Source organism: Streptomyces sp. C1-1, assembly GCF_050214755.1.
Taxonomy (GTDB): Bacteria; Actinomycetota; Actinomycetes; order Streptomycetales; family Streptomycetaceae; genus Streptomyces.
The window spans coordinates 8292501-8348460 of sequence record NZ_CP189826.1; the positions used below are offsets into that span (position 1 = coordinate 8292501).

The following is a 55960-nucleotide window of genomic DNA, read 5'->3' on the forward strand; positions in this document are numbered from 1 at the left end:
ATAACCATCCTAAGGTAGCGAAATTCCTTGTCGGGTAAGTTCCGACCTGCACGAATGGCGTAACGACTTCTCGACTGTCTCAACCATAGGCCCGGTGAAATTGCACTACGAGTAAAGATGCTCGTTTCGCGCAGCAGGACGGAAAGACCCCGGGACCTTTACTACAGTTTGATATTGGTGTTCGGTTCGGCTTGTGTAGGATAGCTGGGAGACTTTGAAACGCGGACGCCAGTTCGCGGTGAGTCGTCGTTGAAATACCAGTCTGGTCGTGCTGGATGTCTAACCTGGGTCCGTGATCCGGATCAGGGACAGTGTCTGATGGGTAGTTTAACTGGGGCGGTTGCCTCCTAAAGAGTAACGGAGGCGCCCAAAGGTTCCCTCAGCCTGGTTGGCAATCAGGTGTTGAGTGTAAGTGCACAAGGGAGCTTGACTGTGAGACCGACGGGTCGAGCAGGGACGAAAGTCGGGACTAGTGATCCGGCGGTGGCTTGTGGAAGCGCCGTCGCTCAACGGATAAAAGGTACCCCGGGGATAACAGGCTGATCTTCCCCAAGAGTCCATATCGACGGGATGGTTTGGCACCTCGATGTCGGCTCGTCGCATCCTGGGGCTGGAGTCGGTCCCAAGGGTTGGGCTGTTCGCCCATTAAAGCGGTACGCGAGCTGGGTTTAGAACGTCGTGAGACAGTTCGGTCCCTATCCGCTGTGCGCGTAGGAGTCTTGAGAAGGGCTGTCCCTAGTACGAGAGGACCGGGACGGACGAACCTCTGGTGTGCCAGTTGTCCTGCCAAGGGCATGGCTGGTTGGCTACGTTCGGGAGGGATAACCGCTGAAAGCATCTAAGCGGGAAGCCTGCTTCGAGATGAGGACTCCCACCCACTTGATGGGGTAAGGCTCCCAGTAGACGACTGGGTTGATAGGCCGGATCTGGAAGCACGGTAACGTGTGGAGGTGACCGGTACTAATAGGCCGAGGGCTTGTCCTCAGTTGCTCGCGTCCACTGTGTTAGTTCTGAGGCAACGACCGTGTTTTTTTCCGGTCTAACTTCATAGTGTTTCGGTGGTTATAGCGTGAGGGAAACGCCCGGTTACATTCCGAACCCGGAAGCTAAGCCTTACAGCGCCGATGGTACTGCAGGGGGGACCCTGTGGGAGAGTAGGACGCCGCCGAACTCCTTTTAGAGCTCTGGCTCTTGGGCACTCAAGCCCAAGAGCCAGAGCTTTTTTGCGTTGAGGTAGGGTCAGGGGGCATCGTTGGCTCGTTTCCCACAGGAGGCCCCCGGGTGGAGGTCCAGGAGACCCGTGTCCAGACGGACCGGGTCCTCACCATCCCCAACATCCTCAGCATGGCGCGTCTCGTCGGCGTGCCGATCTTCCTGTGGCTGATCCTGAGGCCTGAGTTCGGAGGCCCCCAGAGTGACGGGTGGGCGCTGCTGATCCTCGCTCTGAGCGGCATCAGCGACTATCTGGACGGCAAGCTGGCGCGACGCTGGAACCAGATCAGCAGCCTTGGCCGGCTCCTGGACCCCGCGGCCGACCGGCTCTACATTCTCTCGACTTTGGTCGGTCTCACCTGGCGCGAGATTCTCCCGCTGTGGTTGACCGCTGCACTTCTCGCGCGAGAGCTGCTCCTGCTGGTGATGGTGGGCATCCTCAGGCGGCACGGCTATCCGCCGCCGCAGGTGAACTTCCTCGGGAAGGCCGCCACCTTCAACCTGATGTACGCCTTCCCGCTGCTCCTGCTCAGTGACGGAACTGGATGGATCGCGTCACTCGCTGCTATTTTCGGATGGGCGTTCGCCGGATGGGGTACAACGCTGTACTGGTGGGCAGGAGTCCTCTACGTGGTACAAGTCCGCCGCCTGGTCCGTGCGGACGCCATGGCCGACTGAACTCCCTGATTGCTGCGGCCGTAGCGGCTGGATGGCCCCCGGCGGAAAAGTGCGGGACAATCTTGACGGGTGAAGTCGGCTAGACCGTCGTCTCTTGAGGAGGACGCTTCCGACATGAAGGCCGTCGTGATGGCCGGAGGCGAAGGCACCCGCCTTCGTCCCATGACTTCGAGTATGCCCAAGCCGCTCCTGCCCGTGGCGAACCGCCCGATCATGGAGCACGTGCTGCGGCTGCTCAAGAGGCATGGGTTGAACGAGACCGTCGTCACCGTGCAGTTCCTGGCCTCATTGGTCAAGAACTATTTCGGTGACGGCGAAGAGCTCGGTATGGAGCTTTCCTATGCCAACGAGGAGAAGCCACTCGGTACCGCCGGGAGCGTGAAAAACGCCGAGGCGGCGTTGAAGGACGATGCTTTCCTTGTCATCTCCGGCGATGCGCTGACCGACTTCGACCTCACGGAGCTGATCAATTTCCATAAGGAAAAGGGCGCGCTCGTCACCGTGTGTCTGACGCGTGTCCCCAATCCGCTGGAGTTCGGTATCACGATCGTCGACGAGGAAGGCAAGGTCGAGCGTTTCCTCGAGAAGCCGACCTGGGGGCAGGTCTTCTCCGACACCGTGAACACCGGAATTTATGTGATGGAGCCCGAGGTCTTCGACTACGTCGACCCCGATGTGCCCGTCGACTGGTCCGGTGACGTCTTCCCACAGTTGATGAAGGAAGGCAAGCCGATCTACGGCTATATCGCCGAGGGCTACTGGGAGGACGTCGGCACCCACGAAAGCTATGTGAAGGCGCAGGCCGACGTCCTCGAGGGCAAGGTCGACGTCGATATCGACGGTTTCGAGATCTCCCCGGGCGTATGGGTCGCCGAGGGTGCCGAGGTGCATCCCGACGCGGTTCTGCGCGGTCCGCTGTACATCGGCGACTACGCCAAGGTCGAGGCCGGAGCCGAAATCCGTGAACACACGGTCGTCGGCTCCAACGTCGTCGTGAAGAGCGGCGCCTTTCTGCACAAGGCCGTCGTGCACGACAACGTGTACGTCGGACAGCACAGCAATCTGCGGGGCTGTGTCGTCGGCAAGAACACCGACATCATGCGTGCCGCCCGCATCGAGGACGGCGCGGTCATCGGTGACGAGTGCCTGATCGGTGAAGAATCGATCGTGCAGGGCAATGTGCGGGTCTACCCGTTCAAGACGATCGAGGCCGGTGCGTTCGTCAACACCTCGGTGATCTGGGAGTCCAGGGGGCAGGCGCACCTCTTCGGAGCCCGTGGTGTGTCGGGCATCCTGAACGTCGAGATCACCCCGGAGCTCGCCGTCCGCCTCGCCGGCGCCTACGCGACGACCCTCAAGAAGGGCTCCACCGTCACCACGGCCCGCGACCACTCCCGCGGTGCCCGGGCGCTCAAGCGGGCGGTCATCTCGGCGTTGCAGGCCAGCGCCATCGACGTACGGGACCTGGAGAACGTACCGCTGCCCGTGGCCAGGCAGCAGACGGCTCGGGGCAGTGCCGGCGGGATCATGATCCGGACCACGCCCGGGGTGCCGGACTCGGTGGACATCATGTTCTTCGATGGCAACGGCGCCGACCTGTCACAGGGCAGTCAGCGGAAGCTGGACCGGGTGTTCGCGCGGCAGGAGTACCGGCGGGCGTTCCCCGGTGAGATCGGTGACCTGCACTTCCCCGCCAGCGTGTTCGACTCCTACACCGGGTCGCTGTTGCGGAACGTCGACACGACCGGCATCAGTGAGTCCGGGTTGAAGGTCGTCGTCGACGCGTCCAACGGCAGTGCGGGGCTCGTGCTGCCCAGCCTGCTCGGCAAGCTGGGCGTGGACTCGCTGACCATCAACCCCGGCCTCGACGAGTCCAGGCCCACCGAGACCGGCGACCAGCGGCGGTCGGGGCTGGTGAGGCTCGGGGAGATCGTGGCCTCGTCCCGGGCGGCGTTCGGCGTGCGGTTCGACCCCGTGGGCGAGCGGCTCTCCCTCGTCGACGAGAAGGGTCGGATCATCGAGGACGACCGCGCTCTGCTGGTGCTGCTCGACCTGGTCGCCGCCGAGCGGCGCAGTGGGCGGGTGGCGCTTCCGGTGACCACGACGCGGATCGCCGAGCAGGTGGCGGCGTACCACGGGACCCAGGTGGAGTGGACGACGACCTCGCCCGACGACCTCACCCGGGTCGGGGGCGACGACTCGACCATCTTCGGCGGCGACGGCAAGGGCGGATTCATCGTCCCGGAGTTCAGCAGCGTCTTCGACGGCGCGGCCGCCTTCGTACGGCTGATCGGGCTGGTGGCGCGGACGCAGCTCACGCTGAGCCAGATCGACGCGCGGATCCCCCGTGCGCACGTCCTCAAGCGGGACCTGGCGACTCCCTGGGCCGTCAAGGGACTTGTGATGCGGCGGGTCGTCGAGGAGGCCGGAGACCGCTTCGTGGACACCACCGACGGCGTGCGTGTCGTCGAGACCGACGGCCGCTGGGTGATGGTGCTGCCCGACCCGGCCGAGGCCGTCACCCATCTGTGGGCGGAAGGGCCGGACGACGCCTCCGCGCAGGCCCTGCTCGACGAGTGGTCGACGGTCGTGGACAGCGCCGGGCGCTGAAAAAACGCCGTACGCGTGCGTGCCGGACAAGCGTCCCCAAGGGGGCCTGTCCGGCACGCCGGTGGGGCCATTCGGAGGTAGTGGCCGCAACGTGCGACGATGTGCGGCATGCCGCAGCAGCCCCCCATTCGGAGCACACCGACGCGCCCTTCGCGGCCGGACGCGTCCATGTTCCTCCTCACCAACGTCATGGACCACAGCCTCGACGACGGCTACGCCGAGGCGGCCGCCCGTAAGAAGGCCGCCGGCGTCGGCGGTATGCCCAGGACGCTGCGGGCCAGGCTCGGTCTCGCGGCCGGGCTGGTGCTCGCGGCGCTGGTCGTGACGGTGGGGGCGGCACAGGCGCGGGTGGCGGCACCCGTCGTCGCCAAGGAGCGCGAGGAACTGATCGACCGCATCGACCGTGAGACGGCGGCCGCGGACAAGCTGGAGCACTCCGTCGACAAGCTCCGCGACGACGTGAGCGCCCGACAGCGAGAAGCCCTGAAGAAGAGCGGTGGCGGCGACCAGTCGGAGCTGGTGGGCCTGCTTTCGGGCGCCGTGGAGGTGCACGGCCCAGGCGTGCGGCTGGTCGTGAACGACGCCAAGGAAGCGACCTCCGGGGGCAACGGCAACCCGCGAGAGACCTCGGACTTCTCCGACACCGGCCGAGTGCGCGACCGCGACATGCAGCGCGTGGTGAACGGGCTGTGGGAGTCGGGGGCCGAAGCCATCTCCATCAACGGGCAGCGGCTGACCGCCCTGTCGGCGATCAGGGCCGCGGGTGACGCGATACTGGTCGACAACAAGCCGCTGGTGCCGCCCTATACCGTGCTCGCCGTGGGCAATGGGAAACAGCTGAGCACCCGGTTCCAGAACAGTGCCGACGGGTTGTACCTGCACGCCCTGCAGGAGAACTACGGCATCAGGACCAGCATCTCGGTGCAGGGCGACCTTCGGCTGCCCGCCGCACCGAGCGTGATCGTACGTACAGCACAGCCGAAGAACGAGAAGACGGAGAAGGGCACATCGTGATCGCCGTACTGGGCCTCGTCGTGGGAGTCGTGGCCGGACTGTTGGTCCGGCCTGAGGTTCCGGCGGTCGTCGAGCCTTATCTGCCGATCGCCGTCGTCGCGGCGCTCGACGCCGTCTTCGGCGGGCTGCGGGCCATGCTGGACGGCATCTTCGACGACAAGGTCTTCGTGGTGTCGTTCCTGTCCAACGTGGTCGTGGCCGCGCTGATCGTTTTCCTGGGCGACAAGTTGGGCGTGGGTGCCCAGTTGTCCACCGGTGTCGTGGTGGTTCTGGGTATCCGCATCTTCTCGAACGCCGCCGCGATCCGTCGCCACGTGTTCCGGGCGTGAGGCCGATGAGCGACGCGAAGGACGAGCCCGAGAACAGGCTGCGCAAGGAACTGCCCGAAGAGGTGCCCGCGACGGCCCCGGAGGCCGGCGAGGGGACGCCCGAGACCGCCGGTGAGACGCCCGAGGTCGTCGGTGAGACGCCCGAGGCGAAGCCCCGGCTGACCGGCCGGCAGCGGCTGGTCCAGGGCCTGTGGCCGCCTCGGGCGAGCCGCGCCCAACTGATCGTCGCGGTGCTGCTGTTCGGTCTCGGCTTCGGCCTCGCCGTGCAGGTGGCGTCGAACAGCGACAGTGACAGCGCGCTGCGCGGAGCGCGTCAGGAGGATCTTGTTCGCATCCTCGATGAACTCGACGACCGTACTCAACGTCTTGAGGACGAGAAGCAGGGGCTGCAGAAGCAGCGCGACGAGTTGGAGAACAGCTCCGACCAGGCCGAGGAGGCCCGCAAGCAGACCGTCGAGAAGGAGAAGCAACTCGGCATTCTGGCGGGCACGGTGGCGGCGCAGGGGCCCGGCATCACGATGACGATCGACGACACGAAGGGGACGGTCCAGGCGGACATGCTGCTCGACGCGGTGCAGGAGTTGCGCGCTGCCGGGGCCGAGGCGATCCAGGTGAACGGCGTACGTGTCGTGGCCAACACCTATCTGTCGGACTCCGGCAAGAGCGTGAGCGTCGACGGGAACAAGATCAACGCGCCCTATCGTTTCAAGGTCATCGGCAAACCGGAGGACCTCGAACCGGCGCTCAACATCCCTGGAGGCGTGGTGCAGACTCTCGAGAAGGAGCAGGCCACCGTCACTGTCGACCGGTCGAACAAGATCGTCGTGGACGCCTTGCGAGCGGCGAAGCGGCCTGACTACGCTCGGTCGTCCTCCCAGTGAACCGGCGGTGCATGGGGGGCGACCGGCAGGGGCATGAGGTTGCGGGGGGTCGGCGCACCGATTGGGTGGTGCGTGGTGGAAACTGTCTGGTGGATACGGACGTTGTGAGGATGTCCGGGTCGGCCGGCGTATTGAGTCAGGGTTCGTCCTGCCCCACGGGCGGGTCTGTTTCGGTCAAGGGGAATCGCCCGTGAAGTTGTTTGCGAAGTTGTTCGGCAAGAGCGCGCGAGAGGGCAGCGACAATGCCACTGCTCGTCATCGCGCACAGCCCGACGCGGAAGGCCAGCGTCCCCTCTTCCGGGACCAGGTCGCTGGGCCGGGCGGTGACATTTCCGGAGGTCAGGGCGCGCCGTCGGTTGACCCTGCGCAGTCCGGCGGCATAGGTTTCGGGCAACCGTCAACCTCAAGTACGGGTGGAGGGTTTTCCCCTATGTCGGCCCTGGTGTGTACGAGGTGCGGTAACCGCAACGCGGAGAACAGCCGCTTCTGCTCCAACTGTGGCGCCCCGCTGCGCGGTGGAGCCGCGGCCGAGCGGCCGTCCGAGACGACCTCCACGATCTCCATCTCCGGCATCGAGGCCTACGACGCCGAGGTCACCGGCCAGACGCAGCTGCCGGCGCTCTCTCCCGAGGCGCAGGCCGCCGTGGACGCGCTGCCGCTTGGCTCCGCCCTGCTGGTCGTGCGTCGCGGGCCGAACTCGGGCAGCCGCTTCCTTCTGGACGGCGACCTGACCACGGCCGGCCGCCATCCGCAGAGCGACATCTTCCTGGACGACGTGACCGTCTCGCGTCGTCACGTGGAGTTCCGCCGCGGTGCGGACGGCACGTTCACGGTGGCCGACGTGGGCAGCCTCAACGGCACGTACGTCAACCGAGAGCGGATCGACCAGGTCGCCCTGAACAACGGCGACGAGGTCCAGATCGGCAAGTACCGGCTGGTCTTCTACGCGAGCCAGCAGGGCTACTGACCGCTCCCGGACTCCGTCCGGGGGGACCCCAGGGAATGTCCATGCTGCAAACACCGAGCGGTGGTGCCGGCCACGGCACCGCCGCCACGGACGGTCTGATGAGCATCGGCACAGTGCTGAACGTGCTGCGCGAGGAGTTTCCCGAAGTCACCATCTCCAAGATTCGCTTCCTGGAGTCGGAGGGGCTCATCGAGCCGCAGCGGACCCCCTCCGGGTACCGCAAGTTCACCGTCGGCGACGTCGAGCGCCTCGGCCACGTCCTGCGGATGCAGCGCGACCACTACCTGCCGCTCAAGGTGATCCGAGAGCACCTGGACGCCATGGAGCGCGGCGAGGCCGTGGCGCTGCCCGCGGTGGGCCGGCAGCGGGACGGTGAGGCCGTTCTGGAGCCCCTGGAGGGGCCGACGGCCGCCCGGATCGGCAAGGACGAGCTGCTCGCCGCCGCCGAGATCGGCGAGGAGCAGCTCAAGGAGTGGGAGTCGTACGGCCTGCTCACTCCGATGCCGGACGGGGCGTACGACGCGGAGGCGGTCACCGTCGCCTCCCTCGTGGTGGAACTGGGGCGGTTCGGGATCGAGCCGCGGCACCTGAGGGCGATGAAGGCCGCCGCCGACCGCGAGGCGGGGCTCGTGGACCAGGTGGTGGCCCCGCTGAAGAGGCACCGCAATCCGCAGACCAGGGCCCACGCGGAGGCCCGTACGAAGGAGCTGGCGGCGCTCACGATGAGGCTGCACGCGGCTCTCGTGCAGACCGCGCTCGGCGTGCGACTGCCCTGAGCCGGGCACGCGTCGTGAGGCCGGATCGTCCCCCCGTTTCCTGCCCGACTACCCAAACGTCCCGGGCACGTCCTAGGGTTGCTGTGTGAACGAGCTCGATGTCGTAGGTGTCCGGGTCGAAATGCCCTCCAACCAACCGATCGTGCTCCTGCGTGAAGTGGGAGGCGACCGCTACCTCCCCATCTGGATCGGGCCGGGGGAGGCGACGGCGATCGCCTTCGCCCAGCAGGGCATGGCCCCCGCGCGACCGCTGACCCACGACCTGTTCAAGGACGTGCTGGAGGCCGTCGGCCAGGAGCTCACCGAAGTGCGCATCACCGACCTGCGTGAGGGCGTCTTCTACGCCGAGCTGGTGTTCGCCAGCGGAGTCGAGGTGAGCGCCCGTCCGTCCGACGCCATAGCGCTGGCGCTGCGCACCGGAACGCCGATCTACGGCAGCGACGGCGTGCTCGACGACGCGGGCATCGCGATCCCGGACGAGCAGGAGGACGAGGTGGAGAAGTTCCGCGAGTTCCTCGACCAGATCTCGCCGGAGGACTTCGGCACCAGCAGTCAGTGAGGCGGGGCCGGCCCGGCGGACCCCGGTGGTCCGTGAGCGGCCGGTCCGCAGGCGATCACGACTCAAATGCCCGCATTTGCCAGCGGCCCGTGCGAGCGTCCTGCGGCTCGCTCCGAGCGCATTCGGCTAGCCTTTCCCCGCGATGGGGCACGGGAAACCACTCTCAGGGTGATTATCACTCGGCGTGCCGAGTGTGGCGGTCGTTGACGCACCCCGGGTGGCTGCCTACCGTCGAGGAGGCAGGTCAAGGACGGAGGTCGGCGTGAGAAGCAGCGGCGACGGTACGGCTGGGGGTGCCCCCGGACGAGGTCAGGGGGACAGCGGACCGTACCCTCCCCCAAGCTCTCAGCCGCGTTCGAGTTGGGGGGAGCCCCATCACGGCAACGCGGCCGATCACGTCCCGCAGCGACCTGCGGCCGTGCCGAGCAGCGGAGGGGCGGCGTCGATGGCGTCCGAGCAGATCGGCTACCGCGGGCCGACGGCCTGCGCGGCCGCCGGCATCACGTACCGGCAACTGGACTACTGGGCGCGCACCGGGCTGGTCGAGCCGAGTGTGCGGCCCGCGTACGGCTCGGGGACGCAGCGGCTCTACAGCTTCCGGGACGTCGTCGTCCTGAAGATCGTCAAGCGCTTCCTGGACACCGGTGTGTCGCTGCAGAACATCCGCACCGCGGTGCAGCACCTGCGGGAGAGCGGCTTCCGGGACCTGGAGCGCATGACGCTGATGAGCGACGGCGCCACGGTCTACGAGTGCACCTCGCCGGATGAGGTCCACGCACTGCTCCAAGGCGGCCAGGGCATCTTCGGGATCGCTGTCGGGGTCGTCTGGCGGGACGTCGAGAGCGCGCTGTCCCAGCTGCACGGCGAGCGGACCGACACCGGCGAGACCCTGGTGGGGCCCAACCCGGCCGACGAACTGGCGCGGCGGCGCAACCGGGCCGTCTGAGGCGGAAGCGACGGCAGCCCGGTCGTTGTACAGGGGCATTGTCAGTGGCGTAGGGCAGCATCGGACATGTGAGAAACGCTCCCACGATCCTGCATCTCGACATGGATGCCTTCTACGCCTCGGCGGAGCAGGCGTCCAAGCCGAGTCTGCGCGGGAAGGCCGTCGTCGTGGGCGGACTGGGGCCGCGTGGGGTCGTCGCGACGGCCTCGTACGAGGCGCGGGTGTTCGGGGTGCGGTCGGCCATGCCGATGGCCCAGGCGCGGCGGCTGGCGCCGAACGCCGCGTATCTGGTGCCGCGGTTCGGGTTCTACCGGGCGATCAGCGAGCAGGTCATGGCGCTTCTGCACGCGCTGTCGCCCCTGGTGGAGCCGCTGAGCCTGGACGAGGCGTTCGTGGACCTGGAGGCCGGTGAGACCGCCTGGGACGCGGCCTCGGCTCGGCTGGTGGGGGAGAAGCTGCGGGCCGACATACGGGCCGTGACGGGGCTCACCGGGTCCGTGGGGCTCGCGGCGTCCAAGATGCTCGCGAAGATCGCCTCCGAGGAGGCCAAGCCGGACGGACTGGTGCTGATCGAGCCCGGGACCGAGCGGGCGATGCTCGGGCCGATGTCGGTGCGGACCCTGCCGGGGGTGGGACCGGCGACGGGGGACCATCTGCGGCGGGCCGGGATCACCACGGTCGACGACCTCGCCGAGGCCGGGGAGGACGAGCTCGTACGGCTGCTGGGCAAGGCGCACGGGCACGCGCTGCACGCCATGGCGCTGGCACACGACGAACGGCCCGTGGTGGCCGAGCGCGAGGCCAAGTCGGTGTCCGTCGAGGACACGTACGACGTGGACATCCATGACCGGCTGCGGGTGGGGCTGGAGGTGCAGCGGCTCGCCGACCGCTGTGTGCGGCGGCTGCGGGCGGCGGGGCTGTCGGGGCGGACCATCGTGCTGAAGGTGCGGCGGTACGACTTCTCCACCCTGACCCGGTCGGAGACGCTGCGGGGGCCGACCGACGATCCGGCGGTGGTGCGGGAGTCCGCCGCACGGTTGCTGGACTCCGTGGACACGACGGGGGGTGTGCGGTTGCTGGGCGTCGGGGTGAGCGGGCTGGCCGACTACACGCAGGAGGATCTGTTCGCCCAGGCGGCCGGGGAAGGAGCGGCCGAGCAGGTGGCGGAGGAGGGGGACCAGGAGCCGGTCGAGGAGCGGCAGGTGGTCGTCGAGCGGCGGTGGCCCGCTGGGCACGACGTGCGGCACGCCGAGTTCGGGCACGGATGGGTGCAGGGGAGCGGGCTGGGCCGGGTGACCGTGCGCTTCGAGACACCCGGGTCGGAGCCGGGGCGGGTGCGCACGTTCCGGGTCGACGATCCTGACCTGGAACCGGCAGAACCGCTGCCGTTGGTCGAGGGGGCGGCGGGCGTCTCCGCGGAGGGGGTCGGTGCGTGACCGGACAAGGGGTGGGCTCTAGGCGTCCGCGTCCTCCGTTCCCGCCAGCTTGCCGAAGGTACGGTCCGGGAAGGGGGGTGGGGGCGCCACGTCCAGGCCGTAGTGGTGGTAGAGCTGCAGTTCCTGCTCGGGCGAGAGGTGGCGGCCCACACCGAAGTCGGGCGCGTCCTTGATCAGGGAGCGCTCGAAGGGGATGTGGAGGGTGCCTTCGATCAGCTCGCTGGGTTCCAGGGGGACGAAGGCGTCGCGGGAGAACAGGCCGGTGCGTATCGCCGCCCACTCCGGCACACCGGTCGCGTCGTCGAGGTAGACCTCGTCGACGGTACCGATCTTGGTGCCGTTGCGGTCGAACGCCTTGCGGCCGATCAGGTTGCGCGGATCGATGTCGGTCTGCACGTGCCCTCCTCTTGCTCGCAACTCGTCCTTAGCACTACAAAAGAGCACAACGGGACGGGCGGCCACTCGAAGACGCCTGTGTTGTGCCCGCTGGTAGGCTGACACTGGCTGCTGACCCCGTGCGGGAGAGTCCTCCGGAGAACCCGGAGGCGCCGAAGGAGCAAATCCTCCCCGGAATCTCTCAGGCTCACGTACCGCACGGACGAGGTCACTCTGGAAAGCAGGGCGGGTGTCGACGGCTTCCGCTCTCACCGACGGTGAAAACCGGGCGCCTCCGGGCGGTCCGGTGAAGCTCTCAGGTTGAGATGACAGAGGGGGAGGCCGTTCGGGTACCCGCGCCGTGGTGCCCCTCGAAGGTCGCGTCAGACCAGGAGGCCTCCGCAATGACCGCCCACCGCATTCCGCTCTCCGAGCTCGAACAGGGAATCCCCTTCGAGCAGCGCCACATCGGCCCCGACCACGAGGCGCGGGCGAAGATGCTCGCGCAGGTCGGGTACGGCTCGCTGGACGAGCTGACCGCCGCCGCGGTACCGGACGTGATCAAGAACGCCGACGCGCTCGACCTGCCGGGCGCCCGGACCGAGGCCGAGGTGCTCGCCGAGCTGCGTTCGCTCGCCGACCGCAACCAGGTCCTCGGCTCCATGATCGGCCTCGGCTACTACGGCACCTTCACCCCGCCGGTCATCCTGCGGAACGTGATGGAGAACCCGGCCTGGTACACGGCCTACACGCCGTACCAGCCGGAGATCTCGCAGGGCCGGCTGGAGGCCCTGCTCAACTTCCAGACCGTGGTGGCCGACCTCACCGGACTGCCCACCTCCGGTGCCTCCCTGCTCGACGAGGGGACGGCGGCCGCGGAGGCCGTGGCGCTCTCCCGCCGTATGGGGAAGAACAAGAAGGGCCTCTTCCTCGTCGACGCGGACGCGCTGCCGCAGACCATCGCGGTCATCGAGACCCGCGCCGAGCCGGCGGGCGTGGAGGTCGTCGTCGCCGACCTGCGTGACGGCATCCCGGCCGACCTCGCCGGGCGCGAGATCAACGGCGTACTGGTGCAGTACCCCGGCGCCTCCGGTGCGGTGAGCGACATCAAGCGGGTCATCGACCAGGCGCACGAGCTCGGCGCGCTCGTCACCGTGGCCGCCGACCTGCTCGCGCTGACGCTGCTGAAGTCGCCCGGGGAGCTCGGCGCGGACATCGCCGTCGGTACGACGCAGCGGTTCGGTGTGCCGATGGGCTTCGGCGGGCCGCACGCCGGCTACATGGCCGTACAGGAGAAGTTCGCGCGCAGCCTGCCCGGGCGGCTCGTCGGCGTGTCCGTGGACGCGGACGGGCACAAGGCGTACCGGCTGGCGCTGCAGACCCGTGAGCAGCACATCCGCCGCGAGAAGGCCACCAGCAACATCTGTACGGCCCAGGTGCTGCTCGCCGTCATGGCCGGCATGTACGCCGTCTACCACGGACCGCAGGGCCTGAAGGGCATCGCGCGGCGCACCCACCGGTACGCCGCCATCCTGGCCGAGGGGCTGCGGGCCGGCGGGGTCGAGGTCGTGCACGGCTCCTACTTCGACACCCTGACCACGCGCGTCCCCGGACAGGCGGCCGAGATCGTCGCCGCGGCGCGGGACAACGGCGTCAACCTGCGGCTCGTCGACGCCGACCACGTCTCCATGGCGTGCGACGAGACCACCGGCCGGGCCCAGCTGAGCGCCGTGTGGAGCGCGTTCGGGGTCAAGGGCGACATCGAGGCGCTGGACGCCGTCGTCGAGGAGGCCCTGCCGCAGGACCTGCTGCGCGACGACGACATCCTCACCCACCCCGTCTTCCAGCAGCACCGCTCCGAGACCGCGATGCTGCGCTACCTGCGCCGGCTCGCCGACCGGGACTACGCGCTCGACCGCGGCATGATCCCGCTGGGCTCGTGCACCATGAAGCTCAACGCGACGACCGAGATGGAGCCGGTCACCTGGCCCGAGTTCGGGCAGCTGCACCCCTTCGCGCCCGCCGAGCAGGCCCAGGGCTACCTGACGCTCATCCGCGAGCTGGAGGAGCGGCTGGCCGAGGTCACCGGGTACGACAAGGTGTCGCTGCAGCCCAACGCCGGGTCGCAGGGCGAGCTGGCCGGTCTCCTCGCCGTACGCGGGTACCACCGGGCCAACGGGGACGCGCAGCGGACCGTCTGCCTCATCCCGTCGTCCGCGCACGGCACGAACGCGGCCAGCGCCGTCATGGCGGGCATGAAGGTCGTCGTCGTCAAGACCGCCGAGGACGGCGAGATCGACGTCGAGGACCTGCGGGCGAAGATCGAGCAGTACCGCGACGAGCTGGCGGTGCTGATGATCACCTACCCGTCGACGCACGGTGTGTTCGAGGAGCACGTCGCGGACATCTGCGCGCAGGTGCACGACGCCGGCGGGCAGGTGTACGTCGACGGCGCCAACCTCAACGCGCTCGTGGGCCTCGCCAAGCCGGGCCACTTCGGCGGTGACGTCTCGCACCTCAACCTGCACAAGACCTTCTGCATCCCGCACGGCGGCGGCGGTCCGGGCGTCGGCCCGGTCGGCGTGCGCGCGCACCTGGCGCCGTACCTGCCCAACCACCCGCTGCAGCCGGCCGCCGGGCCGGAGACGGGCGTCGGTCCGATCTCCGCGGCGCCCTGGGGCTCGGCGGGCATCCTGCCGATCTCGTGGGCCTACGTCCGGCTCATGGGCGGCGAGGGGCTGAAGCGGGCCACGCAGGTGGCCGTGCTCTCCGCCAACTACATCGCCAAGCGGCTCGAGCCCCACTACCCGGTGCTCTACACCGGTCCCGGCGGGCTGGTCGCGCACGAGTGCATCATCGATCTGCGACCGCTGACCAAGGCGACCGGCGTGAGCGTGGACGATGTCGCCAAGCGGCTCATCGACTACGGGTTCCACGCGCCGACGATGTCGTTCCCGGTGGCCGGCACGCTGATGATCGAGCCGACCGAGTCCGAGGACATCGGTGAGCTCGACCGGTTCTGCGAGGCGATGATCGCCATTCGCGCCGAGATCGAGAAGGTCGCCGCGGGCGAGTGGCCGGCGGACGACAACCCGCTGCGGGGCGCCCCGCACACCGCCGCCGCGCTGGGCGGGGAGTGGGAGCACGCCTACTCGCGTGCGGAGGCCGTCTTCCCGGGCGGGGTCTCGGCCGCCGACAAGTACTGGCCGCCGGTGCGCCGGATCGACCAGGCATACGGCGACCGCAACCTCGTCTGCTCCTGCCCGCCGCTGGACGCGTACGAGGACTGAGCCGGCAGGCTTGGAGGAGGGCCCCGCTTCGGTGGGGCCCTTTTCCGTCAGGCCGTGGCGAGGGAGATCTCCGTCGACTTGATCAGGGCGACGACCGATGCGCCGGCCGCCAGACCGAGGTCCTGCGCGGCGTCCGTGGTGATCGCGGACGTCAGCTCGGCGCCCTGGATTGCCATCTTGACCAAGGCCATGGCGCCGCCGGTCGCGATGCCGGTGACCGTCCCGGGCAGTTGGTTGCGGATGGACAGGCCCGCGACCGGGGCGGTGGCCAGGGAGATCTCGGTCGACTTCACCAGGGCGCGCACTGCGGTGCCTTCGGTGAGGCCGAGGTCCTCGACGGACTCCCGGGTGATCGCCGCGGTGATGTCCTGGCCGCCGGTGAGGCGCACCTTGACGGTCGCCATCACCTCGCCGGGGGTGACGGCGGTGACCGTGCCGGGGATCTGGTTGCGGATGCTCAGGGTCATGGGCAAACCCTAGGGCCGGGGGCCCGTCATGCCGGGTATGCGTGCGTCTGCGTCGCCTTGACCGTCGCCCAGACCACAGAGCCGGGGTGCAGGTCGAGTTCGGCCGCGGCGACCGTGGTGAGGTCGGCGGCCAGCGGGAGTTCGCCGGTGAGGTCGGCGCGGATCTGGTCGCCGTGGGTCTCCAGACCGGCCACCTCGCAGCGCCAGTGGTTGCGGGCGCTGGAGCCGGTGGGCGGGTCGCGGAAGAGGGTGACGGCGCTGGGCGGGAACGCGACGAAGACCGGGCCGGACAGGTTCTCGGTGGTGGTGATGGCGGGGCCGGTGTCGACGTGGACGGTGTGGCCTTCGGCCCGGCCCTTGTAGAGGTTCAGGCCGACCAGCCTGGCGATGTAGTCCGTACGGGGGTGACGGGCGATGTCGGAGGGCGTGCCCTCCTGGACGACCTCGCCGTGCTCGACGACCACCAGCCGGTCGGCCAGCACCATCGCGTCCAGCGGGTCGTGTGTGACGAGTACGGCCACGGCCTCGAACTCCGCCAGGTGACGGCGGAGTTGAGCGCGTACGTCGAGGCGGGTGCGGGCGTCGAGGGCGGCGAGGGGTTCGTCGAGGAGGAGCAGACGGGGGTTGGTGGCGAGGGCGCGGGCGAGGGCCACGCGCTGGGCCTGGCCGCCGGAGAGGCGGCGGGGTCTGGCGGTGAGGTGGTCCGCCAGGCCCATGCGGGTCAGCCACTCGGTGGCGCGGGCCCGGGACTCGGCCTTCGAGGCGCCCTGACAGCGCGGGCCGAAGGCGACGTTGTCCAGGGCGGTGAGGTGGGGGAAGAGGAGGTAGTCCTGGAAGACGACGCCGACGGGGCGGTTCTCGGGGGGTGTACGGGTCAGGTCGGTGCCGTCGAGGCGGAGGTGGCCGTCGGTGAGGGGGGTGAGGCCGGCGAGGGCGCGCAGGGCGGTGGTCTTGCCGGCTCCGTTGGGGCCGAGGAGGGCGAGGACGTCGCCGGGGGCCGCGGCGAGGGTGATGTCCAGGCGGAAGTGGGGGTGGGTCACCTGGAGGCGGGCGTCCAGGGCGGGTTCTGCCCACCCTTCGGCCGGGATGGGCTTCCCACTCGCACCAGCCATGACGGTTTCGTCTTCGGGTGCGGGTGGCCCCTGTGCGGGCTGAGCGCCCTCGGCGGCTGCGGGGTGGGAGTTCGGCATCAGACGGCCCTCGGGTCCGGCAGGGTTCGGGGTCGGGCGGGCTTCGGGATCGGCCGGGTTCGCAGTCACGAGGTTGTCATCCAGCGGTCTCGTAGGCCTGCCAGTACCGCGATCGAGACGATCAGGAGTACCAGGCTGAGGGCGATGGCCGCCTCCGGGTTGTTCTGGAGGGCCAGATAGACCGCCAGGGGCATCGTCTGGGTGCGGCCGGGGAAGTTGCCCGCGAAGGTGATCGTCGCGCCGAACTCGCCCAGTGCCCTCGCCCAGGCCAGGACGGCGCCCGCGGCGATGCCGGGGGCGATGAGGGGCAGCGTGACGCGGCGGAACGCGGTGAAGCGGGAGGCGCCCAGGGTGGTGGCGGCCTCCTCGTAACGGGGGTCAGCCGCGCGCAGGGTGCCCTCGACGCTGATGACGAGGAACGGCAGCGCCACGAAGGTCTCGGCGACCACGACGCCGGTCGTGGTGAAGGGGAGCGTGATGCCGAACCACGAGTCCAGCCACTGGCCGACGATGCCGTTGCGGCCGAGGGCGAGGAGGAGGGCGACGCCGCCGACGACCGGGGGCAGGACGAGGGGCAGGGTCACCAGGGCCCGTACCAGACGGCGGCCGGGAAAGTCGGTGCGGGCCAGCAGCCAGGCCAACGGGACGCCGATGACCAGGCACACCAGTGTCGCCGAGGTGGCGCACACCAGGGACAGCCGCAGCGCCTGCCACACCTCGGCGCTGGTCAGCTGGTCGGGGAGGGTGCTCCAGGGAGCCCGGACGAGGAGGGCGAGCAGCGGCAGGAGGAGGAAGGCCAGTCCGAGCAGGGCGGGGAGCAGGAGGGGCAGCGGGACCCCGCGTCCCCGCGGCCGGCGCCCGTACGACGTCCGCCCGCGCGGCCTGCGCGGGCGGGAGCCGGTCTCGCCCTGGCGGTCTTCGCGCCGGAAGGTCTTGCGGACACGGCCGGGCCGCGGGCCGCCCTCAAGGGTGTCGGCCGCGGCGTCGGGCTCGTCGCCGGAGGTCATGGCTTGAGGAACCCGGCCCCGCTCAGGACCTTCTGGCCCTCGGCGGACTTGACCAGCTGGATGAAGGCCTGGGCCGCGGCGGCGTTCGGCGCGTCCTTGAGCAGGGCGATCGGGTAGTCGTTGATGGCGTTGGCGGACTCGGGGAATTCCACGCCCTCCACCTTGTCACCGGCGGCCTTCACGTCCGTCTTGTAGACGACGGACGCGTCGGCCTCCTTCAGTTCGACCTTCGTCAGGGCGCTCTTGACGTCCTGTTCGTAGGAGACCGGGGTGAGCTTCAGCTTGCTCGCGTCGAGGGCCTTCTGAGCCGCGGCGCCGCAGGGCACCGTCTTGTCGCACAGGACGACTTTCAGGCCCGACCTGGTGAGGTCCTTCAGGGAGGAGACCTTGTCGGGGTTGCCCGGCAGCGTGGCGATCTCCAGCTGGTTGCGGACGAAGGTGGCCGGGGCGCCGACCGCGTCCTTCTTGTCCGTCACGATCGCCATCGTCTTGGGGCTGGCGGCGGCGAAGACGTCGGCCGGGGCGCCGCCCGTGATGCTCGCCGCGAGGGTGTCGCTGCCGCCGAAGTTGAAGGTGACCTTCGTGCCGGGGTGTTCCTTCTCGAACTCCTTGCCCAGGGTCGTGAAGCTCTCCTGGAGGGAGGCGGCGGCGAAGACGGTGACCGTGCCGGACAGCTTCGCCGACTCGGACGGCGCGGGGGCGGACTTCGTGTCGTGCGAGTCGGAGGACGAGCAGGCGGTCAGGGCCAGCAGCGCGGCGGCTCCAGCGCCGGCCGCCTGCAGGGTCCGGCGGGTCCGGCGCGCGGAACGGGTCATCACGGGGTGCACTCCCTCGGTTGCCTCCTGGAGGAGCCCGTCGGGCCCCTCCCATGCGTCGATCATACTGGCGCATATGCGAGGCGTAAGTCTCCTGTCGGTTCGCATGAGCTGGCCCGATGGGCGCTGTGGGTGCGCATGTGCGTTCGTACGGGACGAGGGGGGCGGACGGGTCAGGTGCGGTCGATGTGGACGTTGGTCGACTTCACACGGGCCGTGGCCTCCATGCCTACCTCCAGACCCAGTTCCTCCACCGCCTCGCGGGTCAGGAGGGAGACCAGGCGGTGCGGGCCGGCCTGGATCTCGACCTGGGCGGCGACGTCCCCGAGCTTGATCGCGGTGACGATCCCGGGAAAGGCGTTGCGGACCGAGGTGTACGGGGCTTCGTCCTCGGTGCTGCCTGCCTTGGCGAGTTCGACGGAGAAGGCCGCCAGTGCCCGGCCGTCGATGAGCCGGCGTCCGCCCTCGTCGCGGTGGGTCGCGACCCGGCCGGCGTCGGCCCAACGGCGTGCGGTGTCCGGGCTGACGCCGAGCAGCCGTGCTGCCTGGCCGATCGTGTAGCTCTGCATGCGGTCACGATAGGGCCGGGAAGGGGTCTCGGCGGACGGCTCGGGTGCCCCTGTCGTGCTGCGCGTCGACATGCGGGGTCGGACGGATCAGGAAAGCCCCGACTCCCTGAGGACCGCCCGTACGGTCTCGTCGTCGATGCGGTGGCCGAGGCGCCGGAGGACGTCGAACCCCTGGTGCAGCGTGCCCCGTTGCAGCGAGCGGCGCGCTCCCGTGTCCAGTTCGTGCCACAGCACGGGGTTGGCGATCAGGACCCGGGGGTCGAGTTCCAGCCGGTGGCCGTGGACGTCCCTGAGCACCAGGTGGGAGGAGACGCCGCCGTACTGCGTCACCGTCACGAGGGCGTCCGTGTGGATCGTCCGCCGGTGCAGGGGGCCGCGTGCCGTGAGGCGGCCCGCGCCCGCTGTGACGTGTGGCGGAAGCAGGACCGTGAAGACCGCGAGGGAGAGGGCGAGCCAGACCAGTGCGCGCAGGGGCGTCAGGGTCCGGGCGTCCCAGTCGACCAGTTCGGCCATGGCGCAGAAGACGACCGCGCAGCACCCGGCCAGCCGTGCGCTGCCACGCCAGTGGCGGTCGTCGGCCGGGCTCTGCGGTCCGCTGCCTCGCATATCGAGACCGTAGGCCGGGGCGCGTGCGAGGACGACGGGCCTTGACGGGGTCCTGACGGCGGGAGGGCCGGTCTTGACGCGATTCTGACGCCGTGCCTCAGCCGGTGTGCACGCGCGGCCGGCGGGCGCGGTCCGGTTCCGCCTCGCGCAGGACCTCCCGGGTGACCGGGGCGACCTCGCCCTGGCCGAAGAGGAAGAAGCGCAGGAAGTTCGCGAAGGGGGTGCCCTCGGTCCACTCGAAGTAGATGTGCGGGATGCAGCCCGTGGTGTCGCGGACGTGGAGGAGGAGCGCGGCCAGGGCGTTGGGGATGGAGGAGGACTCCAGGGTCAGTACGCGGTAGCGGTTGTGCAGGACCTCGCCGCGCACCGTGAGACCGGCCTCGAACTCGGAGGGGTCGGTGACCGTGACCTCGACGAAGACGAAGTCCTCCGCCTCGGGCATGTCGTTGTCGGCGCGGATCTGCTCGATCTTGTCGCGGTACTCGGCCTTGTCCCGCTGATCGGGCTCATTGGCGATGAACCGTATCCGCCGGCTCGCGATGTCCCGGATGAATCGTTCCGCCATCCCGTCCAGCTGGACTTCGGTGACCCGCAGTTCGAAGGCGCGGGCCAGCCGGGACAGCAGGGAGACCAGGATGATGCCGGCGATGAAGCAGGCGCCGATCTTGACGCCGTCGGGGCGTTCGACGACGTTGGCGCCGGTGACGTAGAGCAGGACCGCCGAGACGACGCCGAAGCCGATCGTCCAGCCGCGCTGCCCCGCGCGGCGGGCGGCGATGGTCACCGCGATTCCCGCGGACGACATGAGCACCAGGACGCCGGTGGCGTAGGCGCCGCCCTGGGCGTCGACGTTCGCGTCGAAGATCCAGGTGACCAGGAAGGCGATCAGGGTGAAGACGATGACCATCGGGCGCACCGCGCGGGCCCAGTGCGGGGCCATGCCGTAGCGGGGCAGGTAGCGCGGCATCAGGTTGAGCAGGCCGGCCATCGCGGAGGCGCCCGCGAACCACAGGATGGCGATGGTGGAGACGTCGTAGACCGTGCCGAAGGCGTTGCCCAGGTACTCGTGGGCGAGGTAGGCGAGGGCGCGTCCGTTGGCCTGGCCGCCGGGCTTGAACTCCTTCTCGGGGATCAGCACGGTGGTGATGAAGCTCGTGACGATCAGGAAGACGCTCATGATCAGGGCGGCGGTCGTGAGGAGCTTCTTCGTGTCGCGGATGCGGCCCTTGGGGTTGTCCTCGGTGTCGCCGGGGTCGCCCTGGACGTGCGGCATGACGGCCACGCCGGTCTCGAAGCCGGACAGGCCCAGCGCGAGTTTGGGGAAGACCAGCAGGGCCACGCCGATCATGGCGAAGACGTTGCCGTGCTCGGCCGTCAGGGCGCTCGTCCAGTCGGTGACGACGTGCCCCGCGGTGACCACGTGCCACAGGCCGACGGCGACGACGACCGCGTTGAGGCTGAGGTAGGCCACCACCAGGGCCACCGCGACGCCGATCGCCTCCAGGAAGCCCTTGAGGAAGACCGCGCCGAGCAGGGCGACGAGGACCAGCGTGATCAGCATCTGCCGGCCGTGCAAGGCGCTGGTCAGGTGCGGGTTCTCGACCATGTGGGTGGCCGCGTCCGCGGCGGAGAGGGTGATGGTGATCAGGAAGTCGGTGGCCGCGAAGCCGAGCAGCGCCAGGACGAAGAGCTTGCCCTTCCAGAACGACAGCAGACGTTCCAGCATGGCGATCGAGCCCTCGCCGTGCGGGCTCTCCTCGGCGACGCGGCGGTAGACGGGCAGCGCGCCGGCGAGCGTGACGATCACGAGCACGACGGTCGCCACCGGGGACAGCAGGCCGGCGGCGAGGGCCGCGATGCCCGGCTGGTAGCCCAGAGTCGAGAAGTAGTCGACGCCGGTCAGACACATCACCCGGTACCAGCGCTGGCCCTTGTGCGGCGGTTCCGGCCGGGCGTGCGGCGCCTGCTGGACGCCCTTGCCCATGTCGGAGAGGCCCTCCAGCATCCAGGCCCGCAGGCGACTGGGGGGTGGGTGCTCGGTGGTGGCCATCGGCGTGCTCCTGATGTGCGGCTCGGCGTGTGGTGGGGGCCATCACGCGGACGGCGGCACCAGCGTAAGCGGAGCGTGACGTGCGGGCCCACGGATGAGGGGGGCGAGGGCGTCAAGCTTGCGTTAAGACCGTCCTGGTGAGAGCCGTCCGCACGGCCGGGCCGGAGCGCACGGCCGTTGCGGGGGCCGGATGGGCTGGACGGGGGAGGGACGAGGGTGCACACCCAGCGTCATCTCCGGGGCGTCGGGGAGCCGGGGTGGCTCCGCCCCCTTGGCGCGTCCTTGACGCAATCTTGGACGCTGTCAGGTACACGGCCGGAACAGGCCCGAGGGCCCGAGCCGTTCGTCTGATGTGACGTCGACTCATCCCGCCCGCACGGAGCCCGGCCAGAGATCCCGGCACATGGTGATCTGCGGCGACGACGGGCTCGCGCACCGGCTCGCCGTCGAGCTGGACGCCGTGTGCGGCGAGATCGTCACGGTCGTGCTGCCGTCGGCGAGCGACCAGCACGGCGCCCAGGTCGCCGAGCTGCACCGCGACCCGGAGTCGCCGGTCGAACTGCACGTCTCCGCGCGCCCGGACGAGCGCACCCTGCGCGCGGCGGGCGTGGAGCGGGCGGCGGCACTCGCCCTCACCTACCGCGACGACCAGGTCAACATGACCGCCGCTCTGCTGGCCCGCACTGTCAACCCCTCCGTCCGGCTGGTCGTCCGGATGTTCGACCGCGAGCGCGGCCGTCATCTGGAGCGGCTGCTGGACCGGGCGGCCGGACTGTGCGAGGACATCGCGCAGGACACCTCCACGACGGTGCTCTCCGACGCCGACACCGCCGTACCGGAGCTCGTGGCCGCCGCGGCGCTGGGCCGCGGACACACCCTCCAGGTCGAGGACAGGGTCTTCCGCGGCGTCGTACGCCCCGCCGGTACCCCGTCGCATGCCACCGACCTGGCCACCCTGGCCGTTCTGTCCGGCGCCCACCAGGACGACCCGGCCAGCCAGGACAGCGCGGAGACGCCCGGCGAGGAGGGCACCCAGCTGTTGCCCGACACCGGCACCGCGTGGCAGCGGCAGGGTACGCACGGCCGGCTGATGCTGGAGGAGGTCGGCCGGCATCCGGCCGAACCGGCCATCCGTGTCCGGCACTTCCGCCCGCGCAAGTGGCTTCGGGCGCGCCTGGCGAACCTGCCGTGGAAGGTCTTCCTCTCGCATCAACTGGCGGCCGTGTACGGGGCGTTGGCAGCCGTCGTGGTGGCCCTGTCGACCGCCACCGCGCTCTTCACGGACGAACATCCGTGGTGGAAGAACTTCTACTTGCCGCTGCTGGACATCTTCACCATGGGCGACCCCGCCACCGAGGAGTCCCCCGCCCGCCGTGTGCTCCAACTGCTCGCCGGTTTCGTCGGCTTGGCCGTGCTGCCGCTCGTGGTCGCCTCGACCATGAACGCCACCGAGGCCTTCCGCACCGCCTCGGCGAGCCATCCCCCCGACGAGGACGTGAACGGTCATATCGTGCTGGTCGGCCTCGGCATGGTCGGCACCCGGGTGCTGGCCCGGCTGCACGGCACCGGACACCAGGTCGTGGCCATCGAGTGCGACCCGCGGGCCCGCGGTATCGCCCTCGCGCGCGAACTCGGCATCCCGCTGATCCTGGACGACGCCTCGATCCCCGGGGTGCTCGAACGGGCCCGGGTCCGGCACAGCCGCTCGCTGCTCGTCCTCACCCGCGACGACGGCCGCAACCTCGACATCGTCATGGCGGTGCGGGAGACCGACCCCGAGGTGCGCGTGGTGACACGGTTGTACGACGACGGGTTCGCGGCCACCGTCCAGCGCACCCTGCGCGCCTCCTACCCGGATGCCCTGACCCGGAGCCGGAGCGTCTCCGCGCTGGCCGCGCCCTCGTTCGCTGCCGCGATGATGGGCCGCCATGTGCTGGGCGTGATGCCGGTGGAACGCGGGTCGCTGCTGTTCACCTGCGTCGACGTGGCCGGGCACCCGGAGCTGGAGGGGCGCTCGGTGCACGAGGCGTTCCGGGAGAACGAGTGGCGTGTGCTGGCCGTCGGCACCGCCGGCGGGCCGCTTCCGCAGCCCGCGGCCGCGGATGCCCCGGCCGGGACCCGTTTCGATCGGACCGGTTTCGACTGGCGTCCTGAGCAGGGCCGCCTGCTGCGGGCGGGGGACCGGGTGGTCCTCGCGACCACGCGACGCGGCCTGGACATCCTCCTGGCGGACGTTCGTCCGTGACGGACCGCCGAGCGCAAAGATCCCGACAAGCCGGTGTGCCGGGTTCCCGGCTGGACACCCGCACGACAGCCGGGCGTGGTAGACAACGCCGATGACGGTACGGAACGTTCACGGCCGTGGTGAGAGGACTGGGTGACCGGTGATGCTGAAGACCTTCCGTTGGGCGTTCGCGGCCACCGTGCTCGGGCTGGCCGCAGGGGTGCTCTACGGAGGCTGGACCGCGTTCGGCATCGTGGCGATCCTGGCCGTGCTGGAGATCTCCCTGTCGTTCGACAACGCCGTGGTCAACGCCGGGATCCTGAAGAAGATGAGCGCCTTCTGGCAGACGATCTTCCTCACCGTCGGCGTGCTCATCGCGGTCTTCGGCATGCGGCTGCTCTTCCCGGTCGTCATCGTCGCCGTCACCGCGAAGCTGAACCCGTACGACGCCGTCCACCTGGCGCTGACGGAGAAGAACCGCTACGAGCAGCTGGTGACCGACGCGCACCCGGCGATCGCCGCGTTCGGCGGCATGTTCCTGCTGATGATCTTCCTGGACTTCATCTTCGAGGACCGTGACATCCAGTGGCTGGGCTGGATCGAGCGCCCGCTGGCCAAGCTGGGCAAGGTCGACATGCTGTCGGTCTGCATCGCGCTGATCGTCCTGCTGATCACGTCGTTCACCTTCGCCACCCACGCCCACCAGCACGGCGGCGCGCACGCCGACAAGGCGCAGACCGTCCTAGTCTCCGGCATCGCGGGCCTGGTCACCTACCTGGTCGTCGGCGGCCTGTCCGGCTACTTCGAGAACAGGCTGGAGGACGAGGAGGAGCGGGAGCGGGAGCAGCGCGAGCCCTCGGCGGGCACCCTCGTGGGCCGAGCCGCGTTCTTCATGTTCCTCTACCTGGAGGTCCTGGACGCGTCCTTCTCCTTCGACGGCGTGATCGGCGCGTTCGCCATCACCAACGACATCGTGCTGATGGCGCTCGGCCTGGGCATCGGCGCCATGTACGTCCGTTCGCTGACGGTCTACCTGGTCCGCCAGGGCACCCTGGACGACTACGTCTACCTGGAGCACGGCGCCCACTACGCGATCGGCGCCCTGGCCGTGATCCTCATGGTCACCATCCAGTACCAGATCAACGAGGTCGTCACCGGTCTCATCGGCGTCGTCCTGATCGCCTGGTCCTTCTGGTCCTCCGTGCGCCGCAACCGCGCGCTCGCCGCCGCCGAGAGCGAGGCGGAGCGGGCCGACTCGGTCTCCGTGCGCTAGCACCGCCTGATCGGCTCCGCCCTGATCGGCTCGGCCCTGATCGGCTCCGTAATGTTCGCGTGCGGAGCCGAATGTTTCGACCGATCGGGAAGTGACGGGCGAGGATCCGCGCCCCTGCCGGACCGAGCCTGAGTCCCCCACTGCCGCCGCTGTGCGACGTCGCGCGCAGATTCACCGCGTTCAAGGGGTTGCCACCGTTTAGGAGCTGTCTCTAGGGTGCGGCAACAGCGAAGCTTTCTGGATCATCTCCGAAACTTTCGGTCCCAGCGGACGGTCGTTGACGCGCCGTCCCTACCCCAAGGAGCGCAAAATGGGCGACCGGGCACTGTCCCGCCGCGGGTTCCTGGCGGCCTCCGCCGCGGCCGGTCTGGGCATGACGGCTCTGAGCGGATGCGGCGGCGACTCGGACGGAGGGTCGGCCGACGGGAAGACCACGATCGAGTGGTGGAACATCTCCACCACGGAACCCACCAAGACCGTCTGGGCGGGTCTGGCCAAGAAGTTCGAGGCGCAGAACCCCAAGGTCAAGGTGAAGATCGTGCAGCTGGAGAACGACGCCTACAAGTCGAAGATGACGGCGCTGACCGCCTCCGGGAAGCTCCCGGACATCTTCCACACCTGGGGCGGCGGCGTTCTCCAGCAGCAGGTGGACGCCGGGCTCGTCGAGGACCTCACCGACCGGACCAAGCCGTGGGTCGACGGCATGCTCTCCGTCGCCAAGCAGGCGTACATCCTCGACAACAAGACGTACGGCATCCCGTTCGACATCGGCATGATCGGCTTCTGGTACAACAAGGCGCTCTTCAAGCAGGCCGGCATCACCGCCCCGCCCACCACCTGGAGCGGCTTCCTCGACGCCGTCAAGAAGCTCAAGGCGAAGAACATCACGCCCATCGCCCTGGCCGGCAAGGAGAAGTGGCCCGGCATGTACTACTGGGCCTACCTCGCGATGCGCACGGCCGGCATCGACGCGCTGAAGAAGGCCAACGACGACAAGGACTTCACCGCCCCCGGGCTCGTCCAGGCCGGACAGCACCTCCAGGACCTGGTCAAACTCCAGCCGTTCCAGAAGGGCTTCCTCGGCGCCGCGTACTCCACGCCCACCGGCCAGGCGGCCACCATGGGCAACGGCAAGGCCGCCATGGAGCTCATGGGCCAGTGGGCCCCGGTCGTCGAGGCCGACTCCGGCAAGGGCCTCGGCTCGAACCTCGGCTTCTTCCCCTTCCCGGCGGTCGAGGGCGGAAAGGGCGCCATCACCGAGGTCTTCGGCGGTGGCGGCGGACACGCCCTGCGCAAGGGCGCCCCGCAGGCGGCCGTCGACTTCCTGAAGTTCTTCGCCTCCGAGGCCACCGACCTGGTGCTGGTGAAGAAGACCAACACCCTCCCGGTGGTCCCCGGCGCCGAGAAGGGGCTCTCCGACCCCAACACCAAGGCCGTACAAGCCCAGTTGAAGGCGGCCACCGGCTTCCAGCTCTACCTCGACCAGGCCTACGCGCCCGCCGTCGGCCAGGAGGTCAACGACAGCGTCGCCGCGCTGATCTCCGGCTCCAAGTCGCCCGAGCAGGTCACGCAGTCGATCTCCAAGACCGCGAAGGAAGAGCAGTAGCCGGCGATGACCTCCACTTTCCTTCCGGACAAGCGGACGGGCCCGGACGTCGCCCTCCCCTCCCCGACGGCGACGTCGGGGCGGGGACGGGCGCGTCGGAGCCTGGTGAACTGGCTCACCGCGGTCGGCTTCCAGGTGCCCGCGCTGGTGCTGTTCATCGGGCTGGTCCTGCTGCCGATGCTGTTCGCGCTGTACGCCGCGTTCTTCCGCTGGGGCGGCTTCGGCATGCCCTCCGACTACATCGGCGGCGACAACTTCACCCGCCTCTTCCAGGACGACGTCTTCCTCGGCGACCTGTGGCGCTGCGCCCTCCTGGTCGGGCTCTCGCTCCTGCTGCAACTGCCGTTCGCGCTGGCCATGGCGGTGGCGCTGAACCAGAAGCTGCGCGGCCGGGCCGTCTACCGCATGCTGTTCTTCGCGCCCTACGTCCTGTCCGAGGCCATCACCGGCGTGCTGTTCAGCATGGTCTTCGCCCCGGACGACGGGCTCGCCGATCATGTCCTGGGCGCCGTCGGGCTGGACGGCGTCGGCGGCGAGTGGTTCGCCGACCCCTCCTATGTCATGGCGACCCTCTTCCTCGTCATGACCTGGAAGTACTTCGGCTTCCACATGATGCTGCTGCTCGCCGGACTTCAGTCGATCCCGGCCGAGTTGACGGAGGCGGCGCTGATCGACGGCGCGAATCCCTGGCAGCGCTTCCGCAACGTCACCCTGCCGCTGCTCGCTCCCACGCTCCGCATCAGCGTCTTTTTGTCCGTCATCGGGTCCATCCAGCTCTTCGACCTGGTCTGGGTGATCACCCAGGGCGGGCCGGACCACCACTCCGAGACGATGGCCGTGACCATGTTCCAGTACGGCTTCAAGCGCTACCAGGTCGGCTACGCCAGCGCGATCAGCGTGGTCATGTTCGGCATCTGCCTCGTCTTCGCCCTCGCCTACCAGCGGTTCGTGCTCCGCCGCGACCTCGAGGGCGCCACCACGAACATGAGGGGAGACGGCAGGTGAACACGCTGCGCAAACTGCCGCTGCACGTGGTCCTCGTCGTGGTCGGCTCGGTGATCGTCGTACCGCTGCTGTACGCCGCGCTGTCCGGCTTCAAGTCCACCGACGAGCTCTCCCGCAACCCCTTCGGGCTGCCCGAGCGCTGGCTGACCGGCAACTACACCGACATCCTCGGTTCCGGCGACTTCTGGCGGCTGCTGGGCAACAGCACGCTGGTGGCGGTCGCGACGTGCGTGCTCGTGGTCGCCGTGTCCGCCCTCGCGGCCTTCTCCTTCGCCCGGTTCGCCTTCCGCGGCCGGGAGTTGATGTTCACCTTCTTCACGATGGGGCTGATGTTCCCGCCGGCGGTGGCCGCGCTGCCCCTGTTCCTCCTGCTGCGCTCCCTCGGCCTGCTGGACAACCCGCTCGGCGTGATCCTGCCGCAGGCCGCCTTCGGCCTGCCGATGACGATCATCATCCTGCGCGGCTTCTTCCGGCAGATCCCCGGCGAACTGGAGGAGGCGGCCACCCTCGACGGCTGCAGCGCCTTCGGCTTCTTCTGGCGGGTGCTTCTGCCGATGGCACGGCCCGCGCTCGGCACGGTCTCCGTGCTCGCCGTCGTCACCAGCTGGAACAACTACATGCTGCCGCTGCTGGTCTTCACCGACTCCAAGTGGTGGACGCTGCCGCTCGGCGTCGCGCAGTTCCAGGGCCAGTACTCGGCCGAGTACGCCCGTGTCTTCGCCTACCTCGTCCTGGCGATGGTCCCCGCCCTCGCCCTCTACTCGGTCGCCGAGCGCCAGCTCGTCGGCGGCCTCACCGCCGGCGCCACGAAGGGATGACGCGCGCCGCCGGACGTACGGCCCCGCACCCCCACCCCGTGAGGAGTCGCACCATGCCCCAGACCCGTCTCAGACTCGTCGGAGCCCTCGCCGCCGTCCTGGTCGCCGCCGGCGTCACCACCGGCACCCCCGCCCAGGCGCACGAACGGCCCGCCACCCTCGCCGAACTCGCCCACCGCCACGGCCGCTACTTCGGCAGCGCCACGGACAACCCCGAACTCACCGACACCGCCTACACCTCCGTGCTGGGCAGCGAGTTCGACATGATCACGCCCGGCAACGGCATGAAGTGGTACGCCACCGAGCCCCAGCAGGGCGTCTTCGACTGGACCAACGGCGACGAGATCGTCGACCTCGCGCGCAGGAACCACCAGCGGGTGCGCGCCCACACCCTGGTCTGGCACAGCCAGCTGCCGGACTGGCTCACCGGTCGCGCCTGGACGGCGGACGAGCTCAGGGCCGTACTGAAGAAGCACATCCAGACGGAGGTGCGGCACTATCGCGGCAAGGTCTACTCCTGGGACGTGGTCAACGAGGCGTTCAACGAGGACGGCACCTACCGCGACACCATCTGGTACCGGACGCTCGGCCCCGGCTACATCGCCGACGCCCTGCGCTGGGCCCACCAGGCCGACCCGCACGCCAGGCTGTACCTCAACGACTACAACATCGAGGCCGTCGGCCCGAAGAGCGACGCCTACTACCGGCTGGCCCAGGAGCTGAAGGCGCAGCACGTCCCGCTCGACGGCATCGGCCTGCAGGCCCATCTGGCTCTGCAGTACGGTTATCCGACCTCCCTGGAGGGCAACCTCCGCCGCTTCTCCCGGCTCGGGCTCGACACCGCGCTCACCGAGGTCGACATCCGCATGATCCTGCCGGCGACCGAGGAGAAGCTGGCCCAGCAGGCCGACTGGTACCGCGATCTGACCTCGGCCTGCCTGGCCGTACGGCGGTGCGTGGGCATCACGGTGTGGGACTACACCGACAAGTACTCCTGGATCCCGGCGTTCTTCCCCGGGGAGGGCGCCGCGCTGCCGTACGACGAGCAACTGCGGCCCAAACCGGCGTACTTCGCGATCCGGGAGGCGCTGGGCGGCAAGTAGCCCTGGTACAGGAGGGTTTCCGGAACGCCCCGGCGGTGCATTGGGGAGCACCGCCGGGGTCCGGCACCCCCGGTCTGTCAGGGTGCCGGGGGTGCCGTGCTGGCCCGTACCACCAGCTCGGTGCCGAGTTCCACGCGCGGAGAGTCCGGCTGTTCGCCGCGGGCCAGTCGCAGGACCGTACGGACGGCCAACTTGCCCATGTCGGCGAGCGGTTGACGGACCGTGGTGAGCGGCGGCGCCGACCAGCGGACCTCCGGGAGGTCGTCGAAGCCGACCACGCTCATGTCCTCCGGGACCCGCAGACCCCGTCGGCGCAGTGCCTCGATCGCGCCGAGGGCCATCTGGTCGCTGGCCGCGAAGAGGGCGGTCGGTGGTTCGGTGAGAGCCAGCAGGGCGTTGCAGCCGGTGAACCCGGACTCGGGGTGGAAGTCACCGGGGACGACGAGGGAGCCGTCGGGGGCGATGCCGGCGCCCTCCAGGGCGGCGCGGTAGCCGTCGAGGCGGGCCCGGGAGCACAGCAGCCGCGGCGGGCCGGCGATCAGACCGATCCTGCGGTGCCCGAGGGAGAGCAGGTGCTCGGTGGCCGCCATGCCGCCGGACCAGTTGGCCGCGCCGATCGTCGGGACGTCCAGGGCGGGGGAGCCCGCCGGGTCCACGACCACCAGCGGGACTCCGAGGGCACGCAGCTCCTGGTGCAGCACCGGTTCCAGTGCCGAGGTGACCAGGATGACGCCGTCGGAGGCGCGGGCCCGCAGGTTGCGCATCCACTCACGGGCGTCGCCGGAGCGCCCGTGGATCGCCGACACCACCGTGCCGACCCCGGCGGCGTGGGCGACCTCCTCCACACCCCGCAGGATCTCCACCGCCCAGGGGCTGTCGAGGTCGTTGAAGACCAGGTCGAGCAGTGCGGCGCCGGAACCGGAGGCGTTCGCGCGCTTGCGGTAGCCGTGCCGGAGCAGCAGATCCTCCACGCGTGCCCGGGTCCGCGGCGAGACGTCGGAGCGGCCGTTGACGACCCGGGAGACGGTCGGCACCGATACCCCGGCCTGCCGGGCGATCTCCGTGATCGTGATCTTCCCCCGGCTCTCGGGCACCCCCTCGGCCCCGGCCTCGTCTGCTGCCAATTCCCCCACCTCCGTGGACACTCGCCGCGAAACTTCCAGAAGTCTTCCGGAAGACGCGCGCCCGTGGGAAGGGTGATCAATACCGGAATCACCGAGTGATCAATACTGGGCTCGTCGGGTGATCGATGCCGGGATCACCGGTTGATCGGCACCGGGCTCGCCACCGGGGTCCCCCATGACCCTGGCCCGCCCGGGTAACTACGGTGCGTGATCGGGCTCGGACGTGCGTCGGGGCCGGCTCGCGGCATGTCCTCCGCGACCGGCCCCCGGGAATCCGCCGGGCGGCTGGTCGACCGCCCGGGTGCCGCCTCAGGCGGCCGTCATCACCTGGCTGGCGCCCAGCGGGCGGTGCGGGGCGATGATCTGGCCGTCGGGCAGCAGCTCACCGGTGTCCTCGAAGAGCAGAACGCCGTTGCACAGCAGGCTCCACCCCTGCTCCGGGTGGTGCGCCACGAGTCGGGCGGATTCCCGGTCGGCGGAGTCTGCTGAAGGGCACGGTGGCTGATGCTGGCACATTGGTGGGATCTTTCGCTCTGTCGTGATGTCGGAGATGGCTGTCGAGTCTGTGCTGCGGCTTGAAGCGTTGTCCATGGCCGCCCCCCGTTGGTTTTAAGTCGGTCCAGTCCAGTGTTGCCCCACGGACGGCAATCCGCAGGCATTTCGGCGCACCACTTCTTCACAGGTTGATGACGCGCCGGCCGCCCGGACGGTTCAGTCCAACTGCACTGTCCCTTCGGGTGGTTCGCAGTGGCCGGATGGGGCTAGTCCGTACAGGTCGGAGCCGTTTCAGGGCTCGTACGAGCACTTTTTCGCTCGTACGAGCGAAATGGCTTCCGGGTAAGGCGTCGGGTAAAAAGTCGAGCCCCGCCGTCGGTGAATTCGACGGCGGGGCACGGGGTCGTTCGTCAGGCGATCTGGCCGAGCAGCGGGGCCGGAGTCACCCGATGGGTCAGCACCGGGAGCAGTTCGGCGACACGGTGCGGGCGGTGCGCCGCGATGCCGGGCGGAGCCGGGGCCAGTGGGACGAGCAGGTCCGTGGCCGCCGGGTGGCCGTCCGCGCCGTCCGCGGCGCAGTCGCCGTGCAGCCAGAGCGTGAGCATGTACAGGCTCGGAACCGACAGCAGGCGCGCCTGGTAGGGCTGTTTCATCGTCTCGGCCTGGCGCAGCGCCCGCTCCGTGGAGGCGATGTAGGGGCCTTCGAAGAAGTGCGAGAAGGCCCAGCCGTCCGGCGTCAGCATGGTCTCGGCCGCGGCCACCGCGCGGTCGCCGCAGCGGATCAGGAACCGCCAGCCGGCCAGCCGGCTGGCGGAGGCGCCCTCGGGGGTGAGCTCGTCCAGTACGTGCACGGGCAGTGGCAGTTCCGGTGTGGCGGGTCCCTGGGAGCGCAGCAGGGAGGGTGTTCGGGCCTCGCGAACCGCGGTGGGCGAGCCGAGCGCGGTCAGGACGGTGCGAAGGGCGGGCGCGGGAGCCGGGGGGACATGCAACGGCATGGTGGGTCGCCTCTCATTCGACAGGCACGGTGGCGCGAGGGCGGGGGCGGACGGCGCTGTCTGCTCACGAGGCGAGAGAGACGGGGCGGGGTCTGGGTACGAGGGATGTGGGTGAGACCTGTCGCTCGTCACCTGACGGCAGGTCTCGAAGACCGGGGGCGCCGACCCTCTGCCTGTTCGCGGAGTTTATACGACACATGTTCAGACAGTGTTTCGTCTAGCCCTTTGCGGAGCACTCGGCAAGGGCGTATCCGGTCTGCGGCGCACGGGAATCACCCCGATTTCGCTCACCCCGAAGGCGGTGACCTCGGGGAATGCCGGAGGCGCGGTCGGCCAATTCTCGTCGGCGTTTTTCACGAGTTCGTCGCGTACATGAAACTGCGCCGTGCCGCATGCCCGGCGAATGTGCCCCCGGTCACGTGTGACCAGAGTAGCGCGCGACCCGCTCGCGCGGGGACGTTACCGATGGCCGACGCTGGGCATTATCCCACGTGACCCGACACCGGCGGCCGGGATCCAAAGCGCCGCCCGATCGAGGAGGGACGCTCCGATGGGGGAGAAGGTCGTGGCAGGTCGTTTCGATCTGTCCGATCGGCAGCTCTACCGCGACAAGCTCCGCAGGTGCCTGACGGGGCTGGAGCGGCTCCTGGCCGAGAAGCGGTTCGACCGCCCCAGGAACCTGATGGGGCTGGAGATCGAATTGAATCTCGCCGGTGCCGACGGCATGCCGAAAATGCTCAATGCGCAGGTCCTGGAACGGATCGCGAGCCGAGATTTCCAAACAGAACTCGCCATGTTCAATCTGGAAGTGAACATAGCCCCACACCGCTTGCAGGGGCGGGTATTCGACCGGCTCGGAGAGGAACTCAGGACCTCTCTGGCATATGCCGACCGAAAAGCCGGCGAGCTCGATGCGGGAATCGTGATGATCGGCATTCTGCCGACTCTCGACCGGGACGACCTGGTCTCCTCGAACCTTTCCGCGGTCGACCGCTACGCCCTGCTCAACGATCAGATCGTCGCCGCCCGCGGCGAGGACTTCGTGCTCGACATCGACGGCGTGGAGCGCCTGACCTGCACCTCGAAGTCGATAGCACCGGAAGCCGCCTGCACCTCCGTGCAGCTGCACCTCCAGGTCACCCCGGCCCGGTTCGCCGACGTGTGGAACGCCGCCCAGGCCGTGGCCGCCGCCCAGATAGCCGTGGGCGCCAACTCGCCCTTCCTGTTCGGCCGTGAGCTGTGGCGCGAGTCCCGGCCTCCGCTGTTCCAGCAGTCCACCGACACCCGACCGCCCGAGCTGCAGGCCCAGGGGGTGCGCCCGCGCACCTGGTTCGGAGAGCGCTGGATCACCTCCGCCCACGACCTCTTCGACGAGAACCTGCGCTACTTCCCGGCGCTGCTGCCCATCTGCGACGAGGAGGAGCCCCTGGAGGTCCTCGACGCGGGCGGCATCCCGAACCTCCATGAACTCGTCCTGCACAACGGCACGATCTACCGCTGGAACCGCCCGGTCTACGGCATCGCCGACGGCGTCCCGCACCTGCGCGTCGAGAACCGCGTCCTGCCCGCAGGCCCCAGCATCATCGACGTCATCGCCAACGCGGCCTTCTACTACGGCCTCGTCCGCGCCCTCGCCGAGGACTCCCGCCCCGTGTGGACCCGGCTGCCCTTCGAGGCCGCCGCCGCCAACTTCGACGCCGCCTGCAGGCACGGCATCGATGCGCGCTTCCAGTGGCCGCGGCGCGGGCGCTACGGCGGTACGGCGGAGGTCGACGCGGTCAGCCTGGTCCGCGACGAGCTGCTGCCGCTCGCCGAGGCCGGTCTGGACGCGTGGGGCATCGAACCCGCCGACCGCGATCTCTACCTCGGCGTGATCGACGAACGCTGCCGGCGCCGGGTCAACGGCGCGTCCTGGCAGGCGGCCACCTTCCACCGGGCCCTGGAGACGGGCATGTCCCGGGACGCGGCGCTGGCGGCCACCACCCGGCGCTACAGCGAGCTGATGCACATGGGCGATCCGGTGCACACCTGGCCCGTGGGCATGCCGGAGCCGGTGCCGCTGGGGTGAGCGGGCGCCGTGAGCGGCGGTCAGCCCGTGCTGCCGCCCTGGGCGCCCGCCGCCACGATCGCCTTCAGCATCACCGACTGGATCTGTGAGGGGTTGTTCACCGACTGGCCCGAGCCGCCGGTCGCACCGGCGATCTCCTCGGCCTCCTCCCGGTCGGCGTCGGGCCCCACAGCGATCATGATCAGCGGCACCGGGTGCTCCGGGTCCGCCAGCTTCTGCAGCTCACTGATCAGCCTGGCCCGGGAGATGCTGCCGGGGTCCTGGTTGACGCCGTCGGTGAGGACGACCAGCGCGTTGAACTTCCCCTTCGTGTACGACGACGTGGCCGCCCGGTAAGCGGCCAGCGTGGTGTCGTACAGGCCCGTCGCGCCGTCGCGGACCGGCTTCAGCGCGCCGAAGGCGGCCGACAGCCGATCCCGCTGGGTGCCGTCGCCGATCCGGTCGCCGAGCCGCTCGGTCGGCACCAGGACCCGGTAGTCCTTGGCGCCGTCCAGCTTCGTGGAGAACTCCCACAGGCCGATCTCGTCCTCCTGCGTGAAGGTGGCGAGCGCCTGCAGCAGCGACGCCTTCGTCACCTCCATACGGGACTGCCCGCCCGTGCCCGGCACCGGCTCGGACATCGACGACGAGGCGTCCACGACCGTGGTGAGCCGGGCGCTCTGCACCGTGATCGTCCAGGTACCGAGAGCCTCCTGCAACGCCTCGTCCGTGGCCGGCTGGACGGCCGGCTGCGCGTACGGCTGCGGGCTGCTGCCGCCCGCCTCGGCGACCACCGCCTCCGGGGCCTCCTCGTCGGAGGTGCGGAAGCCGTACTTCTGCAGCAGCCGCAGCTGGGCCGGCTGCCGCAGATAGTTCATGAACCGCAGCGCGGCCCGGCTCTGGTCGGTCGTGAGCTGCCCGACCATCGCGTAGGGGTAGTCCAGCTGCGGCGAACCGTCCTTGGGATAGAACATGTCCAGGCCGTCGCCGCCGTCCGCCGACGAGTTGTACGTGTACGCCGCCTGCTCGGTGAGGATCAGCGCCTGGTTGCGCCTGGGGTTGCCCTGCTCGGTCCCCGAGTTGTTCCTGGGCAGGGTGTCCAGCACCTGGCCGTCACTGCGAGGTGCGCTGCGACAGCGTCTTCATCATCGCCGCGGCCTGGGTGTCACCGCCCTTGATCCCGGCCGCGGCGGTGGTGAGCCGGGTGAGCGCGAGCAGCCCGGTGGAACTGCGCGAGGGGTCGGCCGAGCCGAGCCTGAGCGCGTCGTCCCGCATGGTCGCGCCGGCCAGCTCTATCCAGCTGTACGTCTTCTTCGGCCAGCCCAGCGACTTGGCCGCCTCGGGCACCATGGCCACGCCGACGGGCGTCGAGGCCACCGCGCCCGCCGGGGTCACCTCCGTCGCGGTGTTGTCGTTCGTGATCCGGTCGACCCACAGGTCGGAGTCCGCCACCCACACCTGGACGTCGGTCTTCCTGCGGGCGGCGAGCGTGTCCGCAACCTTGTAGGAGTCGCGGGCGGTCACCGAGACCGCGACACAGCGCCCGTCGGAGGTGACGTTCTGCTGCCGGGCCCGCTCGGCCGCGGCCGTCAGGACGGGGGCGATGTCCGGGGAGGCGGCCAGCCGCAGCCGTACGGCGTCGTCCTGGCAGGACGATCCGAAGGAGAGCAGCCCGCTCTTCACGGCGGCGGCCGTGCCCCCGGCCACCGTCAGGACCAGGACCGTGGCGACGGCCATCGTGCGGCGGCGCGCGCGGGGACGGGGGTCGCTGCCGCCCGCCCCATAATGATCGGGCAAGCTGTGACGTCCCATGACGGTGGTGCCCCTCCCTGTTGAACCTCGTGCCGGCAGGCGGCCGTATGGCATGCGGAGGGGAGGTACGCCCCGTACGGCGTCCGTCCCCCCCTGACGGCCAAGCGCACGATCTTCGTAAGTTCTTTCGAGACCCTAGCGGGGCGAGGATGGGGATGAGGCGGGATTACTGAATTGGAGTCAGGTGTGCAGGCGGAGACGGGTGCGGTGGCCGATTCTGATCCTCCCGAGCGGCTCTCGCGGCGGATCCTCCGTGACGAGACGCTGCTCGTTCTGGCGCTTTCGCTCGGTGCGAGCGGAGTGTCCGCCCTGATCAGTTTTGTCGGATCGGTCACGAAACCGGGAGGGCTCAAGGATCAGGCGGCGACCCTCAACGCCTCGGCCGCGCCGGGCCGGCCCTGGCTGGATCTGGCCTGGCAGCTGTTCGGGATCGCGACCGCCCTGGTGCCGGTCGCCCTTGTCGCGCACCTGCTGCTGCGCGAGGGCGGGAGCCTGCGCACCCTCGGCTTCGACCGCACCCGGCCCTGGCCCGACCTCGGCCGCGGCGCCGCCGTCGCGGCCGTGATCGGCAGTACGGGAATCGCCTTCTACCTGGCCGCGCGGGGCTTCGGCGCCAATCTCACGGTGGTGCCCGAGGCCCTGCCCGACGTGTGGTGGAAGTACCCGGTGCTGATCCTCTCGGCGATCCAGAACGCGATCCTCGAAGAGGTCATCGTCGTCGGCTATCTGCTGCGCCGGCTGGGACAGCTGGGCTGGACCCCGGGCACCGCGCTGGTGGCCAGTTCCGTACTACGCGGCAGCTACCACCTCTACCAGGGCATCGGCGGCTTCGTCGGCAACATGGTGATGGGCGTGGTCTTCGTCTGGCTGTACCGGCGCTGGGGACGCGTGGGCCCCCTGGTGGTGGCGCATTCCCTCCTCGACATCGGGGCGTTCGTCGGCTACGCGCTGCTCGCCGGGAAGGTGGGCTGGCTGCCGACCGCCTAGGCGTGTTTCGAAACGCGTTCCTGTTCCTAGGCCAGCAGTTCGCCGTCGATCACGGTCACCGCGTGGCCGCTCAGCAGGGTGCGGTCGCCGCGCAGCTCGGTGCGGACGCGGCCGGAGCGCCGCGAGGCCTGCAGTCCGGTCAGGATGGTGCTCCCCAGGCGCTGCGACCAGAAGGGGGCCAGCGCGGTGTGGGCGCTGCCGGTGACCGGGTCCTCGTCGATGCCGACGTTCGGGAAGAAGCAGCGGGAGACGAAGTCGTAGCCCTGGGCGGGGTCCGCGGCGCGGGCGGTCGCGATGATGCCGCGCTCCGAGTAGGCGCCGAGCGCCCTGAGGTCGGGGGAGAGGGCGTGGACCGTCTTCTCGTCGGCGAGTTCCACCAGCAGGTCGCCGACGTTCGGCCCGGTGTCGAACGTGCTGCGCGGCTCGGCGCCCAGCGCGTCGGCGACCCCGGCCGGCACCTCGACCGCGGTGAGCGGCGAGGTCGGGAAGTCCAGCGTGATCGAGCCGTCCTCGCGGGGCGTCGCCACCAGCACACCGCTGCGGGTCGCGAAGCGCACCGTGCCCTCGTGGGCGCCGGTGGTGTGCAGCACGTGGGCGGTGGCGAGCGTGGCGTGGCCGCACATGGCGACCTCCGTAGCGGGCGTGAACCAGCGCAACGCCCAGTCCGCCGCCCCGCCCTCGGGCAGCCGGTGCGCGAACGCCGTCTCGGCGTGGTTGACCTCCAGTGCGATCTTCTGCAGCCGGTCGTCGTCGGGGAAGGAGTCGAGGAGCAGCACGCCGGCGGGGTTGCCGGCGAAGGCGCGGTCGGTGAAGGCGTCGACGATTCGGATTCGCATGGTCCGACGCTAGGACGACGTGGCCTCGGCCACCAAGTCCAATTCGCGAACGGTGGACCGATTTTCCGAGCGTGTGCCGCAAAGAACCGGTCATTGGCTGACACCCTGTACAGACAGGCGTTGACAGTTCAGCCCCGCCCAGGAGGCCGTCATGTCCCAGCCGTCCGTGCTCGCCGCCCTTCTCGCGGGGCTGCGCAACGGCGCCGTCGAAGTCGTCGACCTCACGTCGCCGCTCTCCTCGACCACGCCGGTGATCCAGCTGCCACCCCCCTTCGGCCAGACCCAGACCTTCGAACTGGAGGAGATCAGCCGCTACGACGACCGGGGACCGGCCTGGTACTGGAACAACTTCCGCAGCGGTGAGCACACCGGCACCCACTTCGACGCCCCCGTCCACTGGGTCACCGGCAAGGACCTGGCCGACGTGGCCTCCGTGCCCGCGAGCAGCCTGATCGCACCGGCCGCCGTACTCGACTTCTCCGAGCAGGCCGCCGAGGACCCCGACTTCCTCGTCGAGCTGGACCACATCAAGGCCTGGGAGGCCGCCAACGGACCACTTCCGGAAGGCGGTTGGCTGCTCGTGCGCACGGGGTGGGACGCGCGCTCGCACTCCCAGGAGGAGTTCCTCAACGCCGACGACAGCGGCCCGCACACGCCCGGCCTGTCACCGGAGTGCGCGCGCTGGGTCGCCGAGGAGTCCCCGGTGATCGGCCTCGGCACGGAGACCGTCGGCACGGACGCGGGCCGCGCCCACTCCTTCGACCCGCCGTTTCCCTGCCACTCCCACCTCCTCGGCGCCGGCAAGTACGGGCTGACCCAGCTGCAGAACCTCGCCGCCCTGCCCCCGACCGGCGCGCTCGTCGTCGCCGGGCCCCTGCCCATCGTGTCCGGCTCCGGCGCCCCCGCCCGGGTGCTCGCCCTGGTGGAGCGGTCGTGAAGGTCGCCGAAGCCGTCGGACGGGCGCTCGTCGCGGCCGGGGTCGACCACGTCTTCGGGGTCGTCGGCTCGGGCAACTTCCACCTGACCAACGCCATGGTGGCCGAGGGCGCCCGCTTCGTCGCCGCCCGGCACGAGGGCGGCGCGGCGACCATGGCCGACGCCTACGCCCGGACCAGCGGCAACCTCGCCGCGCTCAGCGTCCACCAGGGCCCCGGCCTGACCAACGCCCTCACCGGCATCACCGAGGCCGCCAAGAGCCGTACGCCGCTGCTGGTGCTGGCCGCGGAGGCGACCGCCCAGCGCTCCAACTTCCGGGTCGAGCAGGCCGTGCTGGCCCACTCCGTCGGTGCCGTCACCGCCCGCGTGACGACCGCGCACGACGCGGTCGACCAGGCCGGAGCCGCCCTGCGCCGAGCCCGGCACGAGCGCCGCACCGTGCTGCTCAACCTTCCCCTGGAGGTGCAGGCCCTGGACGTCCCCGACGGCGTCTCGCTCGATGCCGTCCCGCCGGCGGAACCCGAGCCGGTCGAACCGTCGCAGCGGGCGGTGGACGATCTCGTACGGGTCCTGGAGCGCGCCCGGCGCCCGGTCTTCGTGGCCGGCCGCGGTGCTCGCACCCCCGCCGCCCGGGACGCGCTGACCGCCCTCGCCGCGCGTCACGGCGCCCTGCTGGCGACCTCGGCGGTGGCTCGCGGCCTCTTCCGCGGCAGCCCCTGGTCGCTGGACGTCTCCGGCGGCTTCGCCTCACCCCTGGCCACCGAACTGATCCGGGGCGCCGACCTGATCGTGGGCTGGGGCTGCGCGCTGAACATGTGGACCATGCGGCACGGCACCCTCATCGGCCCCGACGCGGCCGTCGTCCAGGTCGACGACGATCCGCAGGCGCTCGGCGCGCACCGGGAGGTGGACCTCGGCGTCGTCGGGGACGTCGCGCGCACCGCACGGCGCGCCCACGCGGCCACTGGTGAGGGCCGCGCGGGCTACCGGACACCCGGTACCGCCGCCGCCCTCGCCGAGCGGGGGCGATGGCGGGACGTGCCCTACGAGGACGAGGGCACCCGGGAGCGGATCGACCCGAGGACGCTGAGCATCGCGCTCGACGAGATCCTGCCCGCCGAGCGGGTCGTCGGCGTGGACTCGGGCAACTTCATGGGCTACCCGAGCGCCTACCTCTCCGTCCCGGACGAGAACGGCTTCTGCTTCACCCAGGCCTTCCAGTCCATCGGTCTGGGCCTCGCGACCACGATCGGCGCGGCGCTCGCGCGGCCGGACCGGCTCCCCGTGGCCGCCCTGGGAGACGGCGGTGCGCTGATGAGCGCCGTGGAGCTGGACACGGTGCGGCGGCTCGGGCTGCCGATGGTGGTCGTCGTCTACAACGACGAGGCCTACGGGGCCGAGGTGCACCACTTCGGCCCGGACGGGTTCCCGCTGGACACGGTCACCTTCCCCGAGACCGACATCGCCGCCGTGGCGCGCGGCTACGGCTTCGATGCGGTGACCGTGCGCACTCCCGCCGACCTGAAGGCGGTCGCGGACTGGGTCGCCGGACCCCGCTCTGCCCCCCTGCTCGTCGACGCGAAGGTCACCCGCGAGCACGGAGCCTGGTGGCTGGAGGAGGCGTTCCGGGGCCATTGACCTGGGCCTACCGACCCAGGGCCGCCGGCTCCACCACCGCGACAGACCCCTGTCCCCGGCAGGGCCTTGTCATCCGAACTGTTCCGATATATCGTTGACGCATCGCGACAGATCAACGATGGAATGGAGTGATTGCGATGCGTTCCCATGGATTCGAACGTGGACACGGTGGACCGGGCTCTCGTGGCCGGGGTGGTTTCGAGGGCCGGCGTGGTGCCTTCGGTCCCTTCGGGCCGGGTGGCCCCGGGGGCCCGGGTGGTCCGGGCTTCGGTTTCGGCGGACCCGGCTTCGGCCCGGGCCCCTGGGGGCCGCGAGGGCGCGGCGGACCGAGGGGGAGGGCGCGGCGCGGCGACGTACGGGCATCGATCCTCGCCCTGCTCAAGGACCGCCCGATGCACGGCTACGAGATGATCCAGGAGATCGCCGAGCGCAGCGGCGGGGCGTGGAAGCCCAGTCCCGGCTCGGTGTACCCCACCCTCCAGCTGCTGGAGGACGAGGGCCTGATCGCCAGCGCGAGCGAGGGCGGCAAGAAGCTCTTCTCGCTCACCGAGTCCGGCCGCGCCGCGGCCGACGAGGGCCCGGACGCGCCCTGGGAGGAAGCCTCCCGCGGTATCGACTTCGAGGCGCTCGGTGAGATCCGCCAGGCCGGCTTCGGCCTGATGGAGGCCTTCGGCCAGGTCTGGAAGACCGGCACCAAGGAGCAGCGCGAGAAGGCGCTGGCCGTCATCAACGAGGCCCGCAAGAAGCTGTACCTGATCCTCGCCGACGAGGACTGAGGGTCGTACGGCGACAAAGGCGCCCCGCGGAGCACTCCGCGGGGCGCCTTCCTGTGTCCGCAGCGGTCAGGACACCAGCCCGGCGAGCTTGCGCAGCGACTCGTTGAGGGCGGCCGTACCCGAGTCCTTCAGCCTCCCCGCCATCAGCGTGACCGCGGCGCCCGTGAACTCGCCGTCGATACGCACCTTCGTGGCGTCGCCGTCGGGGGTCAGGGTGTAGCGCGTGGCCACGTTCACGGCCATCGGGCCCTTGCCGGTGATGGCGAGGACCCGGGCCGGCTCCAGTTCCGAGATGGTCCACTCGACCTCGGCCGGGAATCCCATCAGCTTCATGTTCTCCTGGAAGGTCCCGCCCACTTCCAGGGAGGTCGGGCCGCCCTTCGGGAAGCTGGTGTGGGTGGCGTTCCACTCGCCGTAGGCGGGCCAGTCCGTGAGCTGTGCCCAGACCTTCTCGGCCGGCGCCTCGATCCGTGCCTCCGCGCTGATTTCCGGCATGCGACCACCTCTTCGTGTCGGGCTGTGGTGTCGCGGAAAGTAACCGCACGGATCGCAACATTCAATACTGATGAACCGTCAGGAATTGTGGAGGGTGGCCCCCTTCAGGGGCCGGCCCACCCGGCGGATCACCGCCGCGTCGAACACGTCCCACGCGCGCGGAAAGGCACTCTCGTCGTGGCAGTGCCAGGCATCCCAGAACAGGTCGGCGGGCAGCGCGTCGTCCGGGGCGTACACCCGGTACACGTACTGCTTGCCGTCGACGGCCGGCAGGGCGACCAGCCAGCTCCTGCGCTCCATGCACCTGTTGGACGTGAGAGCGTGCACTCCGGTTGCGTGCCGGGCGCGCGGCGAGAACGTACGCGCCCTTCGGGGCGACTCGGCCTGATCTCATCCGTAAGGAGGAGATTCCGGCGCCCCGGGTCCACTCTGTGTGGGACGCCGAAATGCTTCCCGTCGGGGATGACCGGAGGCGGAGAGGCTGATGGGGTAGGGGGTGTGCAACCCCGTATCCCCCGGCAGCAGGTCGGCGAGCAGTCCGCCGGGCCGCGCCCGGACAACGATGCCAGGCTCAGTGCCGAGCTGGCCGCGGTCGTCACCGGTGCCCGCCGTCGGGCGCTGCGCGACGGGGACCGGCAGATCGACACGGCCCACCTGCTGCACTCGCTGCTGGAGTACGACCCCGAGGCACGCGCCGTCTTCGGCGACGGCCCCGGCATCGCCCGGCTGCTCGGGTACCTGGTGCAGCGCAGCATCGGCTACGGGCTGCGCTGGCAGGGCTCGGTCGAGGACTCCGGCGCCGTCCCCGTGGTGACGGCGGCGGAAGGGATGTCGCCGCTGGCCGCGGGCGCCATGGAGTACGCCCGCGAGCGCGCCGCCGCCCGGGGTGACGGCGCCGCGCTCGGTGTCGACCTGCTGGCCGCGCTCGTCGTCGATCGGCAGGCCCGCGCCATGGAGGTCCTGGACCGCGCAGGGATCGACAGCCACGAGATCCTCGCCCGCGTCGAGCAGTTGCCCGCAGAGTCCCGGTGACGTCCGGCCTCCGCGAGCCGGCCGCGCGTCCAGCCGGTGAGACAGGTGTCAACGGGGGTGACGCTCATGTCGTCGCCTGTCATCATGTGCCGGTGCACAGGTCTGAGAGCAGTCGAGGCGGCCACGGCAAGGGAGCCGGGCTCGGGCTGGCGTTGGCATCCGCCGTCGCCTTCGGCGGGTCGGGTGTCGCGGCCAAGCCGCTGATCGAGGCCGGACTCGACCCGCTGCACGTGGTCTGGCTGCGGGTGGCCGGCGCGGCCCTGGTGATGCTGCCGGTCGCCGTGCGCCACCGGGCCCTGCTGCGCCGCCGTCCCGTCCTGCTCGCCGGCTTCGGCCTGCTGGCGGTGGCCGGTGTGCAGGCCTGCTACTTCGCCGCCCTCTCGCGCATCCCCGTCGGGGTCGCGCTGCTGGTCGAGTACCTCGCGCCCGGGCTCGTGCTGGGCTGGGTGCGGTTCGTTCAGCGACGCCCGGTGACCCGCGCCGCCGCGCTCGGCGTGGTCCTCGCGGTCGGCGGCCTGGCCTGCGTCGTCGAGATCTGGGCGGGCCTGGGCTTCGACGCCCTGGGCCTGCTGCTCGCGCTCGGCGCCGCCGGCTGTCAGGTCGGCTACTTCGTCCTGTCCGACCAGGGCAGCGACGCGGGCGAGGACGCGCCGGACCCGCTCGGCGTCATCGCGTACGGCCTGCTGATCGGCGCACTCGTGCTGACCGCCGTGGCCCGCCCGTGGACCATGGACTGGACGGTGCTCACCGGCTCCGCCCGCATGGACGGCGATCCGGTCCCCGCCGCTCTGCTGCTGGCCTGGATCGTCCTCGTCGCCACCGTCCTGGCCTACGTGACCGGTGTGCTGTCGGTACGGCGTCTCTCCCCGCAGGTCGCGGGCGTCGTGGCCTGTCTCGAAGCGGTCATCGCCACCGTCCTGGCCTGGGTCCTGCTCGGCGAGCACCTCTCCGCACCGCAGATCGTCGGCGGCGCGGTCGTCCTGGTGGGCGCGTTCATCGCCCAGTCGTCGACGCCGGCCAAGGGCACGGGCGCGCCGGTGGCCGGCGGGCGGGCCGCCGGTGCGGAAAGTGGGTTGCCTGCCCGCGAGAGCGCAGCCTAGGGTCCGGTCCGTGCGTTCGATCACTCACGTCATCGCCTCTCCGCCCGCCGTCTGAGGCGGGCTTCCGGCAACCGCGCCCGGCACGGTCCGGGCGCTGACGGTGCTGCCCGCGGACGAAGTCCGTTCATTCGTCGACTTCCGTGTGGCCGTCGCCTGCGGGCCGCCGTCACGCGGCTGCGGAGCAAATCGTGTCGAACGCTGTTTCCGGCCTGCCCGTGGGGCGAGGCCTTGGCTGTCTCATCGTCGCCGGTGCCGTCTGGGGCACCGCGGGTGCGGCCGCGTCGCTGATCCGAAGAACCAGCGACCTGGGACCCGTCGCCCTGTCCTTCTGGCGCTGCGCCGCCGGGCTCCTGCTGCTGCTCGCGGTCCGCGCGCTGCGCCGTACGCCCGGTCCGGCCGACCGGGACCCGCTCGGCCGCCGGATCGTGCGGGGCGCCGCGACCGGGCTGGGGCTCGCCGTGTTCCAGGCGGCCTATTTCGCCGCCGTCTCCGCCACCGGGCTGGCGGTGGCCACCGTCGTCACCCTGGGCACCGGCCCCGTTCTGGTCGCGCTCGCCGCGCGGCTGGTCCTGGCGGAGCGGCTCGGACGCGGTGGCGCGGTCGCGGTCGCCGGAGCGCTGCTCGGGCTGGCCGTCGTCGTCCTCGGGGGAGCGGGGGCGACGGTACGGCCGTGGGGTGTGCTGCTCGCCGTGCTGTCCGCCGCCGGTCAGTGCGCGATGACGCTGCTCGCCCGTCGGGAAGGGGTGACGGACGCCTCGGCGGCGGCCGTGGCCACCTTCGCGGGCGCGTCCCTGTGGCTGCTGCCGCTCGCCCTGACCGCGGGACTGCTGCCGCGGATCGCCCAACCGGGGCCGTTCCTGCTGCTGTTCGCGTACCTCGCGACCGTGCCCACGGCTCTCGCGTACACCCTCTATTTCGCCGGTGCCGCCGTCGTGCGGTCGGCCACCGTCGCCGTGGTCATGCTGCTGGAGCCGGTCGGCGCGACCGTCCTCGGCTTCGCTCTGCTCGATGAGCGGCTGACCGTGGTCACCGTGGCCGGCATCGGGCTGATGCTCGCCTCCGTCGCGGGCCTGGCGCGCGCGGAGACGCGGGCGTCACCGCACGGATGAGCCGGAGAGGGACCCTCCCCCGTGAGGTCCCTCTCCTCAGTGATCTGCGTCGGCGCGGCGGTTCGTGTCACACCCCGCGTGTCACACCCCGCGCCGGCGCAGCAGATGCTCGCGCGCGGCGGCGTCCCGCGGGCCGCCCCGCTCGGCCAGCCCGGCCAGGACCCGCTCCTGCACCTCGGGCTTGCGGCCCGCGTACTTGAACTTCGCCCGTACGTCGACGACTTCGAGCCGCAGCCCGCGCAGCCCGGAGAGCATCCTGCCGTACGGCACCCGGCCCACCGCCACCTGCGCCGAGCCGCCCTCCGGCTGGAAGTGCCCGAGCTGACGGTCGAGCAGTGCGGCCTTCTCGGCGGGATCGTCCACCACATGGGCGCGGCAACGGAGTTGTACGGCCGCGTAGTAGCTCGTCGGCGTGCCGTGCTCGGCCGGCTCGCCCGGCGCGACCTGCCAGTATCCGGGCGCGTAGACGTAGTCGTCGACCACGCTCAGCAGCACCTCGGGGCAGGCCTCAAGGGCGGGCCACAGCGGGTTCGGCCGGGCGAGATGGGTGAGGACCTCGGCGCGCTCGGCGTCGTAGACGAAGTGCAGCGGCTGGACGTACGGCGCCTCGCCCGGCGGGCCGCTCACGGCGAGCTGCCCGAAGTCGTGCACGGCGAGCCACCGTTGCCACTCGGTGTCGTCGTGGGCCGCGTCCCAGGGGTGGATGAGCATCAGGGCACCGCCAGGTAGTCGGGGAGGCCGATGCCGGGGGTCAGGTCGCCGTCGGCGACGGGGGTCTCGTAGCCCTTGCGCAGCGGGACGACGCCGGCCCAGTGGGGGAGGGACAGGTCCTCGGGCTCGTCGTTCACACCGCCGGTGCGGAGCTTGGCGGAGACCTCGTCCAGGTCGAGCCGGATCACGGCGGTCGCGGCCAGCTCCTTCTTGTTGGCGGGCCGGGAGTCCGCCGCCCGTCCGGGCACGACGTGGTCGACCAGCGCGTCCAGTGCCGCCCGCTTCTCCTCGGGGTCGGTCACGTCGTGGGCGATCCCGTGCACCACCACCGACCGGTAGTTGATCGAGTGGTGGAAGGCGGACCGGGCCAGGATCAGCGCGTCCACGTGCGTGACCGTCAGACACACCGGCAGCCCCGGGTCGGCCTGCCCGGTCATCCGCAGCGGGCGCGACCCGGTCGAGCCGTGCACGTACAGCCGGTCGCCGACCCGGCCGTACAGGGTTGGCAGCACCACCGGCGCCCCGTCCCGCACGAAGCCCAGATGGCAGACGTACCCCTCGTCGAGTATCGCGTGCACCAGCTCCTTGTCGTACGACGCCCGTTCCGCGGAACGGGTGGGGACGGTGCGGTCGGTCGGCGTGTAGGCGGTGGCCTGCGATGTCGGCTGGGCGGTCCCCTGCATGGCGTTCTCCGTGGTTCCTCGGCTTGCGAAGCGATATTGCACTAGTGCATAATCTGGTTTGTGCTAGGAGGATATCGGATCGAAGGTCGGGGCGCAGCAGGGATCGCGGCGAGCGTCGAGCGCGCGGTGGGCTCGGGCGAGCTGGAGCCGGGTCAACTGCTGCCGCCGATGCGGGAGTTGGCGGTCGAGCTGGGAGTGAACCCCAATACGGTCGCGGCCGCCTACCGGATCCTGCGTGAGCGCGGGGTGATCGAGACCGCCGGGCGCCGGGGCAGCCGGGTGCGGTCCAAACCGGCCACGACGGGCCGTGAGTACGTGGGGTTGGACGTGCCCGAGGGGGTGCGGGACGTCGCGAACGGCAACCCGGACCCGGCGCTGCTGCCACCGCTGGGCAAGGCCTTCGCGGCGGCGGCCGAACAGCACGACCGGCGGCCCGTGCTGTACGGGGACGCTCTGGTAGACCCGGAGCTGGCTCGGATCGCGCGGGCCCGGCTCGACGCCGACGGCGTGCCGGAAGGTCCGCTCGCCGTGCTCTCCGGCTCGCTGGACGCCATCGAGCGGGTCCTCGCGGCCCACCTCAAGCCGGGCGACACCGTCGCCGTGGAGGACCCGGGCTGGGGCAGCCTCCTCGACCTGGTCCCCGCCCTCGGCCTGCGCACGGCCCCGGTCGGCGTCGACGACGAGGGGCCGCGCCCCGCCGACGTCCGGCGCGCCCTCGACGCCGGCGCCCGCGCGCTCGTCGTCACGGACCGCGCCCAGAACCCGACCGGCGCCGCGGTGACCGCCACGCGTGCGCGTGCCCTGCGCGCCGTCCTGCGCGACCACCCGGAGATCGTCCTGATCGAGGACGACCACGGCCACGGCATCGTCGACCTCCCCCTCCACCCCCTCGCCGGCGTCACCCGCCACTGGGCCTTCGTGCGCTCGGTGGCCAAGGCCTACGGCCCCGACCTCCGGCTGGCCGTCCTCACCGGCGACGCCACCACGGTCGACCGGGTCACGGGCCGCCATCGCCTGGGCCCCGGCTGGGTCAGCCGCATCGCCCAGCGCGCCGTGGTCGGCCTGTGGAGCGACGACACATTCGACACCGGGGCCGTGGCGGCGGCGTACCGCGAACGCCGTGACCTGCTGATCGAGGCGCTGGCGGACCGGGGTGTCGAGGCCCACGGCCGCAGCGGCATGAACGTCTGGATCCCCGTCCCCGACGAGACGGGGGCCGTAGCCCGCCTCCTGCACGCGGGCTGGGCGGTGGCCCCGGGCGCCCGCTTCCGCCTGAACGCCCCACCCGGCATCCGCGTCACGGTGTCGACCCTGGCCCCGGAAGAGGTCCCCCCACTGGCAGACGCGGTGGTGAGGGCAGTGAACCCATCACCCACGCGGAACTTCGTATAGAGGGTGACCGCCACCCCCAGGGGCGCGAGGAACTGCGCGACCAGCCCCATCGAACCCGCAGCCGCCGACGCTCCCCGCACCCAACCCCCTCACGCGCCCGCCCCCCTCACCGCCCCTTCCCCCGCACCTGCGTCAGCGCCGCCCCGGCCAGCACGATCACGGCCCCCACGGGCGTGGACCAGCTCAACGACTCCCCGAGAATCGCCACACCCGCCCCCGTGGCGATGACCGGAATGAAGTACGTGACCATCTGTGCCGTCGTCGGCCCGACCTCGGCGACCAGCCCGTACTGGATGAGAACGGCCAACCCCGTGCCCAACGCCCCCAATGCGGCGACCGCGAGCAACGGCACCACGTCCACACGGCTCGGAAACGCCGTGAACAGCGGCGTGACAATCGCGAGTTGCACCGTAGCCAGCAGCAACTGCGCCCCGGTCAGCGACAGATGCGAATACCCGGACCCGGCCAGCGTGCGACGGACGTAGATCCATCCGACCGGATAGCTCAGCGAGGCCAGCAGGGCCATCGCGGTCCCCCTGCCGTCCAGCCCGTGGAACCCCTGCCAGGCGCCCAGGACCGTCAGCACCCCCAGGAACCCGATCCCCAGCCCCGCGACCCGCACCCGGGACGGCCGGTCCTCGGACAGCGCGACGAGGGACAGCACCATGCCCCACAGCGGCGAGGTCGCGTTGCAGATCCCCGCGAGCGTGGACGGGATCGTCAGCTCGGAGTACGCGAACAGCGAGAACGGCAGCGCGTTCAGCAGGAACGCGGCCACCGCCAGATGCCCCCACGTCCGCAGCCCGCGGGGCAGCCCCGCCCGCTTCACCGCCATCGCCAGCGCGAGCACCGCCGTCCCGAACACCAGCCGACCCAGCGTGACCTGGAACGGCGCGTACCCGTCCGTACCGACCTTGATCAGCAGAAAGCTGAAGCCCCAGATCAGGGACAGGGCGCCGAAGCGCAGACGCCAGTCGAGGGCGGGGCGGCGGACGGGGGCGGGTGCGGAGGTCCGGGGCGTGGTCACGGTCGTCATGACCGTAACCATGCGGCACGGTGATCTCGTAGCACAAGCGACATCTTCTCCAGGTATCTCGTAGCATCACTTACATGTTGAACCTGGAGCGCCTGCGCACCCTCGACGCCCTCGCCCGGCACGGCTCGGTCAGTGGTGCGGCCGAGGGCCTGCACGTGACGACGTCGGCGGTCTCGCAGCAACTGTCCAAGCTGGAACGGGAAGTGGGCCAGCAGCTCGTCGCCAAGAACGGCCGGGGCGTGCGGCTCACCGACGCCGGCCGGCTGCTCGCGGAGCACGCGGCGCGCATCCTCTCCCAGGTCGAGCTCGCCCAGTCCGACCTGGAGGCACACCGCGGGGAGGTGGTCGGCGAACTCCGCCTCGCCGCGTTCCCGACCGCCGCGCGCGGTCTGTTCCCGGTCGCGCTGTCACAGCTGCGCAAGGCACACCCGGGCCTGCGCACCACCTCGCGCGAGATGGAGCCCGAGCCGGCCGTGCTCGCCGTGATGCGCGGCGACTTCGATCTCGCCGTCGTCCTGGACTGGTACAACAGGCCGCTGCCCATGCCGGAGGGGCTGGTCAAGGCCGTCATCCTCGACGACACCGCCGACGTGGCCATGCCCGCCGACCATCGGCACGCGGACCGCGTCGAGGTGGACCTGGAGGACTTCGCCGACGACGACTGGGTCACCTGGAACGAGAACGAGTTCTGCCACGAGTGGCTGATCCACACCCTGCGCTCCAAGGGCATCGAACCGCGCGTCGCCCACCGCGCCGAGGAGCACCCCACCCAACTCGCCCTCGTCGGGGCGGGATTGGGCGTGTGCGTGGCGCCGAGGCTGGGCCGCGGCCCGGTGCCGGAGGGCGTACGCACCGTGCCCGTACGGCAGTCGGTGCGGCGCCAGATCTACGCCGTCTGGCGCGCGGACGCCGACCGCCGCCCGTCGATCCGGGCGGCGGTGGAGGCGCTGCAGGAGGCCGGCCGGACCGTGGGCCGGGACGGCAGGTCCTAGGCGGGACCCAGCTTGCGGAAGTCCCAGGAGACGATCTTGTCCGGGGTCAGCCGCACCCAGGCGTGCCGGCCGTCGTGCGGCATCTCCTCCAGGCCGAAGTTCTTGCGGGCGAACAGCGTCTCGGGGACGTCGAGTTCGGCGCACAGTTCGCCGGTGCGCGGGAACTCGCCCACGAACTCGACCGATCCGGACAGCTCGACGCCGCGCAGCTCCTCGTACTCCTCACCCGTGTCCACCACGATCGCGACGCGCGGGTCGCGGCGCAGGTCGGTCCACCGCTTGCTGCGCACGACGGAGTACAGCCACAACGACGTCCCGTCCCAGGCGAACCACAGGGTGCTGACGTGCGGAGCACCGTCCTTCGACACGGTGGCGACCCGACAGGTGCGCTGGCTCACGAGGAACTCGTCCAGCTCGCCGGGCGTCATCATGATCTTCCGGCCCCGACGCTGAGTGACGGTCATGTGTCCCCCTCTTCTCTCACGTCGTGTCAGAGGAACTCGGATGATCCTCTGACATCACGTCAGAAAAGGATGGGTCGTCTTCCGTCCTCGCGCAATGGTGGTTACTCTCACGCCCGCTGGGGACCGCAGGCGACCAGGGGGAACCGTGCCGTCGTACGACAAGCTCCGTGAGCTCCTCGACCCCGCCACGACCGTGCTGCTCACCGTGGAGTGCCAGCAGGGCGTCGTCGGCCCGGACAGCGCCCTGCCCGAACTCGCCCGTGAGGCACGCTCGTCCGGCGTCCTGGCCAACATCGCACGGCTGGTCGCCGCCGCCCACGACAGCGGTGTCCAGGTCCTGCACGCCGTCGCCGAGCGGCGCCCGGACGGCCGCGGCGCCAACCGCAACGCCCGCCTCTTCCGGGCCGCCGAGCGCCTCCCCGTCCGGCAGCTGTCCGGAACCACGGCGGTCCGGGTGGCCGCCCCGATCGAGGTGGCCGAGGAGGACCTCGTCGTACGACGGCTCCACGGACTGTCCCCGATCCAGGGCACCGACGTCGACGCGCTGCTGCGCAACCTGGGCTGCCGCACCCTCGTCGTCACCGGCGTCTCGGCCAACGTGGCCGTCCCCAACGCCGTCTTCGACGCGGTCAACCGCGGCTACACCGTCGTGGTGCCGTCCGACGCCATCGCGGGGGTGCCCTCCGACTACACCCCCGCGATGATCCGTCACACCCTCGCGCTCGTCGCCACGGTCGCGACCACGGACGAGGTGCTGGGCTGTCTGCGACGGCCCCGGGACGCCCGGGTCAGGCCAGCGTGATCGAGTCCCCGCTCACCGTCACGTTCTCGGCCGTCAGCCCCTTGGTCGCCGGGCCCTTCTTCACGCTGCCGTCCTCGACCGAGAACTGACTGCCGTGGCACGGGCAGACGATGACGCCGTTCGCGATGCTGCTCACGGCGCACCCCGCGTGCGGGCACTTGGTGGAGAAGGCCTTGAAGGTGCCCGAGGCCGGCTGGGTGACCACCACGGCCTTGTCCTTGAAGATCTTGCCGCCGCCCTCGGGGATGTCGGCCGTCTTCGCCAGGGCCGTGCCGCCGCCCGAGCCGGTGGAGGCGCTCGCGCCGGTGTCCCCGGTGGTGCCGCCGGTCGTGTTCGCGCCGGCCTGGGTGTTCGAGCCGGACGAGGCGGAGTCGTCGTCGGAGGAGCCGCACGCGGTCAGCGCGACGGCGAGGCCGGCCGCGCCGACCGCCGCCACGACGGTCCGGCGGCCGGGCGCCGCGGTGGGGGGAAGCGATTCGCTGGTCGTCATGCCGACGTCCCTTCATAGCAAGCTTCGTAGATCTGGACAGGGGTACGGCCTGGAGCCGTTGGTTGTTCAGACGATGTCGAGATCTAAACGCGTTCGAGTTCAGGGCGGGGTAAACCTGAGCTGTCGGTTCGCTGTCGGCCAGTAACCTGGGGCGATGCTCAAGGAAGTCATCGCGACCCGCTACATCACGCCCCTGCGTGAGGGCGGCTCGCTGCCGGGGCTCGTCGAGGCGGACGACTTCGGGACGTACGTCATGAAGTTCACCGGCGCCGGACAGGGCCGCAAGACCCTGGTCGCCGAGGTCGTCTGCGGCGAACTCGCCCGCCGGCTGGGCTTCCGGATGCCCCGCCTGGTGACGCTGGACCTCGACCCGGTGGTGGGTCTCGGCGAACCGGACCAGCAGGTGCAGGAGCTGCTGAGGTCCAGCGGGGGCACCAACCTCGGCATGGACTTCCTCCCGGGCGCCCTCGGCTTCGACCCGCTCGCCTTCTTGGTCAGCCCCGAGGAGGCCGGGCGGGTCCTCTGGTTCGACGCGCTGATCAACAACGTCGACCGCTCCTGGCGCAACCCCAACCTGCTGATGTGGCGCGGCGAGCTGTGGCTCATCGACCACGGCGCCACCATGATCTGGCACCACAACTGGCCCGGCGCCGAGGCCTCCGCCGCCCGCCCCTACGACGCCCGTGACCACGCCCTGAAGCCCTTCGCGCCGGACGTCGCCCGGGCGGCCGCCGAGCTGGCCCCGCAGGTCACCGAGGGCCTCCTGGCCGAGGTCACCGCCGAGGTCCCGGACGTCTGGCTGACCGGCGAACCCGGCTTCGACACGCCGGACGACCTCAGGCGCGCCTACGCCCGGCCGCTGCTGGCCCGGGCCGCCTCCGTCCACGAGCGCATCACGGGAATCGAGGGAAGCAAGTGAGCGAGCGCCACGTCCACATGGCCGGCGCCGTGGTCGAGCGGCACATCATCCGGGGCAGCGAGGCCAACGAGCGGGACGTCTTCGAGTACGCCCTGCTGCGGGTGGTGCCCCGCGCCGAGCGCGGCGAGTGCATCAACGCCGGCGTCCTGCTGTACTGCCGCGCCAAGGCCTACGTCGGCGCCCGCACCCACCTCGACGAGGCGCGGCTGCTCGCCCTCGACCCGCAGGCCGACGTGGCCGGGATCCGGGCGGCGCTCGGCGCCGTCGAGCGGGTCTGCGGCGGGGGAGAGGCGGCCGGACAGGCCGCCGGCGAGGACGCCGGACGGCGCTTTCGGTGGCTCGTCGCGCCGCGCTCCACGGTCGTCCGGCCCGGACCGGTGCACACTGGCCTCACCGCCGATCCGGCGGCCGAGACGGAGCGCCTGCTCGACCTGCTGGTGAGGTAATCGATCACACCGGGCTCGTGTGACGTTGACACCGAGTGTCAGGGCTTCTAGCGTCACGTGCGACGAAGGTACTAAGCGGTCGCTCACCGCGCCGCAGGTTCTCTCGAGGGCGAGGAGAAGCAGCAATGTCCACCACTGAGCAGCGGGTAGCCGTGGTCACCGGCGGAGCACGCGGCATCGGGGCCGCCACCGCCGTACGACTGGCCGCCGAGGGCCGCGCGGTCGCCGTGATCGACCTCGACGAGGGTGCCTGCAAGGACACCGTCGAGAAGATCACCGCGGCCGGCGGCAAGGCCATCGCGGTCGGCTGCGACGTCTCCGACGAGGCGCAGGTCGAGGCCGCCGTCGCCCGCATCGCCGAGGAACTCGGCGCGCCGACGATCCTGGTCAACAACGCGGGCGTGCTGCGCGACAACCTGCTGTTCAAGATGAGCGTCTCCGACTGGGACACCGTCATGAACGTCCATCTGCGCGGCGCCTTCCTGATGTCGAAGGCCTGCCAGAAGCACATGGTCGACGCGGGCTTCGGCCGCATCGTCAACCTGTCCTCCTCCTCGGCGCTCGGCAACCGCGGCCAGGTCAACTACTCGGCCGCCAAGGCCGGTCTGCAGGGCTTCACCAAGACCCTCGCCAAGGAGCTCGGCAAGTTCGGCGTCACCGCCAACGCCGTCGCCCCCGGCTTCATCGCCACCGAGATGACCAAGGCCACCGCCGACCGCGTCGGCATGGGCTTCGAGGACTTCAAGGCCGCCGCGGCCACCCAGATCCCCGTCGCCCGGGTGGGCGAGCCGGACGACATCGCCAACGCCATCGCCTTCTTCACCGGCGAGGCGGCCGGATTCGTCTCCGGCCAGGTGCTGTACGTCGCCGGCGGACCGCTCGACTAGGAGAACTCCCAGCCATGACTGAACTCCCCGCACTCTCCGGCAAGGTCGCCCTGGTCACGGGCGCCAGCCGCGGCATCGGCTACGGCGTCGCCGAGGCGCTCGTCGCCCGTGGCGACCGCGTGGCCATCACCGGCCGCAACGAGGACGCCCTGAAGGAGGCCGTCGACCAGCTCGGCGCCGAGCGCGTCATCGGCATCGCCGGCAAGGCGCACGACCTGGACCACCAGGCCGAGGCCGTCGAGCGCACCATGGAGGCCTTCGGCCGCGTCGACTTCCTGGTCAACAACGCCGGCACCAACCCGGTGTTCGGCCCGATCGCCGACCTCGACCTGAACGTGGCGCGCAAGGTCTTCGAGACCAACGTGATCTCCGCGCTCGGCTTCGCGCAGAAGACCTGGCACGCCTGGCAGAAGGACAACGGCGGCGCCATCGTCAACATCGCCTCCGTCGCGGGCCTCGCGCCCTCGCCCTTCATCGCCGCCTACGGCGTCAGCAAGGCCGCGCTGATCAACCTGACCCAGCAGCTGGCACACGAGTTCGCGCCCAAGGTGCGGGTCAACGCCATCGCCCCGGCCGTCGTCAAGACCAAGTTCGCCCAGGCCCTGTACGAGGGCCGGGAGGCCGAGGCCGCCGCCGCCTACCCGCTGGCCCGGCTCGGCGTGCCGTCCGACATCGGCGGCGCCGCGGCGTTCCTCACCTCCGAGCAGTCCGGCTGGGTCACCGGCCAGACGCTCGTGGTCGACGGAGGCATCTTCCTGAACGCCGGAGTGGGCTGACGCCACCCGCCCGGAAGGGTAACGATCGGGTACCCGAGGGCGCTGTTTCCTTGACGGAAACGGCGCCCTCGTCGTCGTACAGGAGGGGCACGGCCCGATGACAACGTCGTCATAAACGAGCTGATCAAGCCCCTTGTACGAGGCGGGTTCAACCTCGGTTGCCCTGCGGTATGGTCTGCCGACCCTTGGTACGGCAGATCGAGGAGCGAGCGCGTGTTCAACCGGAAGCGACGCCTGCGTCAGGTGGCGGCAATCGCGTCCATATCGAGCCTGGTGACCGGCTGCGGTGTGCTGTCCTCGGACTCCTCCGACAGCGAGGGGCCGATCACCGTCGGCACCACCAGCGCCCCCAGCACACTGGATCCGGCCGCCTCCTGGGACCAGTCCTGGGAACTGTTCCGAAACATTTACCAAACGCTGCTGAGTTACCCCTCGGGCGCGACCACTCCGCAGCCCGACGCAGCGGACAACTGCCGCTTCGCGGACAGTTCGAACAGAACGTACAGATGCGAGCTGCGCTCCGGACTGAAGTTCTCCGACGGACACAAGCTCGACGCCGCGGCGGTCAAGTACTCGATCGACCGCATCAGGAAGATCAACCTCAACGGCGGTCCCGCGGGACTGCTCGGCAGCCTCGACCGGGTCCAGGTGCTCGGCGACAGCGAGGTCGTCTTCCACCTCAACAAGCCGGACGCCACCTTCCCGTTCGTGCTCGCCACGCCCGCCATGTCCATCGTCGACCCGGAGGAGTACCCGGCCTCCTCCCTGCGCAAGGACGACAAGGTCTACGGCTCGGGGCCGTACACCCTGCGCTCCTACCAGGACGGCAAGCGGGCCGAACTGGCCAGGAACGACAGCTACAAGGGCGTCGCCGACCGCAAGAACAACGCCGTGACCATCCGTTACTACCGCGAGTCGGCCCCCATGGTCGCGGACCTCAAGAAGGGCACCCTCGACGTCGCCTTCCGCGGCCTGGACGCCGACGACATCGTCGGCCTGCAGAAGCACAACACGGACGGCAGCCTGCAGCTCATCGAGGGCGCCGGCATCGAGATCAACTACCTGGTGTTCAACCCGAAGGACCCCTGGGCCGGGAAGGCCGCGGTGCGCAAGGCCGTCGCCCAGGTCGTCGACCGCGGCGCCATCGCGCACAAGGTCTACAAGGACACCGTCG

General features: G+C 70.4%; 52 protein-coding genes, 2 rRNA genes, 1 pseudogene and 1 riboswitch (2 of these 56 only partly in view). Of the genes and pseudogenes, 35 read left to right on the forward strand and 20 right to left on the reverse strand.

What is annotated here, in order from left to right; all coding sequences use genetic code 11:
* The 12 genes from ACQF4J_RS37700 to ACQF4J_RS37755 form a co-directional block, all read left to right on the forward strand.
* Positions 1 to 984: ribosomal RNA gene (locus ACQF4J_RS37700) — 23S ribosomal RNA — on the forward strand; it begins 2139 nt to the left of the window's first position.
* 70 nt (positions 985 to 1054) lie between these two features.
* A 5S ribosomal RNA gene (gene rrf / locus ACQF4J_RS37705) occupies positions 1055 to 1171 on the forward strand.
* A gap of 110 nt (positions 1172 to 1281) precedes the next feature.
* Positions 1282 to 1890: a CDP-alcohol phosphatidyltransferase family protein gene (locus ACQF4J_RS37710; protein WP_351583200.1), complete on the forward strand. Its 609-nt coding sequence runs from the start codon at positions 1282 to 1284 to the stop codon at positions 1888 to 1890.
* 114 nt (positions 1891 to 2004) lie between these two features.
* On the forward strand, positions 2005 to 4500 hold the full coding sequence (locus ACQF4J_RS37715; protein ID WP_427167779.1) for a sugar phosphate nucleotidyltransferase: 2496 nt from the start codon (positions 2005 to 2007) through the stop codon (positions 4498 to 4500).
* Positions 4501 to 4608: 108 nt separating this feature from the next.
* A complete protein-coding gene (locus ACQF4J_RS37720; protein ID WP_351583206.1) occupies positions 4609 to 5514 on the forward strand; it encodes a DUF881 domain-containing protein in 906 nt (301 codons plus the stop codon).
* Complete coding sequence (locus tag ACQF4J_RS37725; RefSeq protein WP_003988855.1) at positions 5511 to 5843, forward strand: small basic family protein; 333 nt, start codon at positions 5511 to 5513, stop codon at positions 5841 to 5843. The genes ACQF4J_RS37720 and ACQF4J_RS37725 overlap by 4 nt, the downstream gene beginning before the upstream one ends.
* A 5-nt stretch (positions 5844 to 5848) precedes the next feature.
* The gene (locus ACQF4J_RS37730) at positions 5849 to 6724 is read left to right on the forward strand and encodes a DUF881 domain-containing protein (RefSeq protein WP_351583209.1); all 876 of its coding nucleotides are present in this window, start codon (positions 5849 to 5851) and stop codon (positions 6722 to 6724) included.
* A 61-nt stretch (positions 6725 to 6785) separates the two neighbouring features.
* Positions 6786 to 7691 (forward strand): FHA domain-containing protein, encoded by a 906-nt coding sequence (locus ACQF4J_RS37735; RefSeq protein ID WP_079078211.1) that lies wholly within the window; start codon positions 6786 to 6788, stop codon positions 7689 to 7691.
* 41 nt (positions 7692 to 7732) lie between these two features.
* Positions 7733 to 8467, forward strand: a complete 735-nt coding sequence (locus tag ACQF4J_RS37740) for a MerR family transcriptional regulator (protein ID WP_351804646.1) — start codon at positions 7733 to 7735, stop codon at positions 8465 to 8467.
* An 85-nt stretch (positions 8468 to 8552) separates the two neighbouring features.
* On the forward strand, positions 8553 to 9026 hold the full coding sequence (locus ACQF4J_RS37745) for a bifunctional nuclease family protein (protein ID WP_004002801.1): 474 nt from the start codon (positions 8553 to 8555) through the stop codon (positions 9024 to 9026).
* A 262-nt stretch (positions 9027 to 9288) separates the two neighbouring features.
* A complete protein-coding gene (locus ACQF4J_RS37750; RefSeq protein ID WP_351583216.1) occupies positions 9289 to 9972 on the forward strand; it encodes a MerR family transcriptional regulator in 684 nt (227 codons plus the stop codon).
* A 68-nt stretch (positions 9973 to 10040) separates the two neighbouring features.
* Positions 10041 to 11408 (forward strand): DNA polymerase IV, encoded by a 1368-nt coding sequence (locus tag ACQF4J_RS37755; RefSeq protein WP_427167780.1) that lies wholly within the window; start codon positions 10041 to 10043, stop codon positions 11406 to 11408.
* A gap of 18 nt (positions 11409 to 11426) precedes the next feature.
* On the opposite strand, the gene ACQF4J_RS37760 is transcribed toward ACQF4J_RS37755, so the two are convergent.
* Entirely contained in the window at positions 11427 to 11804 is a 378-nt protein-coding gene (locus tag ACQF4J_RS37760; RefSeq protein ID WP_351583222.1) for a PRC-barrel domain-containing protein, read from the reverse strand.
* Between the two features lie 112 nt (positions 11805 to 11916).
* Positions 11917 to 12011: riboswitch (glycine riboswitch) on the forward strand.
* A gap of 176 nt (positions 12012 to 12187) precedes the next feature.
* Here ACQF4J_RS37760 and gcvP point away from each other — a divergent pair.
* The gene (gene gcvP, locus ACQF4J_RS37765; RefSeq protein ID WP_427167781.1) at positions 12188 to 15073 is read left to right on the forward strand and encodes an aminomethyl-transferring glycine dehydrogenase; all 2886 of its coding nucleotides are present in this window, start codon (positions 12188 to 12190) and stop codon (positions 15071 to 15073) included.
* 47 nt (positions 15074 to 15120) lie between these two features.
* On the opposite strand, the gene ACQF4J_RS37770 is transcribed toward gcvP, so the two are convergent.
* The 7 genes from ACQF4J_RS37770 to ACQF4J_RS37800 all read right to left on the reverse strand — a co-directional run bounded on the left by ACQF4J_RS37770 (position 15121) and on the right by ACQF4J_RS37800 (position 21777).
* Entirely contained in the window at positions 15121 to 15540 is a 420-nt protein-coding gene (locus ACQF4J_RS37770; RefSeq protein WP_351583228.1) for a TOBE domain-containing protein, read from the reverse strand.
* A gap of 26 nt (positions 15541 to 15566) precedes the next feature.
* Positions 15567 to 16652, reverse strand: a complete 1086-nt coding sequence (locus tag ACQF4J_RS37775; protein WP_427167782.1) for an ABC transporter ATP-binding protein — start codon at positions 16650 to 16652, stop codon at positions 15567 to 15569.
* 143 nt (positions 16653 to 16795) lie between these two features.
* Entirely contained in the window at positions 16796 to 17737 is a 942-nt protein-coding gene (locus tag ACQF4J_RS37780) for an ABC transporter permease (RefSeq protein ID WP_351583234.1), read from the reverse strand.
* The gene (gene modA, locus ACQF4J_RS37785; protein WP_427167783.1) at positions 17734 to 18552 is read right to left on the reverse strand and encodes a molybdate ABC transporter substrate-binding protein; all 819 of its coding nucleotides are present in this window, start codon (positions 18550 to 18552) and stop codon (positions 17734 to 17736) included. The genes ACQF4J_RS37780 and modA overlap by 4 nt, the downstream gene beginning before the upstream one ends.
* 173 nt (positions 18553 to 18725) lie before the next feature.
* Entirely contained in the window at positions 18726 to 19121 is a 396-nt protein-coding gene (locus ACQF4J_RS37790; RefSeq protein ID WP_351583240.1) for a TOBE domain-containing protein, read from the reverse strand.
* An 87-nt stretch (positions 19122 to 19208) separates the two neighbouring features.
* The gene (locus ACQF4J_RS37795; protein ID WP_351583243.1) at positions 19209 to 19727 is read right to left on the reverse strand and encodes a hypothetical protein; all 519 of its coding nucleotides are present in this window, start codon (positions 19725 to 19727) and stop codon (positions 19209 to 19211) included.
* Positions 19728 to 19824: 97 nt separating this feature from the next.
* Positions 19825 to 21777: an amino acid transporter gene (locus tag ACQF4J_RS37800; RefSeq protein ID WP_351804638.1), complete on the reverse strand. Its 1953-nt coding sequence runs from the start codon at positions 21775 to 21777 to the stop codon at positions 19825 to 19827.
* Between the two features lie 403 nt (positions 21778 to 22180).
* On the opposite strand from ACQF4J_RS37800, the gene ACQF4J_RS37805 reads away from it, so the two are divergent.
* The 6 genes from ACQF4J_RS37805 to ACQF4J_RS37830 all read left to right on the forward strand — a co-directional run bounded on the left by ACQF4J_RS37805 (position 22181) and on the right by ACQF4J_RS37830 (position 29806).
* Positions 22181 to 24022 carry an NAD-binding protein gene (locus tag ACQF4J_RS37805; RefSeq protein ID WP_351583249.1) on the forward strand — a complete coding sequence of 614 codons (1842 nt, stop codon included), beginning with the start codon at positions 22181 to 22183 and terminating at the stop codon, positions 24020 to 24022.
* A gap of 139 nt (positions 24023 to 24161) precedes the next feature.
* Entirely contained in the window at positions 24162 to 25274 is a 1113-nt protein-coding gene (locus ACQF4J_RS37810; protein ID WP_351804636.1) for a DUF475 domain-containing protein, read from the forward strand.
* 310 nt (positions 25275 to 25584) lie between these two features.
* Positions 25585 to 26880, forward strand: coding sequence for an extracellular solute-binding protein (locus ACQF4J_RS37815; protein WP_351564431.1), 1296 nt, complete (start codon positions 25585 to 25587; stop codon positions 26878 to 26880).
* A 6-nt stretch (positions 26881 to 26886) separates the two neighbouring features.
* Positions 26887 to 27885, forward strand: coding sequence for a carbohydrate ABC transporter permease (locus tag ACQF4J_RS37820; RefSeq protein ID WP_427167784.1), 999 nt, complete (start codon positions 26887 to 26889; stop codon positions 27883 to 27885).
* Complete coding sequence (locus ACQF4J_RS37825; RefSeq protein ID WP_351564435.1) at positions 27882 to 28703, forward strand: carbohydrate ABC transporter permease; 822 nt, start codon at positions 27882 to 27884, stop codon at positions 28701 to 28703. Before ACQF4J_RS37820 ends, ACQF4J_RS37825 begins: the two co-directional genes overlap by 4 nt.
* A gap of 53 nt (positions 28704 to 28756) precedes the next feature.
* Positions 28757 to 29806 (forward strand): endo-1,4-beta-xylanase, encoded by a 1050-nt coding sequence (locus ACQF4J_RS37830; protein WP_427167785.1) that lies wholly within the window; start codon positions 28757 to 28759, stop codon positions 29804 to 29806.
* A 77-nt stretch (positions 29807 to 29883) separates the two neighbouring features.
* Here the strand turns inward: ACQF4J_RS37830 and ACQF4J_RS37835 are convergent, their stop codons facing one another.
* The 3 genes from ACQF4J_RS37835 to ACQF4J_RS37845 all read right to left on the reverse strand — a co-directional run bounded on the left by ACQF4J_RS37835 (position 29884) and on the right by ACQF4J_RS37845 (position 32420).
* Positions 29884 to 30930: a LacI family DNA-binding transcriptional regulator gene (locus ACQF4J_RS37835; RefSeq protein WP_351564439.1), complete on the reverse strand. Its 1047-nt coding sequence runs from the start codon at positions 30928 to 30930 to the stop codon at positions 29884 to 29886.
* Between the two features lie 309 nt (positions 30931 to 31239).
* Complete coding sequence (locus ACQF4J_RS37840; RefSeq protein WP_351564441.1) at positions 31240 to 31446, reverse strand: DUF5999 family protein; 207 nt, start codon at positions 31444 to 31446, stop codon at positions 31240 to 31242.
* Between the two features lie 389 nt (positions 31447 to 31835).
* Positions 31836 to 32420 carry a hypothetical protein gene (locus ACQF4J_RS37845; protein WP_351564443.1) on the reverse strand — a complete coding sequence of 195 codons (585 nt, stop codon included), beginning with the start codon at positions 32418 to 32420 and terminating at the stop codon, positions 31836 to 31838.
* A 550-nt stretch (positions 32421 to 32970) separates the two neighbouring features.
* Between ACQF4J_RS37845 and ACQF4J_RS37850 the strand changes: the two genes are divergently transcribed.
* Entirely contained in the window at positions 32971 to 34488 is a 1518-nt protein-coding gene (locus tag ACQF4J_RS37850) for a glutamate-cysteine ligase family protein (protein WP_351564449.1), read from the forward strand.
* A gap of 20 nt (positions 34489 to 34508) precedes the next feature.
* Here the strand turns inward: ACQF4J_RS37850 and ACQF4J_RS37855 are convergent.
* Positions 34509 to 36279 (reverse strand): annotated as a pseudogene (locus tag ACQF4J_RS37855) (substrate-binding and VWA domain-containing protein).
* A 186-nt stretch (positions 36280 to 36465) separates the two neighbouring features.
* On the opposite strand from ACQF4J_RS37855, the gene ACQF4J_RS37860 reads away from it, so the two are divergent.
* On the forward strand, positions 36466 to 37266 hold the full coding sequence (locus ACQF4J_RS37860) for a CPBP family intramembrane glutamic endopeptidase (RefSeq protein ID WP_351564453.1): 801 nt from the start codon (positions 36466 to 36468) through the stop codon (positions 37264 to 37266).
* Positions 37267 to 37292: 26 nt separating this feature from the next.
* Here the strand turns inward: ACQF4J_RS37860 and ACQF4J_RS37865 are convergent, their stop codons facing one another.
* On the reverse strand, positions 37293 to 38102 hold the full coding sequence (locus tag ACQF4J_RS37865; RefSeq protein WP_351564455.1) for a PhzF family phenazine biosynthesis protein: 810 nt from the start codon (positions 38100 to 38102) through the stop codon (positions 37293 to 37295).
* Positions 38103 to 38253: 151 nt separating this feature from the next.
* Here ACQF4J_RS37865 and ACQF4J_RS37870 point away from each other — a divergent pair, with 151 nt between their 5' ends.
* From ACQF4J_RS37870 to ACQF4J_RS37880, 3 genes are all read left to right on the forward strand, one after another.
* A complete protein-coding gene (locus ACQF4J_RS37870) occupies positions 38254 to 39039 on the forward strand; it encodes a cyclase family protein (protein ID WP_351564457.1) in 786 nt (261 codons plus the stop codon).
* Positions 39036 to 40676 (forward strand): thiamine pyrophosphate-binding protein, encoded by a 1641-nt coding sequence (locus ACQF4J_RS37875; RefSeq protein ID WP_427167786.1) that lies wholly within the window; start codon positions 39036 to 39038, stop codon positions 40674 to 40676. Before ACQF4J_RS37870 ends, ACQF4J_RS37875 begins: the two co-directional genes overlap by 4 nt.
* A gap of 137 nt (positions 40677 to 40813) precedes the next feature.
* Positions 40814 to 41452: a PadR family transcriptional regulator gene (locus ACQF4J_RS37880; protein ID WP_351564461.1), complete on the forward strand. Its 639-nt coding sequence runs from the start codon at positions 40814 to 40816 to the stop codon at positions 41450 to 41452.
* A 66-nt stretch (positions 41453 to 41518) separates the two neighbouring features.
* On the opposite strand, the gene ACQF4J_RS37885 is transcribed toward ACQF4J_RS37880, so the two are convergent.
* Together ACQF4J_RS37885 and ACQF4J_RS37890 are read right to left on the reverse strand one after the other, a co-directional pair.
* Complete coding sequence (locus tag ACQF4J_RS37885; protein ID WP_351564463.1) at positions 41519 to 41947, reverse strand: type II toxin-antitoxin system Rv0910 family toxin; 429 nt, start codon at positions 41945 to 41947, stop codon at positions 41519 to 41521.
* A gap of 78 nt (positions 41948 to 42025) precedes the next feature.
* Positions 42026 to 42247, reverse strand: coding sequence for a hypothetical protein (locus tag ACQF4J_RS37890; protein WP_351564465.1), 222 nt, complete (start codon positions 42245 to 42247; stop codon positions 42026 to 42028).
* Between the two features lie 198 nt (positions 42248 to 42445).
* Between ACQF4J_RS37890 and ACQF4J_RS37895 the strand changes: the two genes are divergently transcribed.
* The 3 genes from ACQF4J_RS37895 to ACQF4J_RS37905 all read left to right on the forward strand — a co-directional run bounded on the left by ACQF4J_RS37895 (position 42446) and on the right by ACQF4J_RS37905 (position 45188).
* Positions 42446 to 42979 (forward strand): Clp protease N-terminal domain-containing protein, encoded by a 534-nt coding sequence (locus ACQF4J_RS37895; protein WP_351564467.1) that lies wholly within the window; start codon positions 42446 to 42448, stop codon positions 42977 to 42979.
* Between the two features lie 86 nt (positions 42980 to 43065).
* Positions 43066 to 44079 carry an EamA family transporter gene (locus tag ACQF4J_RS37900; protein WP_351564469.1) on the forward strand — a complete coding sequence of 338 codons (1014 nt, stop codon included), beginning with the start codon at positions 43066 to 43068 and terminating at the stop codon, positions 44077 to 44079.
* A gap of 188 nt (positions 44080 to 44267) precedes the next feature.
* Complete coding sequence (locus ACQF4J_RS37905) at positions 44268 to 45188, forward strand: DMT family transporter (RefSeq protein WP_427167787.1); 921 nt, start codon at positions 44268 to 44270, stop codon at positions 45186 to 45188.
* Between the two features lie 81 nt (positions 45189 to 45269).
* On the opposite strand, the gene ACQF4J_RS37910 is transcribed toward ACQF4J_RS37905, so the two are convergent.
* Together ACQF4J_RS37910 and ACQF4J_RS37915 are read right to left on the reverse strand one after the other, a co-directional pair.
* Positions 45270 to 45899 (reverse strand): FMN-binding negative transcriptional regulator, encoded by a 630-nt coding sequence (locus ACQF4J_RS37910; RefSeq protein WP_351804628.1) that lies wholly within the window; start codon positions 45897 to 45899, stop codon positions 45270 to 45272.
* Entirely contained in the window at positions 45899 to 46582 is a 684-nt protein-coding gene (locus tag ACQF4J_RS37915; protein WP_200703941.1) for a pyridoxamine 5'-phosphate oxidase family protein, read from the reverse strand. The genes ACQF4J_RS37910 and ACQF4J_RS37915 overlap by 1 nt, the downstream gene beginning before the upstream one ends.
* 60 nt (positions 46583 to 46642) lie before the next feature.
* Here ACQF4J_RS37915 and ACQF4J_RS37920 point away from each other — a divergent pair, with 60 nt between their 5' ends.
* Complete coding sequence (locus ACQF4J_RS37920; protein WP_427167788.1) at positions 46643 to 47974, forward strand: aminotransferase class I/II-fold pyridoxal phosphate-dependent enzyme; 1332 nt, start codon at positions 46643 to 46645, stop codon at positions 47972 to 47974.
* 106 nt (positions 47975 to 48080) lie between these two features.
* Here the strand turns inward: ACQF4J_RS37920 and ACQF4J_RS37925 are convergent, their stop codons facing one another.
* Entirely contained in the window at positions 48081 to 49010 is a 930-nt protein-coding gene (locus ACQF4J_RS37925) for a DMT family transporter (protein WP_351804624.1), read from the reverse strand.
* Between the two features lie 74 nt (positions 49011 to 49084).
* On the opposite strand from ACQF4J_RS37925, the gene ACQF4J_RS37930 reads away from it, so the two are divergent.
* Positions 49085 to 50002: a LysR family transcriptional regulator gene (locus ACQF4J_RS37930; protein WP_351564480.1), complete on the forward strand. Its 918-nt coding sequence runs from the start codon at positions 49085 to 49087 to the stop codon at positions 50000 to 50002.
* On the opposite strand, the gene ACQF4J_RS37935 is transcribed toward ACQF4J_RS37930, so the two are convergent.
* A complete protein-coding gene (locus ACQF4J_RS37935) occupies positions 49999 to 50466 on the reverse strand; it encodes a pyridoxamine 5'-phosphate oxidase family protein (protein WP_058926642.1) in 468 nt (155 codons plus the stop codon). The genes ACQF4J_RS37930 and ACQF4J_RS37935 overlap by 4 nt on opposite strands.
* A 145-nt stretch (positions 50467 to 50611) precedes the next feature.
* On the opposite strand from ACQF4J_RS37935, the gene ACQF4J_RS37940 reads away from it, so the two are divergent.
* Positions 50612 to 51268, forward strand: a complete 657-nt coding sequence (locus ACQF4J_RS37940; protein WP_351564483.1) for a cysteine hydrolase — start codon at positions 50612 to 50614, stop codon at positions 51266 to 51268.
* On the opposite strand, the gene ACQF4J_RS37945 is transcribed toward ACQF4J_RS37940, so the two are convergent.
* Entirely contained in the window at positions 51255 to 51758 is a 504-nt protein-coding gene (locus ACQF4J_RS37945) for a Rieske (2Fe-2S) protein (RefSeq protein WP_351564485.1), read from the reverse strand. The two genes, ACQF4J_RS37940 and ACQF4J_RS37945, sit on opposite strands and share 14 nt — an antisense overlap.
* A 154-nt stretch (positions 51759 to 51912) precedes the next feature.
* Between ACQF4J_RS37945 and ACQF4J_RS37950 the strand changes: the two genes are divergently transcribed.
* The 5 genes from ACQF4J_RS37950 to ACQF4J_RS37970 form a co-directional block, all read left to right on the forward strand.
* Positions 51913 to 52677, forward strand: coding sequence for a HipA family kinase (locus ACQF4J_RS37950; RefSeq protein WP_427167789.1), 765 nt, complete (start codon positions 51913 to 51915; stop codon positions 52675 to 52677).
* The gene (locus ACQF4J_RS37955; protein WP_351564489.1) at positions 52674 to 53123 is read left to right on the forward strand and encodes a DUF3037 domain-containing protein; all 450 of its coding nucleotides are present in this window, start codon (positions 52674 to 52676) and stop codon (positions 53121 to 53123) included. Before ACQF4J_RS37950 ends, ACQF4J_RS37955 begins: the two co-directional genes overlap by 4 nt.
* 125 nt (positions 53124 to 53248) lie before the next feature.
* On the forward strand, positions 53249 to 54010 hold the full coding sequence (gene fabG / locus ACQF4J_RS37960; protein WP_058926647.1) for a 3-oxoacyl-ACP reductase FabG: 762 nt from the start codon (positions 53249 to 53251) through the stop codon (positions 54008 to 54010).
* Between the two features lie 14 nt (positions 54011 to 54024).
* Positions 54025 to 54786, forward strand: a complete 762-nt coding sequence (locus ACQF4J_RS37965) for an SDR family oxidoreductase (RefSeq protein WP_351564491.1) — start codon at positions 54025 to 54027, stop codon at positions 54784 to 54786.
* A 213-nt stretch (positions 54787 to 54999) separates the two neighbouring features.
* Positions 55000 to 55960: the 5' portion of an ABC transporter substrate-binding protein gene (locus ACQF4J_RS37970; protein WP_351564493.1), read on the forward strand. The gene runs 623 nt beyond the window's last position; the window shows 961 of its 1584 coding nt (coding positions 1-961); its start codon is at positions 55000 to 55002; its stop codon lies off the right edge, out of view.

What these genes read in the sequence shown, in the direction of transcription:
- ACQF4J_RS37715 (WP_427167779.1), top strand. Translation starts at nt 2,005, where the DNA reads ATGAAGGCCGTCGTGATGGCCGGAGGCGAAGGCACCCGCCTTCGTCCC.
- ACQF4J_RS37720 (WP_351583206.1), top strand. Translation starts at nt 4,609, where the DNA reads ATGCCGCAGCAGCCCCCCATTCGGAGCACACCGACGCGCCCTTCGCGG.
- ACQF4J_RS37730 (WP_351583209.1), top strand. Translation starts at nt 5,849, where the DNA reads ATGAGCGACGCGAAGGACGAGCCCGAGAACAGGCTGCGCAAGGAACTG.
- ACQF4J_RS37740 (WP_351804646.1), top strand. Translation starts at nt 7,733, where the DNA reads ATGCTGCAAACACCGAGCGGTGGTGCCGGCCACGGCACCGCCGCCACG.
- gcvP (WP_427167781.1), top strand. Translation starts at nt 12,188, where the DNA reads ATGACCGCCCACCGCATTCCGCTCTCCGAGCTCGAACAGGGAATCCCC.
- ACQF4J_RS37770 (WP_351583228.1), bottom strand. Translation starts at nt 15,540, where the DNA reads ATGACCCTGAGCATCCGCAACCAGATCCCCGGCACGGTCACCGCCGTC.
- ACQF4J_RS37775 (WP_427167782.1), bottom strand. Translation starts at nt 16,652, where the DNA reads ATGGCTGGTGCGAGTGGGAAGCCCATCCCGGCCGAAGGGTGGGCAGAA.
- ACQF4J_RS37780 (WP_351583234.1), bottom strand. Translation starts at nt 17,737, where the DNA reads ATGACCTCCGGCGACGAGCCCGACGCCGCGGCCGACACCCTTGAGGGC.
- modA (WP_427167783.1), bottom strand. Translation starts at nt 18,552, where the DNA reads ATGACCCGTTCCGCGCGCCGGACCCGCCGGACCCTGCAGGCGGCCGGC.
- ACQF4J_RS37790 (WP_351583240.1), bottom strand. Translation starts at nt 19,121, where the DNA reads ATGCAGAGCTACACGATCGGCCAGGCAGCACGGCTGCTCGGCGTCAGC.
- ACQF4J_RS37795 (WP_351583243.1), bottom strand. Translation starts at nt 19,727, where the DNA reads ATGCGAGGCAGCGGACCGCAGAGCCCGGCCGACGACCGCCACTGGCGT.
- ACQF4J_RS37800 (WP_351804638.1), bottom strand. Translation starts at nt 21,777, where the DNA reads ATGGCCACCACCGAGCACCCACCCCCCAGTCGCCTGCGGGCCTGGATG.
- ACQF4J_RS37805 (WP_351583249.1), top strand. Translation starts at nt 22,181, where the DNA reads ATGGTGATCTGCGGCGACGACGGGCTCGCGCACCGGCTCGCCGTCGAG.
- ACQF4J_RS37815 (WP_351564431.1), top strand. Translation starts at nt 25,585, where the DNA reads ATGGGCGACCGGGCACTGTCCCGCCGCGGGTTCCTGGCGGCCTCCGCC.
- ACQF4J_RS37820 (WP_427167784.1), top strand. Translation starts at nt 26,887, where the DNA reads ATGACCTCCACTTTCCTTCCGGACAAGCGGACGGGCCCGGACGTCGCC.
- ACQF4J_RS37830 (WP_427167785.1), top strand. Translation starts at nt 28,757, where the DNA reads ATGCCCCAGACCCGTCTCAGACTCGTCGGAGCCCTCGCCGCCGTCCTG.
- ACQF4J_RS37840 (WP_351564441.1), bottom strand. Translation starts at nt 31,446, where the DNA reads ATGTGCCAGCATCAGCCACCGTGCCCTTCAGCAGACTCCGCCGACCGG.
- ACQF4J_RS37845 (WP_351564443.1), bottom strand. Translation starts at nt 32,420, where the DNA reads ATGCCGTTGCATGTCCCCCCGGCTCCCGCGCCCGCCCTTCGCACCGTC.
- ACQF4J_RS37850 (WP_351564449.1), top strand. Translation starts at nt 32,971, where the DNA reads ATGGGGGAGAAGGTCGTGGCAGGTCGTTTCGATCTGTCCGATCGGCAG.
- ACQF4J_RS37865 (WP_351564455.1), bottom strand. Translation starts at nt 38,102, where the DNA reads ATGCGAATCCGAATCGTCGACGCCTTCACCGACCGCGCCTTCGCCGGC.
- ACQF4J_RS37870 (WP_351564457.1), top strand. Translation starts at nt 38,254, where the DNA reads ATGTCCCAGCCGTCCGTGCTCGCCGCCCTTCTCGCGGGGCTGCGCAAC.
- ACQF4J_RS37880 (WP_351564461.1), top strand. Translation starts at nt 40,814, where the DNA reads ATGCGTTCCCATGGATTCGAACGTGGACACGGTGGACCGGGCTCTCGT.
- ACQF4J_RS37885 (WP_351564463.1), bottom strand. Translation starts at nt 41,947, where the DNA reads ATGCCGGAAATCAGCGCGGAGGCACGGATCGAGGCGCCGGCCGAGAAG.
- ACQF4J_RS37890 (WP_351564465.1), bottom strand. Translation starts at nt 42,247, where the DNA reads ATGGAGCGCAGGAGCTGGCTGGTCGCCCTGCCGGCCGTCGACGGCAAG.
- ACQF4J_RS37910 (WP_351804628.1), bottom strand. Translation starts at nt 45,899, where the DNA reads ATGCTCATCCACCCCTGGGACGCGGCCCACGACGACACCGAGTGGCAA.
- ACQF4J_RS37915 (WP_200703941.1), bottom strand. Translation starts at nt 46,582, where the DNA reads ATGCAGGGGACCGCCCAGCCGACATCGCAGGCCACCGCCTACACGCCG.
- ACQF4J_RS37925 (WP_351804624.1), bottom strand. Translation starts at nt 49,010, where the DNA reads ATGACGACCGTGACCACGCCCCGGACCTCCGCACCCGCCCCCGTCCGC.
- ACQF4J_RS37930 (WP_351564480.1), top strand. Translation starts at nt 49,085, where the DNA reads ATGTTGAACCTGGAGCGCCTGCGCACCCTCGACGCCCTCGCCCGGCAC.
- ACQF4J_RS37935 (WP_058926642.1), bottom strand. Translation starts at nt 50,466, where the DNA reads ATGACCGTCACTCAGCGTCGGGGCCGGAAGATCATGATGACGCCCGGC.
- ACQF4J_RS37945 (WP_351564485.1), bottom strand. Translation starts at nt 51,758, where the DNA reads ATGACGACCAGCGAATCGCTTCCCCCCACCGCGGCGCCCGGCCGCCGG.
- ACQF4J_RS37950 (WP_427167789.1), top strand. Translation starts at nt 51,913, where the DNA reads ATGCTCAAGGAAGTCATCGCGACCCGCTACATCACGCCCCTGCGTGAG.
- fabG (WP_058926647.1), top strand. Translation starts at nt 53,249, where the DNA reads ATGTCCACCACTGAGCAGCGGGTAGCCGTGGTCACCGGCGGAGCACGC.
- ACQF4J_RS37965 (WP_351564491.1), top strand. Translation starts at nt 54,025, where the DNA reads ATGACTGAACTCCCCGCACTCTCCGGCAAGGTCGCCCTGGTCACGGGC.